The sequence below is a fragment of the Nocardioides plantarum genome (assembly GCF_006346395.1).
In the GTDB taxonomy this organism is placed as follows: Bacteria; Actinomycetota; Actinomycetes; order Propionibacteriales; family Nocardioidaceae; genus Nocardioides; species Nocardioides plantarum.
On sequence record NZ_VDMS01000001.1, the window covers coordinates 1,753,046 to 1,809,785 of the forward strand.

The 56,740-nt window shown below is 70.5% G+C and carries 53 protein-coding genes, 3 tRNA genes and 1 other RNA gene (2 of these 57 cut by a window edge); 28 read left to right on the plus strand and 29 right to left on the minus strand.

Annotation, left to right across the window (positions count from 1 at the left end):
• Window positions 1–602, plus strand: the 3' portion of a protein-coding gene (gene bagB, locus FJQ56_RS08225) for an ArsA family ATPase (RefSeq protein WP_140008810.1). Its footprint begins 571 nt before the window's first position; the window shows 602 of its 1,173 coding nt (coding positions 572–1,173); its start codon lies beyond the left edge, outside the window; its stop codon occupies window positions 600–602.
• Between the two features lie 13 nt (window positions 603–615).
• Here the strand turns inward: bagB and FJQ56_RS08230 are convergent, their stop codons facing one another.
• On the minus strand, window positions 616–909 hold the full coding sequence (locus FJQ56_RS08230) for a WhiB family transcriptional regulator (protein ID WP_211350791.1): 294 nt from the start codon (window positions 907–909) through the stop codon (window positions 616–618).
• 221 nt (window positions 910–1,130) lie between these two features.
• On the opposite strand from FJQ56_RS08230, the gene FJQ56_RS08235 reads away from it, so the two are divergent.
• Both FJQ56_RS08235 and FJQ56_RS08240 read left to right on the plus strand, forming a co-directional pair.
• Window positions 1,131–3,470 carry a transglycosylase domain-containing protein gene (locus FJQ56_RS08235; protein WP_211350792.1) on the plus strand — a complete coding sequence of 780 codons (2,340 nt, stop codon included), beginning with the start codon at window positions 1,131–1,133 and terminating at the stop codon, window positions 3,468–3,470.
• 83 nt (window positions 3,471–3,553) lie between these two features.
• Window positions 3,554–3,937 (plus strand): hypothetical protein, encoded by a 384-nt coding sequence (locus FJQ56_RS08240; protein ID WP_140008812.1) that lies wholly within the window; start codon window positions 3,554–3,556, stop codon window positions 3,935–3,937.
• A 36-nt stretch (window positions 3,938–3,973) separates the two neighbouring features.
• Here FJQ56_RS08240 and FJQ56_RS08245 read toward each other — a convergent pair whose 3' ends face one another.
• Window positions 3,974–4,432 (minus strand): GatB/YqeY domain-containing protein, encoded by a 459-nt coding sequence (locus FJQ56_RS08245; protein WP_140008814.1) that lies wholly within the window; start codon window positions 4,430–4,432, stop codon window positions 3,974–3,976.
• 26 nt (window positions 4,433–4,458) lie between these two features.
• Between FJQ56_RS08245 and FJQ56_RS08250 the strand changes: the two genes are divergently transcribed.
• From FJQ56_RS08250 to FJQ56_RS08260, 3 genes are all read left to right on the plus strand, one after another.
• Window positions 4,459–5,391, plus strand: a complete 933-nt coding sequence (locus FJQ56_RS08250) for a metallophosphoesterase (RefSeq protein WP_140008816.1) — start codon at window positions 4,459–4,461, stop codon at window positions 5,389–5,391.
• A gap of 73 nt (window positions 5,392–5,464) precedes the next feature.
• A tRNA-Pro gene (locus FJQ56_RS08255) sits at window positions 5,465–5,538 on the plus strand.
• An 86-nt stretch (window positions 5,539–5,624) separates the two neighbouring features.
• A complete protein-coding gene (locus tag FJQ56_RS08260; protein WP_140008818.1) occupies window positions 5,625–6,371 on the plus strand; it encodes a hypothetical protein in 747 nt (248 codons plus the stop codon).
• Between the two features lie 247 nt (window positions 6,372–6,618).
• Here the strand turns inward: FJQ56_RS08260 and FJQ56_RS08265 are convergent, their stop codons facing one another.
• The 7 genes from FJQ56_RS08265 to ffs all read right to left on the minus strand — a co-directional run bounded on the left by FJQ56_RS08265 (window position 6,619) and on the right by ffs (window position 12,984).
• Window positions 6,619–7,659 (minus strand): aspartate-semialdehyde dehydrogenase, encoded by a 1,041-nt coding sequence (locus FJQ56_RS08265; RefSeq protein ID WP_140008820.1) that lies wholly within the window; start codon window positions 7,657–7,659, stop codon window positions 6,619–6,621.
• A 1-nt stretch (window position 7,660) separates the two neighbouring features.
• Window positions 7,661–8,947 carry an aspartate kinase gene (locus FJQ56_RS08270; RefSeq protein WP_140008822.1) on the minus strand — a complete coding sequence of 429 codons (1,287 nt, stop codon included), beginning with the start codon at window positions 8,945–8,947 and terminating at the stop codon, window positions 7,661–7,663.
• A gap of 61 nt (window positions 8,948–9,008) precedes the next feature.
• Complete coding sequence (locus FJQ56_RS08275; protein WP_140008824.1) at window positions 9,009–9,617, minus strand: DUF5063 domain-containing protein; 609 nt, start codon at window positions 9,615–9,617, stop codon at window positions 9,009–9,011.
• Window positions 9,614–10,210 carry a recombination mediator RecR gene (gene recR / locus FJQ56_RS08280; RefSeq protein WP_140008826.1) on the minus strand — a complete coding sequence of 199 codons (597 nt, stop codon included), beginning with the start codon at window positions 10,208–10,210 and terminating at the stop codon, window positions 9,614–9,616. Before recR ends, FJQ56_RS08275 begins: the two co-directional genes overlap by 4 nt.
• Before the next feature lie 58 nt (window positions 10,211–10,268).
• On the minus strand, window positions 10,269–10,646 hold the full coding sequence (locus FJQ56_RS08285; protein WP_140008828.1) for a YbaB/EbfC family nucleoid-associated protein: 378 nt from the start codon (window positions 10,644–10,646) through the stop codon (window positions 10,269–10,271).
• 22 nt (window positions 10,647–10,668) lie between these two features.
• On the minus strand, window positions 10,669–12,792 hold the full coding sequence (locus FJQ56_RS08290) for a DNA polymerase III subunit gamma and tau (protein ID WP_140008830.1): 2,124 nt from the start codon (window positions 12,790–12,792) through the stop codon (window positions 10,669–10,671).
• A 101-nt stretch (window positions 12,793–12,893) separates the two neighbouring features.
• An RNA gene (gene ffs, locus FJQ56_RS08295) (signal recognition particle sRNA small type) lies at window positions 12,894–12,984 on the minus strand.
• Window positions 12,985–13,040: 56 nt separating this feature from the next.
• Between ffs and FJQ56_RS08300 the strand changes: the two genes are divergently transcribed.
• A tRNA-Ser gene (locus FJQ56_RS08300) sits at window positions 13,041–13,130 on the plus strand.
• Window positions 13,131–13,213: 83 nt separating this feature from the next.
• Here FJQ56_RS08300 and FJQ56_RS08305 read toward each other — a convergent pair.
• The 6 genes from FJQ56_RS08305 to FJQ56_RS22110 form a co-directional block, all read right to left on the minus strand.
• Window positions 13,214–14,542 carry a S8 family serine peptidase gene (locus tag FJQ56_RS08305; protein ID WP_140008832.1) on the minus strand — a complete coding sequence of 443 codons (1,329 nt, stop codon included), beginning with the start codon at window positions 14,540–14,542 and terminating at the stop codon, window positions 13,214–13,216.
• Window positions 14,539–15,996, minus strand: a complete 1,458-nt coding sequence (locus tag FJQ56_RS08310) for a type VII secretion protein EccB (RefSeq protein WP_140008834.1) — start codon at window positions 15,994–15,996, stop codon at window positions 14,539–14,541. Before FJQ56_RS08310 ends, FJQ56_RS08305 begins: the two co-directional genes overlap by 4 nt.
• A 3-nt stretch (window positions 15,997–15,999) precedes the next feature.
• A complete protein-coding gene (gene eccD, locus FJQ56_RS08315) occupies window positions 16,000–17,349 on the minus strand; it encodes a type VII secretion integral membrane protein EccD (protein WP_140008836.1) in 1,350 nt (449 codons plus the stop codon).
• A gap of 138 nt (window positions 17,350–17,487) precedes the next feature.
• Window positions 17,488–17,784: a WXG100 family type VII secretion target gene (locus FJQ56_RS08320; RefSeq protein ID WP_140008838.1), complete on the minus strand. Its 297-nt coding sequence runs from the start codon at window positions 17,782–17,784 to the stop codon at window positions 17,488–17,490.
• A gap of 32 nt (window positions 17,785–17,816) precedes the next feature.
• On the minus strand, window positions 17,817–18,137 hold the full coding sequence (locus FJQ56_RS08325) for a WXG100 family type VII secretion target (RefSeq protein ID WP_140008840.1): 321 nt from the start codon (window positions 18,135–18,137) through the stop codon (window positions 17,817–17,819).
• Window positions 18,138–18,265: 128 nt separating this feature from the next.
• Window positions 18,266–19,630: a hypothetical protein gene (locus FJQ56_RS22110; protein ID WP_170215316.1), complete on the minus strand. Its 1,365-nt coding sequence runs from the start codon at window positions 19,628–19,630 to the stop codon at window positions 18,266–18,268.
• Between the two features lie 151 nt (window positions 19,631–19,781).
• Between FJQ56_RS22110 and eccCa the strand changes: the two genes are divergently transcribed.
• Entirely contained in the window at window positions 19,782–23,822 is a 4,041-nt protein-coding gene (gene eccCa, locus FJQ56_RS08335; protein ID WP_140008842.1) for a type VII secretion protein EccCa, read from the plus strand.
• 52 nt (window positions 23,823–23,874) lie between these two features.
• Here eccCa and FJQ56_RS08340 read toward each other — a convergent pair whose 3' ends face one another.
• Window positions 23,875–24,339, minus strand: coding sequence for a nuclear transport factor 2 family protein (locus FJQ56_RS08340; protein ID WP_246084041.1), 465 nt, complete (start codon window positions 24,337–24,339; stop codon window positions 23,875–23,877).
• Window positions 24,340–24,430: 91 nt separating this feature from the next.
• On the opposite strand from FJQ56_RS08340, the gene FJQ56_RS22115 reads away from it, so the two are divergent.
• The 3 genes from FJQ56_RS22115 to FJQ56_RS08350 all read left to right on the plus strand — a co-directional run bounded on the left by FJQ56_RS22115 (window position 24,431) and on the right by FJQ56_RS08350 (window position 25,613).
• On the plus strand, window positions 24,431–24,607 hold the full coding sequence (locus FJQ56_RS22115) for a hypothetical protein (RefSeq protein ID WP_170215317.1): 177 nt from the start codon (window positions 24,431–24,433) through the stop codon (window positions 24,605–24,607).
• A gap of 182 nt (window positions 24,608–24,789) precedes the next feature.
• Window positions 24,790–25,098, plus strand: coding sequence for a type II toxin-antitoxin system VapB family antitoxin (locus FJQ56_RS08345; protein WP_140008846.1), 309 nt, complete (start codon window positions 24,790–24,792; stop codon window positions 25,096–25,098).
• Window positions 25,095–25,613 (plus strand): LytR C-terminal domain-containing protein, encoded by a 519-nt coding sequence (locus FJQ56_RS08350; protein ID WP_170215318.1) that lies wholly within the window; start codon window positions 25,095–25,097, stop codon window positions 25,611–25,613. Before FJQ56_RS08345 ends, FJQ56_RS08350 begins: the two co-directional genes overlap by 4 nt.
• A gap of 274 nt (window positions 25,614–25,887) precedes the next feature.
• On the opposite strand, the gene FJQ56_RS08355 is transcribed toward FJQ56_RS08350, so the two are convergent.
• Both FJQ56_RS08355 and FJQ56_RS08360 read right to left on the minus strand, forming a co-directional pair.
• Window positions 25,888–27,381 (minus strand): potassium/proton antiporter, encoded by a 1,494-nt coding sequence (locus FJQ56_RS08355; protein ID WP_140008850.1) that lies wholly within the window; start codon window positions 27,379–27,381, stop codon window positions 25,888–25,890.
• Window positions 27,382–27,413: 32 nt separating this feature from the next.
• Window positions 27,414–27,908 carry an NUDIX hydrolase gene (locus FJQ56_RS08360; RefSeq protein ID WP_140008852.1) on the minus strand — a complete coding sequence of 165 codons (495 nt, stop codon included), beginning with the start codon at window positions 27,906–27,908 and terminating at the stop codon, window positions 27,414–27,416.
• A gap of 50 nt (window positions 27,909–27,958) precedes the next feature.
• On the opposite strand from FJQ56_RS08360, the gene FJQ56_RS08365 reads away from it, so the two are divergent.
• From FJQ56_RS08365 to FJQ56_RS08385, 5 genes are all read left to right on the plus strand, one after another.
• Window positions 27,959–29,434 carry an FAD-binding protein gene (locus tag FJQ56_RS08365; RefSeq protein WP_140008854.1) on the plus strand — a complete coding sequence of 492 codons (1,476 nt, stop codon included), beginning with the start codon at window positions 27,959–27,961 and terminating at the stop codon, window positions 29,432–29,434.
• 156 nt (window positions 29,435–29,590) lie between these two features.
• Window positions 29,591–30,763: a pyridoxal phosphate-dependent aminotransferase gene (locus tag FJQ56_RS08370; protein WP_246084042.1), complete on the plus strand. Its 1,173-nt coding sequence runs from the start codon at window positions 29,591–29,593 to the stop codon at window positions 30,761–30,763.
• 81 nt (window positions 30,764–30,844) lie between these two features.
• Window positions 30,845–31,291: a hypothetical protein gene (locus tag FJQ56_RS08375; protein WP_140008856.1), complete on the plus strand. Its 447-nt coding sequence runs from the start codon at window positions 30,845–30,847 to the stop codon at window positions 31,289–31,291.
• 10 nt (window positions 31,292–31,301) lie between these two features.
• On the plus strand, window positions 31,302–32,237 hold the full coding sequence (locus FJQ56_RS22120; RefSeq protein ID WP_170215319.1) for a hypothetical protein: 936 nt from the start codon (window positions 31,302–31,304) through the stop codon (window positions 32,235–32,237).
• Window positions 32,234–33,631 (plus strand): hypothetical protein, encoded by a 1,398-nt coding sequence (locus FJQ56_RS08385; protein WP_140008858.1) that lies wholly within the window; start codon window positions 32,234–32,236, stop codon window positions 33,629–33,631. The genes FJQ56_RS22120 and FJQ56_RS08385 overlap by 4 nt, the downstream gene beginning before the upstream one ends.
• A 101-nt stretch (window positions 33,632–33,732) precedes the next feature.
• Here FJQ56_RS08385 and FJQ56_RS08390 read toward each other — a convergent pair whose 3' ends face one another.
• Window positions 33,733–35,145, minus strand: a complete 1,413-nt coding sequence (locus FJQ56_RS08390; protein WP_140008860.1) for a vWA domain-containing protein — start codon at window positions 35,143–35,145, stop codon at window positions 33,733–33,735.
• Window positions 35,142–36,020, minus strand: coding sequence for an AAA family ATPase (locus FJQ56_RS08395; protein ID WP_140008862.1), 879 nt, complete (start codon window positions 36,018–36,020; stop codon window positions 35,142–35,144). The genes FJQ56_RS08390 and FJQ56_RS08395 overlap by 4 nt, the downstream gene beginning before the upstream one ends.
• Window positions 36,021–36,232: 212 nt before the next feature.
• On the opposite strand from FJQ56_RS08395, the gene FJQ56_RS08400 reads away from it, so the two are divergent.
• The 6 genes from FJQ56_RS08400 (at window position 36,233) to FJQ56_RS08425 (ending at window position 40,895) form a co-directional block, all read left to right on the plus strand.
• Complete coding sequence (locus tag FJQ56_RS08400) at window positions 36,233–36,925, plus strand: ElyC/SanA/YdcF family protein (RefSeq protein WP_140008864.1); 693 nt, start codon at window positions 36,233–36,235, stop codon at window positions 36,923–36,925.
• Window positions 36,926–37,152: 227 nt separating this feature from the next.
• Window positions 37,153–37,545, plus strand: a complete 393-nt coding sequence (locus tag FJQ56_RS08405; RefSeq protein ID WP_140008866.1) for a hypothetical protein — start codon at window positions 37,153–37,155, stop codon at window positions 37,543–37,545.
• 40 nt (window positions 37,546–37,585) lie between these two features.
• Window positions 37,586–38,356, plus strand: coding sequence for an ABC transporter ATP-binding protein (locus FJQ56_RS08410; RefSeq protein WP_140008868.1), 771 nt, complete (start codon window positions 37,586–37,588; stop codon window positions 38,354–38,356).
• A 59-nt stretch (window positions 38,357–38,415) separates the two neighbouring features.
• Window positions 38,416–39,618: a hypothetical protein gene (locus tag FJQ56_RS08415; protein WP_140008870.1), complete on the plus strand. Its 1,203-nt coding sequence runs from the start codon at window positions 38,416–38,418 to the stop codon at window positions 39,616–39,618.
• Window position 39,619: 1 nt separating this feature from the next.
• Window positions 39,620–40,234: a hypothetical protein gene (locus tag FJQ56_RS08420; protein WP_140008872.1), complete on the plus strand. Its 615-nt coding sequence runs from the start codon at window positions 39,620–39,622 to the stop codon at window positions 40,232–40,234.
• A 271-nt stretch (window positions 40,235–40,505) separates the two neighbouring features.
• Window positions 40,506–40,895, plus strand: a complete 390-nt coding sequence (locus tag FJQ56_RS08425) for a hypothetical protein (RefSeq protein WP_140008874.1) — start codon at window positions 40,506–40,508, stop codon at window positions 40,893–40,895.
• A 79-nt stretch (window positions 40,896–40,974) separates the two neighbouring features.
• Here the strand turns inward: FJQ56_RS08425 and FJQ56_RS08430 are convergent, their stop codons facing one another.
• The 6 genes from FJQ56_RS08430 to FJQ56_RS08455 all read right to left on the minus strand — a co-directional run bounded on the left by FJQ56_RS08430 (window position 40,975) and on the right by FJQ56_RS08455 (window position 48,063).
• A complete protein-coding gene (locus tag FJQ56_RS08430) occupies window positions 40,975–41,760 on the minus strand; it encodes a DUF1883 domain-containing protein (protein ID WP_140008876.1) in 786 nt (261 codons plus the stop codon).
• A gap of 101 nt (window positions 41,761–41,861) precedes the next feature.
• Window positions 41,862–42,935, minus strand: coding sequence for an ImmA/IrrE family metallo-endopeptidase (locus tag FJQ56_RS08435; RefSeq protein ID WP_140008878.1), 1,074 nt, complete (start codon window positions 42,933–42,935; stop codon window positions 41,862–41,864).
• A complete protein-coding gene (locus tag FJQ56_RS08440; RefSeq protein ID WP_140008880.1) occupies window positions 42,922–43,818 on the minus strand; it encodes a hypothetical protein in 897 nt (298 codons plus the stop codon). Before FJQ56_RS08440 ends, FJQ56_RS08435 begins: the two co-directional genes overlap by 14 nt.
• A gap of 52 nt (window positions 43,819–43,870) precedes the next feature.
• The gene (locus FJQ56_RS08445) at window positions 43,871–44,167 is read right to left on the minus strand and encodes a hypothetical protein (RefSeq protein WP_140008882.1); all 297 of its coding nucleotides are present in this window, start codon (window positions 44,165–44,167) and stop codon (window positions 43,871–43,873) included.
• A gap of 92 nt (window positions 44,168–44,259) precedes the next feature.
• Window positions 44,260–47,589 (minus strand): type ISP restriction/modification enzyme, encoded by a 3,330-nt coding sequence (locus tag FJQ56_RS08450; RefSeq protein ID WP_140008884.1) that lies wholly within the window; start codon window positions 47,587–47,589, stop codon window positions 44,260–44,262.
• A 276-nt stretch (window positions 47,590–47,865) separates the two neighbouring features.
• Entirely contained in the window at window positions 47,866–48,063 is a 198-nt protein-coding gene (locus FJQ56_RS08455) for a hypothetical protein (RefSeq protein WP_140008886.1), read from the minus strand.
• 527 nt (window positions 48,064–48,590) lie between these two features.
• Between FJQ56_RS08455 and FJQ56_RS08460 the strand changes: the two genes are divergently transcribed.
• Window positions 48,591–49,868, plus strand: coding sequence for a hypothetical protein (locus FJQ56_RS08460; RefSeq protein ID WP_140008888.1), 1,278 nt, complete (start codon window positions 48,591–48,593; stop codon window positions 49,866–49,868).
• 194 nt (window positions 49,869–50,062) lie between these two features.
• On the plus strand, window positions 50,063–51,868 hold the full coding sequence (locus FJQ56_RS08465; protein ID WP_140008891.1) for a hypothetical protein: 1,806 nt from the start codon (window positions 50,063–50,065) through the stop codon (window positions 51,866–51,868).
• A gap of 241 nt (window positions 51,869–52,109) precedes the next feature.
• On the opposite strand, the gene FJQ56_RS08470 is transcribed toward FJQ56_RS08465, so the two are convergent.
• The 3 genes from FJQ56_RS08470 to FJQ56_RS08480 all read right to left on the minus strand — a co-directional run bounded on the left by FJQ56_RS08470 (window position 52,110) and on the right by FJQ56_RS08480 (window position 53,247).
• A tRNA-Ser gene (locus FJQ56_RS08470) sits at window positions 52,110–52,197 on the minus strand.
• 83 nt (window positions 52,198–52,280) lie between these two features.
• Window positions 52,281–52,712, minus strand: a complete 432-nt coding sequence (gene tadA / locus FJQ56_RS08475) for a tRNA adenosine(34) deaminase TadA (protein WP_140009773.1) — start codon at window positions 52,710–52,712, stop codon at window positions 52,281–52,283.
• A 49-nt stretch (window positions 52,713–52,761) separates the two neighbouring features.
• A complete protein-coding gene (locus FJQ56_RS08480) occupies window positions 52,762–53,247 on the minus strand; it encodes a tRNA adenosine deaminase-associated protein (RefSeq protein ID WP_140008893.1) in 486 nt (161 codons plus the stop codon).
• Window positions 53,248–53,338: 91 nt separating this feature from the next.
• Between FJQ56_RS08480 and upp the strand changes: the two genes are divergently transcribed.
• The 4 genes from upp to FJQ56_RS08500 all read left to right on the plus strand — a co-directional run.
• Window positions 53,339–53,980: a uracil phosphoribosyltransferase gene (gene upp, locus FJQ56_RS08485; RefSeq protein ID WP_140008895.1), complete on the plus strand. Its 642-nt coding sequence runs from the start codon at window positions 53,339–53,341 to the stop codon at window positions 53,978–53,980.
• A gap of 48 nt (window positions 53,981–54,028) precedes the next feature.
• Window positions 54,029–55,273, plus strand: coding sequence for a sensor histidine kinase (locus FJQ56_RS08490; protein WP_140008897.1), 1,245 nt, complete (start codon window positions 54,029–54,031; stop codon window positions 55,271–55,273).
• Window positions 55,273–55,923, plus strand: coding sequence for a response regulator (locus FJQ56_RS08495; protein WP_211350896.1), 651 nt, complete (start codon window positions 55,273–55,275; stop codon window positions 55,921–55,923). The genes FJQ56_RS08490 and FJQ56_RS08495 overlap by 1 nt, the downstream gene beginning before the upstream one ends.
• 87 nt (window positions 55,924–56,010) lie before the next feature.
• Window positions 56,011–56,740, plus strand: partial view of an ABC transporter ATP-binding protein gene (locus FJQ56_RS08500; protein WP_140008901.1) — the 5' portion only. Its footprint extends 149 nt past the window's final position; the window shows 730 of its 879 coding nt (coding positions 1–730); the start codon lies at window positions 56,011–56,013; its stop codon lies beyond the right edge, outside the window.

Genomic DNA, 56,740 nt, shown 5'->3' on the forward strand with positions numbered 1-56,740 from the left:
TCCTCGACGGGCGCTTCATCCGGCTGATGCTCGCCCCGGCGCGCGGGCCGGCCAAGCTGATCGGTGCCGGCTTCGGCCTGATCACCACCGCGATGACCAAGATCCTCGGCGCCCAGGTGCTCAAGGACCTGCAGACCTTCGTGGCCGCGATCGACACCGTCTTCGGGGGCTTCCGGGCGCGGGCCACCAAGACCTACGCCCTCCTGCAGGCCGACGGCACCGCATTCGTCGTGATCGCGGCGCCCGAGCCCGATGCGCTGCGCGAGGCGGCGTACTTCGTGGAGAGGCTCAGCGCCGACCACATGCCGCTCGCCGGCCTCGTGGTCAACCGCGCCGGCAAGGCCCCGAGCGGCACGCTCGGCGCCGACGAGGCGATGGCCGCGGCCGGCCGGCTACGCCGCGACGACCCGTCGTCGCCGACGGCCGGGCTGTTGCGGCTGCACGCCGACCAGGTCCGGCTGGTCGAGCGGGAGCAGCGACTGCGACACCGCTTCGCCGCGGCCCACCCTCAGGTGGCCACGGCCGTCGTACCGGCGCTCGCCTCGGACGTGCACGACCTCGACGGCCTGCGTCGGGTCGGCACGCTGCTCTCGGGCGGCTGAGCCGCCCGACGAATCAGACGCCGGCCGGCTCGCGGACGACGGTCGCGTCCTTGCGGGCGGTCTCGAGGAGCTGGCGCCACGAGGCGGTGGGCCGACGACGCAGCAGCGCCCGGCGCTCACGCTCGGTCATGCCGCCCCAGACGCCCCACTCGATCTGGTTGTCGAGCGCCTCGGCGAGGCACTCGGTGCGCACGGGGCAGCCCGTGCACATGGTCTTGGCCTTGTTCTGCTCCGCACCTCGCACGAACAGCTTGTCCGGCTGCTCGGCCCTGCAGGCAGCACGCGGCGCCCAGTCTTCAACCCACATGATGATGTCCCCACATCTGATAAGAGAGGCCCGGCATCCCCATGACGCCACGCCCTGTCCCGCTCTTGGGCTAAAGGTAAAGACCCGGGGCGCTCGTCAACAGACCCCAGAGGGCCCCACTTGTCTAGTCCGAAATGACTAGTCCGGTATGACTACACCCGCCCTGGGGTGCGCCGGTCGAGAATCGCGGGCCCACAGACCCCTCCCGTACATTGGACGTCGTGTCCAGGCCCAGGTCCGAGCGCCCCCGCCCCTCGACCATCCTCTCCCACGTCGGAGTGATGGTCGTCGTCTCCGTCGTCCTCGGTGTCGTCGTCTCCGGTCTCGCCATCCCGTTCGCCGGGCTGGTGGGCTTCGCGACGCGCACCACCGCCGACGCGACCGACGACCTGCCGCTCGAGCTCGAGACCGAGACGCTGCCGCAGCGCACCACGATCTTCGCGGGCGACGGCAGCGTGCTGGCCACGATCTACGACCAGAACCGCCTCACCATCCCGCTCGACCAGATCTCCCGGACGATGGTCAAGGCCCTGGTCTCGATCGAGGACTACCGCTTCTACCAGCACGGCGCGCTCGACATCAAGGGCACCGCACGCGCCCTGGTGAGCAACCTCGGGGCCGGCGGCGTCAACCAGGGCGGGTCCTCGCTCACCCAGCAGCTGGTCAAGCAGACCCTCCTCAACGCCGCCACCGCCAAGAACGACAAGGCCGAGATCAAGGCCGCCACCGAGATCAGTGCCGCCCGCAAGGTCAAGGAGCTGCGCTACGCGATCGCCCTGGAGAAGAAGCACTCCAAGGACTGGATCCTCGAGCGCTACCTCAACACGGTCTACTTCGGGGCCGGCGCCTACGGCGTGCAGGCGGCCGCGAAGCGCTACTTCAACGTCGACGCGCGCAAGCTCAACCTCAACCAGTCCGCCCTGCTGGCCGGACTCGTGCAGAACCCCTCGGCGTTCGACCCGACCCGCAAGGGCCAGGGCGCCCGGGCCAAGGAGCGACGCGACGTCGTCCTGGACCGGATGGCCCAGCTCCACGTGATCACCCAGGGCCGGGCCAACAAGACCAAGGCCGGGCCGCTGAGGCTCGACCAGCAGCGACCCAACAACGGCTGCGTGAGCAGCCGCTCGCCGTTCTTCTGCAACTACGCCCTCGAGTACCTCCTGGCCGACAAGTCACTGGGCCGCAACAAGGCCGAGCGCGACAGCTTTATCCGGTCCGGTGGGCTGAAGATCTACACGACGCTCGACTTCGACGACCAGAAGGCCGCCGACGCCTCGGTCCGCAGCCACGTCCTCGCGACCGACCAGGCCATCGGCGCGCTCGCGATGGTCGAGCCCGGCACCGGCGAGGTCAAGGCGATCGCCCAGTCGCGCCCGATGGGCCGCAACAAGGGCAAGGGCGAGACCTACCTCAACTACGTCGTGCCCTCGCAGTACGGCGACTCCAACGGCTTCCAGGCCGGGTCGACGTTCAAGTCCTTCGTGCTCGCCCAGGCCATCGAGAACGGCACGCCGCTCGACAAGACGTTCCCGTCTCCCAACGGCCCGGTCGAGATGGAGAAGGAGGACTACGAGGACTGCGGCGGCAAGCCCTACGGCTACGGCACCTTCCCGATCGGCAACTCCGTGCAGTCCAGCGGCACCGAGAACCTCTACACCGGCACCCGCAAGTCGATCAACACGTTCTACCTCAACCTCGAGAAGACCACCGGCCTCTGCGACCCCTACAAGCTGGCCCAGTCGATGGGCGTGCGGCTGACCTGCCCCGGCGAGAACAGCTGCCCCGGGCCTCCGAAGGTCTCGGCCGAACGCGTGCCGTTCTTCACCCTGGGTGTGGCCGACGTGAGCCCGCTCGAGATGGCCGAGGCCTACGCGACCTTCGCTGCCCGGGGCAAGCACTGCGCCTCGCGTCCGATCACCGCGATCAAGGACCTCAACGGCAACACCCTCAAGACCTACTCACCGCGCTGCAGCCAGGTGATGTCGCAGTCGACCGCCGACGCGGTCAACGACGTCCTCCGCGGCGTGATCGAGGGCGGGTTCGCCTCGGCGCAGGCACTCTCGGTCCCTGCGGCCGGCAAGACCGGCACCACCGGTGGGTCCGGTAAGTCGCCGTCGGTCTGGTTCGTCGGCTACACCCCGCAGCTCGCCACGGCGTCCATGATCGCCGGTGCCAACCAGTTCGGCACCCCGATCGGCCTCGACGGCCTCAGCATCAACGGCGTCAACGTCACCGCGTCGGGCTCCGGCCTGGCTGCCCCGATGTGGGGCGATGCGATGAAGGCGCTCGACGCCGAGGGCAAGTTCGACGACGTCGACTTCGTGGATGCCGACGTCCCCGGCTTCGGCAACGAGACCGTCGCCGCACCCAAGCCCCCGCCCAACAACGGCGGTGGCGGCACGCCCGATGCCAGCCCCGGCGGCACCGCCGGTGGAGGCACCCCCGGCGGCGGTGGCGGCGGTGGCAACGGTGGTGGCGGCAACGGTGGTGGTGGCGGCAACGGTGGTGGCGGCGGCCCCGGTGGGGGCGGCGGTCCCGGTGGCGGCGGCGGTCCCCGGTAACCCGCCCGGCGTCCGGATGCGCCGGTCGGAGCCGTGACTCGGCGTCTCGTGACCTCGTGTCGCGTCATGGCGGGGCGCTAACGATGGCACCGCACACCGACACCTCCACGCGCGAGACACTCGACCGTCTGCCGCTCCGCAGCACGTCCGCGAGCGTCGTCGTCACCGTCGCTGCCAACGTCGCCGGAGGCCTGCCCGCCCTGCCCCTGCTCATGTACGTCGTGCCGTGGACTCAGGGGCTCCTGGGCCTGGCGCCAGCTCCCGACTACGGCGATCCCGAGTTCGCCAGCGCAGCGAAAGTCTGCGCGGTGCTGCTGGGCTTCGTCCTGATCTGTTTCGTCGCCTTCAACGCCAGCCTCCAGCGCTTGCTCACCGGCCGACGCTGGTCGTGGTGGCTGGTCGCCCTGGCCTCGGCCGCCGCACCGACGCTCGCGTACCTCGCGTACTTCCAGCTCACCCGCCCCTGAGGCTGCTCACCAGTGGTGACCGAGCCGGCGCCGGACTCAGCCGAGCTGGCGGCGTACCTCGGCCGCGACAGCACCACCGTCGGCCCGGCCCTTGACCTGCGGCTGGACGACGCCCATCACCTTGCCCATGGCGCGCATGCCCTCGCCGGCGGCGCCGGTCTGCGCGACGGCTGCGGTGACGACCGCGGCGATCTCCTCGGCGCTCAGCTGCTCGGGCAGGTAGTGCGCGATCACCTCGGCCTCGGCCCGCTCCTTGTCGGCGCTCTCGGCGCGACCGCCCTCGTCGAACGCGGTGGCCGCCTCGCGCCGGCGCTTGGCCTCACTGGTCAGCACGTCGAGCACCTCGTCGTCGCTCAGCTCGCGCGCCTCCTTGCCGGCGACCTCGGCGTTGGTGATCGAGGTCAGCACCATCCGCAGCGTCGAGCTGCGCAGCGAGTCACGCGCCTTCATCGCGGTCGTGAGGTCGGTGCGGAGCTGCTCCTTGAGGGTGGCCATGCCGGCCATTGTGGCAGCCTGGGGTCGTGTCTCCGACCGGGTTCTTGCTCCGTTCCGCCGCGACCGGCGCCGTCGCCGGAGCCGCGCTGACGGCGTACGCCGCAGCGGAGGCCCGCCGCTACACGCTGCGCCGCTTCGACGTCCCGGTGCTGCCGCCGGGCGCACGGCCGGTCACGGTGCTGCACGTCAGCGACCTGCACATGACACCCGGGCAGCACCGCAAGCAGGAGTGGCTGCGCGGTCTCGCCGCGCTGCGGCCCGACCTCGTCATCGACACCGGCGACAACCTGTCGCACCGTGACGCCGTCCCGGTGGTGTGCGACGCGCTCGGGCCGCTGCTCGACGTGCCGGGCGTCTTCGTGCACGGCTCCAACGACTACTTCGAGCCGACGGTGCGCAACCCGCTGCGCTACCTGCTCCCCGACGACGGCAAGCGTCACACCGCCACGCCCCAGCTGCCCTGGCGTGAGCTCTCGCGCCGGTTCACCACGGCCGGGTGGCGTGACCTGACCAACCGCCGCGACACCGTCACGGTCGGCGACCTGACGATCGCCTTCGCCGGCGTCGACGACCCCCACCTGTCCTACGACCGGCTCGCCGCCGTCGCCGGTCCGGCCGACCCGACCGCCGACGTACGCCTCGGCGTCACGCACGCCCCCTACCTCCGCGTCCTGGACCAGTACGCCGCCGACGGCTACGACGCGATCGTCGCGGGCCACACCCACGGCGGCCAGGTGTGCCTGCCGGGCGGCCGGGCGCTCACCACCAACTGCGACCTCGAGCCCGCACGTGCGCGCGGGCTGCACCGCCACCCCGCCACCTCGGCCCCGGGCGACCCGGGCTCGGCGTGGCTCCACGTCTCGGCGGGGCTGGGCACCAACCCCTACGTCCGGCTGCGCCTGGCCTGCCGACCGGAGGCCACGCTGATGACACTGGTGCCTCGGGCCCCGCGACGCTGATCCCGATTGCGGGACGCCCGACGCGCTCGGGTATGCTCCCATGCTGGTGAGCCGACTCCGGTCGGCACACGTTCGGGCTGTGGCGCAGCTTGGTAGCGCGCGTCGTTCGGGACGACGAGGCCGCAGGTTCAAATCCTGTCAGCCCGACTCTTCACCACCAGATGACCCCGGCCGGTTCTCCGGCCGGGGTCGTTTCGTCTGATCGTTCTCGGCTCCGTGAGATGCTGCTCGGCATGCCCGACGACGAGCGCCCCAGCCTCGAGGCTCCGCAGCTGTTCGGCCGCCGCCGCACCAAGCGCCAGGCCCGCGCCGACGTCCCGGCGGCTGATGCCGAGCACGGGTTCGAGGACTCCGGCTCCGATGCCACCGAGGTCGTGCCGGTCGTCCCCGCCGACGAGCCCGACGCGACCGCGGTGCTCCCGGCTCAGCCGGCGGCGCCCCGTCGGCCCCGGCGCGAGCGACGTACGCCGGGCGGTGACGTCGACGTGGTCGACGCACCCGGGACCGTCACCACCGACGACACCGACGACACCGCCCCCGAGGCCCCGAGCAAGCCCGTGCGCGCCCCCCGGACTCCCCCGACTCCCCGCGACCGCAGCACGCCCCTGTTGCCGGGCCGCCCGGCCGCCGTCCTCTCGGGCCTGGGCGCCGGTCTGGCGCTGCTGGGCTTCACCTGGCTCGGCTTCCAGGGCTGCGAGGCCGCCCGCGGCACCTCGTCGTGCGGCACCGGGCCCGGCATGGTGGCGCTCGTCGTGGTCTTCGTGCTGGCCGTGGCGGTCGGCGCGGTGGTGCTGTCGCAGTTCGACGTGCCCGACCCGGGCGCGACCAGCTTCCTCGGCACCGGTCTGACCGGTGTCGTCTACCTGCTGCTCGTCGAGCAGCTCGACAACTGGACGGTGCTGGTCGTGGTGCCGGTCGTCACGGCGCTGACGTTCCTGCTGTCGTGGTGGGTCACCACGACCTACGTCGACACCGACTGACCCCGACCCGCGACCCTTCAGCAGTCGCAGTCGGCCTGCGCCGGGTGCCGGTCAGGCCCGCCCTCCGATGCCGGCGGCAGCGATCCCAGGCGGTGCGGGACGCGGCACCGCGCCGGTCCGGGCTGCGACCATTCAGCAGTCGCAGTCGGCCTGCGCCGGGTGCCGGTCAGGCCCGCCCTCCGATGCCGGCGGCAGCGATCCCAGGCGGTGCGGGACGCGGCACCGCGCGGGTCCGGGCTGCGACTATTCAGCGCAGCAGAAGCTCGGCGATCTGCACGGTGTTGAGCGCGGCACCCTTGCGCAGGTTGTCGCCGGACACGAACAGCGCCAGCCCGCGCTGGTCGTCGACGCCCTCGTCCTGACGGATGCGCCCGACGTACGACGGGTCCTGGCCGGCGGCCTGCAGTGGCGTGGGCACGTCGCTGAGCTCGACCCCGGGGGCGCCCGCCAGCAGCTCGTGGGCCCGCGCGGCGCTCAGCGACCGCGCGAACTCGGCGTTGACGGCCAGCGAGTGGCCGGTGAAGACCGGGACCCGCACGCAGATGCCGGAGACCCGCAGGTCGGGGATGCCGAGGATCTTGCGCGACTCGTGGCGCAGCTTCTGCTCCTCGTCGGTCTCGTTGAGGCCGTCGTCGACGATCGAGCCGGCCATGGGCAGCACGTTGAAGGCGATCGGCCGGACGTACTTCTGCGGCTCCGGGAACGTCACCGCCGCCCCGTCGTAGGCGAGCTCGCGGGCCTTCTCGCCGGCGGCCTCGACCTGGGACGCGAGCTCCTCGACGCCGGCGACGCCGGAGCCCGAGACCGCCTGGTAGGTCGAGACGACGAGCCGGACCAGGCCGGCCTCGTCGTGCAACGGCTTGAGGACCGGCATCGCCGCCATGGTGGTGCAGTTGGGGTTGGCGATGATCCGCCGGCCGCCGGCCCGGGTCGCGAGGTCGATGTCGCCGGGGTTGACCTCGGAGACGACCAGCGGGATCTCGGGGTCGCGGCGGAACGCGGAGGAGTTGTCGACGACGACCACCCCGGCTGCGGCGTACGCCGGCGCGAGGGCTCGTGAGGTGGTCGCGCCGGCCGAGAACAGCGCGATGTCGAGCCCGGTCGGGTCGGCGGTGGCGGCGTCCTCGACGACCACCTCGCGACCGGCGAAGGGCAGCACGGTGCCGGCCGAGCGGGCCGAGGCGAAGAACCGCACCTCGTCGGCGGGGAACCCGCGCTGCTCGAGGATCTGGCGCATGGCGACGCCCACCTGTCCGGTGGCGCCGACGATGCCGATGCTGGTGCCCATGTCAGCGACCCGACCCGCCGTAGACGACGGCCTCGACCTCGGTGGCGTCGAGGTCGAACGCCGTGTGCGCCGCGGCCACGGCGGCGTCGACGTCGGCCTCGTCGACGATCACGGAGATCCGGATCTCCGAGGTCGAGATCATGCCGAGGTTGACCCCGGCGTCGGCGATCGCGGCGAAGAACTTCGCGGTCACGCCCGGGTGCGAGCGCATGCCCGCCCCGATCAGCGACACCTTGCCGACCGTCTCGTCGTACAGCAGCGTCTGGAAGCCGATGGTCGCCTGCAGCCCCGCCAGCGCGGTCATCGCGACCTGGCCGTCGGTGCGCGGCAGCGTGAACGAGATGTCGGTCAGGTTGGTCGCGGCCGCCGAGACGTTCTGGACGATCATGTCGAGGTTGATCTGCGCCTCGGCCAGGGCGGTGAAGATGCGCGCCGCCTCGCCGACCTTGTCGGGTACGCCGACGACGGTGATCTTGGCCTCGCTGCGGTCGTGGGCGACGCCGGCGATGATCGCTGCTTCCATGCTCTTGCCCTTCAGGACGGGGATGTCGTCGATCGAGCCACGCACGATGGTGCCGTGGAGCTGGCTGAACGAGGATCGGACGTGGATCGGGATGTCGTAACGGCGGGCGTACTCGACGCACCGCAGGTGGAGGATCTTGGCACCGCAGGCGGCGAGCTCGAGCATCTCCTCGTAGGTCACGGTGTCGAGCTTGCGCGCCGCCGGGACGATGCGGGGATCGGCGGTGAAGACCCCGTCGACGTCGGTGTAGATCTCGCACACGTCGGCCTTGAGGGCTGCCGCGAGCGCCACGGCGGTGGTGTCGGTGCCGCCGCGACCCAGGGTGGTGATCTCCTTGGTGTCCTGCGAGACGCCCTGGAAGCCAGCGACGATGACGATGTGGCCGTCGGCGATGGCTTCCTGGATGCGGCCGGGCGTGACGTCGATGATCTTGGCCTTGCCGTGCACCGAGTCGGTGATGACCCCGGCCTGCGAGCCGGTGAACGAGCGGGCGCTGAAACCGAGGTCGGAGATGGCCATCGCGACCAGCGCCATCGAGATCCGCTCACCGGCGGTGAGCAGCATGTCGAGCTCACGCGCGGGCGGCAGCGGACTCACCGCCTGCGCCTTGTCGAGGAGCTCGTCGGTCGTGTCTCCCATCGCCGAGACGGCGACGACGACGTCGTGGCCGTCCTTCTTGGCCTGGACGATCCGTCGGGCCACCCGCTTGATCGCGGTGGGGTCCGCGACGGACGATCCGCCGTACTTCTGCACGACAATGCCCACCGGGCTCACTCCTGGGTCGGGGAAGGGTTCCGGTGCTCGATTCTACGGTCGAGAGCCGGGGTCAGGCCTTGCTGTCCAAGACGGCCTCGGCGGCCTCGATCTGGTCGAGCTCGGCGTCGTTGTCGACGTCGAGGCGGTCGTGGGCGATGACCGACAGCAGCGCCTTGAGCACCGCCCCGCCGAGGCCGCCCCAGTTGGAGACGTAGGAGAACTGCCACCACCACAGCGCCTCCTCGACGTTGCCCGAGCGGAAGTGCCGCAGGCCGTTCTCGAGGTCGGTCGCGATCGCGGCGAGGTCGTCGGACAGCTGGCTGGCCACGACCTCGGGCGCGTAGGGGTCGAAGAGGAAGCCGTAGGTGTCGACGCTGTCGAGCATGTCGGCCAGGCGCAGCCGCAGGTCGTCGACGTCGGCCTCGGGGCCGACGTCGGGCTGGTACTCGGCGCGGGGGGTGAAGTCCTGCTGCACGCCGAGCCGCGCGCCGGCCAGCAGCACCTGGCTGACCTCGAGCAGCAGCAGCGAGATGGCCCGGCTCGGGTCGCCCTCGCGGGCGATCGCGCGCAGCGCGAGGAGGAACGACGACACGGAGTCGGCGATCTGCTGGGCGAAGTCCTCGGTGTCGCCGTCGACGGCCGCGGTGGGCGCCTCGGGCTCGATCTGGGAGTGGCTCATGGGGCGTTCTGCCTTCCTACGAATGCTCGTCCGAGGGTCACCTCGTCGGCGTACTCGAGGTCACCGCCTACAGGGAGTCCACTGGCCAGCCGGGTCACACGCAACCCCAGGGGTCGCAGCTGGCGGGTGAGATAGGTCGCGGTGGCCTCGCCCTCGAGGTTGGGGTCGGTGGCCAGGATGATCTCGGTGATCTGGTCGTCCGACAGCCGCGCGACCAGCTCACGGATGCGGAGCTGGTCGGGCCCGATGCCGTCGATGGGCGAGATCGCCCCGCCGAGCACGTGGTAGCGGCCCCGGAACTCGCGGGTGCGCTCGATCGCGACGACGTCCTTGTACTCCTCGACGACGCACAGGGTCGTCGGGTCGCGGCGGGGGTCGGCGCAGATGCGGCACTGCTCGGCCTCGGAGACGTTGAAGCAGGTCGCGCAGAACCGCACCTTGGCCTTGACCTCGATGAGCACGTCGGCGAGGCGGCGTACGTCGGTCGGGTCGGCCTGGAGCAGGTGGAAGGCGATGCGCTGCGCGCTCTTGGGACCTACGCCGGGCAACCGCCCGAGCTCGTCGATGAGGTCCTGCACCACGCCTTCGTACACGCGCTCACCCTAGGGCGTACCCGCGGCGGCGACGTCACCCCCGCGCGGCACGCGTGCCCTAGAAGCCGAGCGGGCCGGGCTTGCCGGGCTCGCCGCCGCCGAGCCCGGGCAGGCCACCGCCGGCCAGCGGGCCGAGCGCCTGGGCGGCGGCCTCGTCGGCACGGCTCTTGGCGTCGCGGTAGGCGGCGACGATGACGTCGCCCAGGTCGGCCAGCGCGTCGGGGTCGGCGGCGTCGACGGACCCCGGGGCGATGTCGATGCCGAGGAGCTCACCGGTACCGGAGACCTTGACGGTCACCCCGGCCACGGAGCCCTCGACGACGGTGTCGGCGAGCTGCTCCTGGGCCTGCATGAGCTGGGACTGCATGGCCTCGGCCTGCTGGAGGAGCGCGTTCATGTCGAAGCCTCCGGTGCCGCCGAACGGGTTGTCGGTCATGGGGTGGGCCTTCCGGTCGTGGTCACTGGTGGGGGATCTCCTCGATCATCCGGGCGCCGAGCTCGCGCGCCAGCAGGTCGTCGGTGCCGAGCTGGTCGGAGTCGGCGTCGAGGTCGTCTGGGTGGGCGTCGGCGTCGGCCTGCGCCAGGGAGGGGCCGGTGGGCTCGACGGGCCCGCCGGCGGGTCGGGTCTGGCGGATGGCCTCACGGGCGGCCGCCTGCCCCGCCCCGGAGCGGGGCTCGACCTCGGGCTCGTCGGTCGCCCACGGCGGCGGCTCGTCGGGCGGCGGGGGCGCCTCGGGGGTGGTCTGGCTGACCGGGGCCGCCTGGGAGGCCCCCTGCGGGGGCGGCGTGGTCGAGGCGGGGGGCGGCTCGGCCTCGCGCTCGCCGAGCGTCGCGGGGGCGGCCGGCGGCGGGTGGGCTCCGGCGTCGGCGCCCGGGTCGACGATGGTCTCGATCTTGTAGGCCGCGCCGATCACGTCGATGACGGCCTGTCGCACGATCTCGGACGACCCTCCAGAGTCGAAGGAGTCGCGGGCTCCCCCGTTGGCGAACCCGAGCGTCAGGGTCTGGCCGTCGACGGCCACCACCTGGGAGTTCTGGGAGAGGTGGATCCAGGTGATCCGGCGGCGCTGCTTGGTCGCCTCGATGATGTCGGGCCACAGCCGGCGTACGTCGACCAGGGTCAGGCCACCGGCCGGGGCCGGGGCTCCGGACTCGGCGGCCGGCGCGGGAGCGGGGGCGGGGCTGGGCTCCGCAGTGACGTCCGCTGCGGGGGCTGCGACCGGCGCGGACGGCTCGGACGGCTCGGCTGGCGGGGCCGGTGGGGTCGACCCGATGCGCTCGGGTCGAGCCGGCTCCGGCACGGCTGCCGGAGGAGCGGCGCGGACCGTCTCGGGCTCGGGGGCCGGGACCACGGGGGCGGGGGCTGCGACCGGCGCCGGGGCGGGGGCGGCCACGACCTGCTCGGCCGGCAGGGTGATCGACGCCCGACGCTCGAGGCGGTCGAGACGGGCCTGGACGCCGTGGGTGGTGTGGTCGGCGCCGGGCAGCAGGACCCGGGCACAGATCAGCTCGAGGAGCAGCCGTGGGGCGGTGGCACCCCGCATCTCGGTCAGCCCGACGGCGACCAGGTCGGCGGCACGGCTCAGGTCGGCCCGGCCGAAGCGGGACGCCTGGGACACCAGCCGCTCGCCCTGGTCGACGGCGACGTCGATCAGTCCGGTCGCGGGCGCGTCGGGCACCGCGGCGATGATCACCAGGTCGCGCAGCCGCCGCAGCAGGTCCTCGGTGAACCGGCGCGGGTCCTGGCCGGTCTCGATGACCTTGTCGACGACACCGAAGACCGACGCCCCGTCGCCGGCGGCGAAGGCGTCGACGACCTCGTCGAGCAGGGTGTCGGGGGTGTAGCCGAGCAGCCCGCTGGCCAGCTCGTAGGTGACCCCGTCGGTGCCGGCCCCGCCGAGCAGCTGGTCGAGCACCGAGAGGGTGTCGCGGGCCGAGCCCGCACCCGCCCGGACCACCAGCGGCAGGGCCGCCGGCTCGATCGACACGCCCTCGCGCTCGCAGAGCTCGGTGAGGTAGGCCGACAGCGACCGCGGCGGGATCAGCCGGAACGGGTAGTGGTGGGTGCGCGAGCGGATGGTCGGGATGACCTTGTCGGGCTCGGTGGTCGCGAAGATGAAGCGCAGGTGGGGCGGCGGCTCCTCGACGAGCTTGAGCAGCGCGTTGAAGCCCTGCGAGGAGACCATGTGGGCCTCGTCGATGATGTAGACCTTGTAGCGGTCGCGCACGGGGGCGAAGAACGCCTTCTCACGCAGGTCGCGCGCGTCGTCGACGCCGCCGTGGGACGCGGCGTCGATCTCGATGACGTCGATCGACCCGGAACCGCCGCGGGCCAGCTCGCGGCAGCTGTCGCACTCGCCGCACGGGTCGGCCACCGGGGCCAGCGCGCAGTTGAGCGCTCGGGCGAGGATGCGGGCCGAGGTGGTCTTGCCGCAGCCGCGCGGACCGGAGAACAGGTAGGCGTGGTTGACCCGGTTGTTGGCCAGCGCCGCCCGCAACGGCTCGGTGACGTGCTCCTGGCCGATGACCTCGGCGAAGGTCTCCGGCCGGTAGCGGCGATAGAGGGCGAGCGGGCTGTCCACGTGCCGACCCTAACCACCACCACGGACAGCCGCCCAGGGCGCCGGCACCCGGGCGACCCGACCAGCGACCCGACCGGGCGACGTACGGGGCCCGGAGACGAAGAGGCCCCCCGCGCACCCGACAGAGCTCACTTACCCTTGCTGCCTTCCGGCCCTGGGGGAGTTGGGCGAGATGCCGCCACACGGGGGGTTGGCAAGGAGCATAGGCGATTGGTGGCCGCGGCCAGGCGACGGGTAGTGTCCTCCGCGGAGGATTCGCCTAGTGGCCTATGGCGCTCGCTTGGAAAGCGGGTTGGGTGTGAAAGCCCTCAGGGGTTCGAATCCCCTATCCTCCGCCAGCTCAGCACCATGACGCCGGTTCCGGGCCCTCGGGCCCGGAGCCGGCGTTCGGTCTCTGGGCCCGATCGCCGTGTCGGTGGCCCTACCGTCGCCCGGGCGCCGTACGACGCCGCGAGAGCACAGGGCGCAGCAGCAGCGCCACGACGAGCGCCCCGCCACCGAACAGGCCCCACCAGACGGCGTTGCGCCGGGTGCTGCGCAGCACGTCGGGCTCGGCCTGCGGCAGCGCCGCGGGCGCCACCTCGGGAGGCCGCTGCGCCGGAGGGCCGACCCGGCCCGTGATGCTGGGCCGTAGCGGCCGGGTCAACGCCTCGACGGGCTGCACGATGCCGCGTCCGCGGTACTTGTCGACCGCGCCACCGGCCGACGCCGACTCGCCGGTCGCGGTGACCTCGAGCCGGGCGATGAGCTGCTCGGGCCTGTCCTTCGGGAAGGCCGCGCGCAGCAGCGCCAGGATGCCGGAGACCTCGGCCGCTGCCACGGACGTCGACGCGGCGTAGAACGAGCACGTCGACCGGTTGATCGCGTAGGAGACCGCACCGTAGGTCGGCACGACGACGTCGATGGTCGAGCTGAGCAGGCCGCTCGGCGTGGCCTGGCCCTCCGGGTCGGTGGTGCCCACCGACACGACCCGGTCGTTGGACGTCGTGTAGCCCGCGGGGTACTTGGTGACGTCCTCGCCGTACTCGTAGTCGGTGTCGTCGTCGGCGGCGCTGTCGTCGTCGGACTGCGGCTGGGTCTCGGAGACGCGGTTGCCGGAGGAGGCCACGACGATGGCGCCCTTGTCGGTCACCGCCTTGATCGCGGCCCTGAGCCGGGGCGTGCTCTTGTCGACGGTGAGCGCGATGGTGACGATGCTGATCTGACCCTCGCTGCGGCCCACCCGGGGAAGCATGGCGCGCAGGGCGTCGACCAGCCGGGCCTCCGTCGGCGTGACGCCGTCCTCGCTGTTGACGGTGTCGTAGAAGCGGGCGTCGTAGACGGTCGCGCCCGGCGCGATGCCGACCAGGCCGACGCCCCTCTGGGGCTGACCGGCGATCACGCCGGCCATCGCGGTGCCGTGGTAGTACTTCAGGCCCTTGCCGCCCAGGCCGACGTCAACCGTGATCCCCGTGTCGTCGACACCGGAGTCGACGACGGCGACGTGCACCCCGGCTCCGGCGCGCCGGGCGCCCGTGACCCGCTCGACGATGTTCTGGGCCTGGGAGATCTGCAGGGCCTGCAGCGGGGCGCTGCGCGCGGTGGCCGGGTCCTTCTCGGTCGTGACGTCGTTGACGCCCGTGCAGTCGTTGCCGTCGGGAGCAGCCAGGGCCGGGCCGGTCGCCCCCACCACCAGCACGCTGGTCAGCGACACGGCCGCGAGGGCGCCGAGCGCGCCGCGAGTGCGCCACCGGCGGGTGCCCCGACTCACGAGCAGCTGCCGTCGGACGAGGATGTCGGCGGGCAGCGGGCGGCGTCGATCGTCAGGGGAACACCGGGCTGGAAGAGGTCGAGCCAGTCCTGGGGTACGACGACCCGGTCGACCCCGCCGTAGCCGAGCTTGCCGGTCTCCTCGCCCGGGCCGACGGGGTAGGCGTAGCCGCGGGCGTCGACCAGCACCGGGCTGGTGGGACCCGTGCCCGACCAGGAGCCCGACTGCACGAACGCCCCGCCGCCCGAGTCGACGGACCGGTCGACGTCGTCGAAGCCGACGCCGACCGCGGAGGCCTCGGTGTCGGGCTCGGTCGTCGCCAGGACCACGCCGGGCTTCGCGTCGGTGACGTCGAGCTGTGCGCAGAGCTGACCGGTCGGACGGTCGTCGCTGACCTCTTGGGGCCAGCTGGCGTCAGGCAACGTCGCGGCGTTGGCGATGCTCGCACCCGACGGGACCTGCGATGCCCTGAAGCGGGCCAGCCTGTCCTTCCGGGGAAACTGCAGGCTCTCGTAAAGGGCCTTCGAGAAGTCGTCGAGCTCGAGGACCCCCTTGGGGGTCATCAGGGAGACGTTGCCGTTCACGGTCAGCAGGTCCCCGACCTCCGCCTTGGCGCCGTTCGAGATCTTGTCGCGGAACCGCCACCGGGTCGCGAGGTCGTCGGCGTCCAGACCGAATGTCTTGAGCGTGAGGTCCCCGCCCGAAGGGAAGAGGGTGATCCATCGGTCGGGCACGGGGACGGCCTGGTCGATGGTGAGGTCCGAGACGTTGCTCACGACACGTCCCTGAGCCGGGCCCTTCGGGATGCGGTAGGCGTAGGCCCGCTCCGAGTCACCTCGGGCACCGATCAGGGACTGGGCGACGAGGTAGAGGTCGCCGGACCCGGTCCGGACCACGACCGCCAGGTCGGGGGTCTGCCGCGTCCGCGGCGATGCGGAGACGTCGACCTTGATGCCGACCCGAGGAACGTTGGGCACCCCGGTGCAGGCGGTCCAGCCGGTCTGCACGAGATCGGCCTGCTGGGGCGGGGTCGCCGGCGCGTCGAGGATGCCGATCGGAGGACCGATCTTCCTGCTGTTGAGATCCTTGCGCGGCACCTTCTCCGACGTGACGTCGGCGCCGAGCACGAGCATCGCCGAGGTGATGTTGGCCAGCGGACGCAGCTCGGTCTCGTCGCTGCCCTCGGACTTGAGGACGAGGTAGTCGGCGCCGGTCTCCTTCTCGCTGACCAGGACGCCGTCCTGGTCGAGGTCGACGGTGGAGGGGGACTTGATGATGCCGAGCACGGCACCGCCCGCGACCAGGAGCACCGCGAGGGCGAGACCCCCGACGATGGCGCGGCCCGGCCGGGTGGGCTCGACCTCGCGCCCGCCGGGTGCACCGGACACGAAGGCCGTCACCAGCCGTCGGCGGCTGAAGGAGTAGGCCTCGACGAGGTCCTTCTTGGTCGCCATGTCTCAGCCCAGCAGCTTGTCGCTGAGGCTGGTGGCGATCACCAGCAGGGGGACGAGCGCGACCAGGGCCACGGTCTCGAGGACGTCGCCGAAGCGGCCGCGGCGTACGGACGGGCTGGACGGCAGCAGGGTCAGGACCAGCAGCACTGCCCCCGCGCCGGCCAGCACCACCGCCGCGGTCGGCCGCCACGAGGGGTAGCCGACGAGCATGGACACCCCGACCGCAACCAGGCCGACGATGCCGGAGCCGAGCCCGACGAGCACCTCGGAGCCGGTGCGGTACTGGCGGGTCCGGAGCATCACGACCAGGCACGCGACGACGACCATCAAGGTGCCGTAGAGGCCCAGGCTGACCGCGAACGGGGCGGTCACGACCAGGAGGATGCCGACGGTCGCCGAGATCGCGATCAGGATCTCATGGGCGACGCGGGCGTCGGCGGCGACGCGGGCCGGATCGATGTCGGCAGGGTCGGTGGTGATGTCGGCTGCGGAGTAGAGCTGGTCGACGGTGGTGCTGGTGACGCCGAGCGCCAGCCAGGGGAACACGCTGCCGACCAGGACCACGAAGGCGAGCACGCAGCTGAGCAAGATCTCGGGCCGGGCCGAGGTCTCCTCGACCAGGAGGCCGCAGACCCCGAGCACCGTGCCGACCACGACCGCGGGGATCACCAGGGTGCGGCCCGCCCCCAGACCGATCAGGCAGACGATCCCGACGACGGCGAGGGCCGCTCCGGCAGCCGCCAGCCGATAGCCGAAGTCGGCCTCGTCCTCGGCGTACATGATGGCCGCGATGACCGCGTAGCCGCCGCCGATCCAAGCCACGGTGACCGCGGCCTCGGGCTCGAGCTGGGCCCGGGACAGCACGATCGCACCCGCGACCAGGGCGAAGGACACCACCCCCGCGGCGTACGTCGCCAGGTCGGTGTCCTGCACGAGGAGGGCCACGGCGCCGAGGGCCATCAGCAGGGCGGCCGCCGTCAACGCCGTACGACGCCCCGACTCGGGCGCCCACGGCTTGAGCTCGTTCTCGACCACGTCGGTCATCGCCTCGACGACGTCGTCGTAGACGGGCGGGACCGGTTCGTCGATGCCGGCGGTGACGGTGATGACGGAGCCGTCGTCGACGCCCTGGAGCGTGAGACCCGAGTCGCTGGCCAGCCGTCGGCCCTCGGAGGTGACGAGCCGGTAGCCGCCGTAGACGGTGGCCGAGTCGAGCAAGCCCACGCTGCGGGCCAGCTCGGGCACGAGCTCGGCGACCGGGACCGCCCCGGGCAGCACGAGATCGACGCGGCGCGTCCCGGACGCGACCGTGACCCGCACCAACCCTGAGGTGCCGACCGGCGTACTGCTCATCGTTGCTCCCTGTGGTGCTCGTCGTCCCCGTGCGCGACGTCATCCTGACACCGCCGAACATCCTGACACCGCAGAAGGGGCCGACACCTCACGGGTGTCGACCCCTTCGTGCGTGGCCCCCGAGGGCCGGTGGCGTGGTCAGCCGCCGAACTGGGCGGCGCCGCGTGCGTCGGCCGCCTTGTACTCGGAGTTGGAGTTGGTCACCGAGACGTGGGTCTCCTTGAGCAGGTCCTTCATCTCCTGGATGGCGGTGTCCCACTTGCCCTTGGCGATGACGTAGGACTGCTGGGCGTTACCGGCCCAGTCGTTGCGCAGCGGCTGCAGCTCGGACTCGAGACGGTTGAGGCGGTCGTCGATGTCCTTGACCGTCGTCTCCATCTCGAAGGCGGCCTGCTCGAGAGCGGCGTGGTTGACGCGGATTCCGTCGAGGGTCATGTCGTTTTCTCCTTGGGTCCGTGTGGTCGAGGTCAGCCGAGGCGGCCGGAGAGGCGGCCGAAGCTCGCACCCTGGTCGTCGTCGGTGGAGGTGTTGGTCTGCTCGGTGGTCGTCAGCGACTGCGCGAACTCGTCGAGCGCGTTCACGATCGTGGTCTGCTTCTCGGTCCAGGTCTGGTGGAGCACGAAGAACGCCGAGGCACCCTGGCCGCCCCACTTGCTCTGCACGGCCGAGATCTGGTCGGTGAGCTTGGAGCTGATCTGGTTGAAGTCAGCTCGGGCGTCGGAGACCAGTCCGGCCGCCCGGGTCAGAGTGCCTTCGCCTTGGCCGTACTCGTTAGCGCCGTTCGACATGTCGCCTTCTCCTTCGAATGGGCGGCATGTCGCCGCTCACGTTGGGTGTCTTGGGGTTCGATCCGGTTCGCCGCCCACATCAGGAGCGGCACGACGAGGCTGATACCCGCGGCAAAAACCCATAAACCTCAGCCTGTCAATTCCCACAGGAGCCGGAACAGCCCGGCCGCGACGACGACGGCGCCGATGGCCAACGCGCCGGTCAGGCTCTCGGCGACCTCGGCACGCCGGGCCCACCATGCCGAGCGCCAGCCCCGACCCAGGGCGACGGCGACCAGCACGAGCAGGGCGCCCGACCCGATCGAGACCCAGGCGACGACCGTGGTCCAGCCTGTGCCATGGGCCGTGAGCAGGACGACGAGCAGCACCGCCCAGCAGGCCAGGCCCGCCGTCCGCAGCAGCGCCCGCGCCGCGGCGTGCCGATAGCTCCGCGCCGCGAGCAGCAGGGCCGCACCGGCCAGCCCCACCTCGATGCGGGCACCGAGGACGTCGATCCAGACCGACGTCTCGCGGATCAGCATGATCGCCGACACCGTGACGACGACGAGGATCGCGACGCACGACGCGGTGACGGTGCGTGCCCCGCGCTCGGCGACCGACGCCACGACGGTCCTCGGCACGATGATCCGGCCCCGCCGGCCGGTCGGCCGGTCGCGGGCCGACCAGGCGGTGACCGCCAACCGCTCGAGGTCGAGGAGGTACTGGTCGGGCACGTCGACGGCCAGCATCGGCACGAACCGTGCTGCGAGCATCGCGACCACCAGCGAGACCGCCCACACCACCTGGGCGCTCACGTCGGCGAGGGCCGCGAGCGTCGTGACGACGAAGACCGCCACGCCGACGATCATCCACACCCGCAGCCCCTCCTCGCCCGGCTGGTCGAGGGCTCGCGCGACGGCCGCCGTGACGGCCGCGATGAGGCAGGCGACGCCCAGGATGGTGGGGAAGCGCTCGGGGGCGGGGTCCCAGGCCACGACGTACGCCGCCGCGCCGGCGTAGGCGGGGACCGCCAGCACCCGGTGCCGCGCGAGTGGCCCGACGGGCAGCACCCCGACGACGGCGGTCGCGACGAGCACGACGATCGTCGCCTCGCGCAGGTCGGAGCCGTCGGGCAGCCGCGAGGCCAGCCACCCGGCGAGCACCGCGACCACGACGGCCGCCAGGCACCAGAGCGTCGAGAGGGCCCCGGGCTCGAGCACGTGGCGCCGACGGCGTACGTCGCGGCGCGAGCGCCGAGGCGGCGGGGCGAGGTCGGTGGTGGCGACCAGGACCGTGCCGGTCACGACGCCGGCCTCGGCCAGCGAGACGGCGGCCGACAGCGGGCGACCCAGGCGGGTGTAGAGCGCCGGCACCGTGGGGAGGTTGGCCTGCCGTGAGTACTCCCGGGCGACGTCGACACTCGAGGCAGCGGCCGGCACCTGGAGGTCGAGGACACCGACCGGACCGTGGACGCTCACGGACAGCACGTCGTCGGCGCGCGAGGTGCTGGACACCGAGCCTCCCGGGTCTGCAGGACTTCGGGGCGCGGTGGCCCCTGGACGGGCACAGTAGTACCCGCTGGACGGGCTCTCTATCATCGGTGAGCCGCGACCGCCGGGAGCGCGGGACCACGACAGTGACGACGGGGCAGCCCTTGTGAGCAGCATGTCGACCAGCACCGCCAGCCAGGGTCTGCCCACGATCCGGGGCGGCCGGGTCGAGCAGCCCGAGATGCCGAGCGGTCAGCTCGTGCTGCAACCCCCGCCGCAGATCCAGCAGAGCGAGGGCGCCGCAGGCGTCGCGATGAACGCGATCCCGATGCTCGGCAGCCTGGGCTCGATCGTGCTGGTGGCGACGATCAGCCGAGGCGCCGGGGCCGGCGCCGGCGGCAAGAGCTTCCTCGCGGCGGGCATGTTCCTGTTCGCCACGGTCGGGTTCATCATCGTCCAGATCGACCGGCAGCGTAAGCAGCGCGCCCAGCAGGTCACCGGGTCGCGGACCGAGTACCTCCGCTACCTCTCGAGCGTGCGCAAGCTGGCCCGCGAGGCCGCGACCCAGCAGCGCCGGGCGCTGACCTGGCACCACCCCGACCCCTCGGCCCTGCCCGCCCTCGCCGAGGAGCGGACCCGGGTCTGGGAGCACCACCCGACCGACGGGCACTACCTCCAGGTCCGCTACGGACTGTGCTCCCAGCCGCTGGCCCTCGAGCTCGTGCCTCCCGAGAGCGCGCCGATCGACGACGTCGACCCGGCCGCCGCGTCCGCGCTGCACCGGCTCCTCGTGGTGCACCGCACCCAGCCCGACCTGCCCGCCTCGATCGACCTGCGGGCCTTCGACCGGATCGAGGTGTGCGGCGAGGAGGAGCAGGCGCGAGCCCTGGCCCGCGCCATCATCTGCTCCGCCACCGCCTTCCAGTCCCCCGACAACCTCGTGGTGGCGGTGCTGTCCTCCGAGCACCACCTGGCCCACTGGGACTGGGTCAAGTGGCTGCCGCACGCGCTGAGCCAGGAGCAGACCGACGCGGTCGGGCCGATGCGCATGGTGACCACGACGCTGGACGACCTCGCGGCGCTGCTGCCGCCCGACCTCAGCGACCGGCCCCGTTTCGGCGCCGACGAGCGGCCGGCGACCCCGCACATCCTGCTGGTGACCGACGGGGTCGAGCTGCCGCCGGGCAACCACGTCGTACCGCCCGACGGGCTGCACGGCGTCACGCTGCTCGACCTGCCGACCCGGTGGATGGAGCTCGAGGACGCCACCCGGCTGCGGCTGCAGCTGCACGGCGGACCGGACGCCGACGGGCTCGTCGCGGTCGAGGCCCTGCGGCTGCGCGAGGAGCCGATCCGGGCCAAGGCCGACCAGTGCGACGCGGCGACCGCGGAGGCCTTCGCGCGACGGCTGACCCCGCTGCACAGCGTCACGGTGGCCGGACCGGTCGACACCGGCACCCCCGGCGAGATCAGTGGTCCCAACGACTTCATGGACCTGTTGGGTCTGGGTGACGTCCACACCTTCGACCCCGACGCCGCCTGGCGCACCCGCCCGGCCCGCGACCGGCTGCGAGTCCCGATCGGGCTGGGCGAGAACGGCAGCCTGGTCCACCTCGACATCAAGGAGTCCGCCCAGCAGGGCATGGGCCCGCACGGCCTGTGCATCGGCGCGACCGGCTCCGGCAAGTCGGAGTTCCTGCGCACCCTGGTGCTGGGGCTCGCGATGACCCACTCCCCCGAGCAGCTCAACATGGTCCTCGTCGACTTCAAGGGTGGGGCGACCTTCGCCGGCATGTCGGAGATGCCGCACGTCTCGGCCGTGATCACCAACCTCGCCAACGAGCTCACCCTGGTCGACCGCATGCAGGACGCCCTGTCCGGCGAAATGGTGCGCCGCCAGGAGCTGCTGCGCGAGGCCGGCAACTTCGCCTCGGTGCGCGACTACGAGAAGGCCCGGGCCGCCGGCGAGGACCTCGCCCCGATGCCGTCGCTCTTCATCGTCGTCGACGAGTTCTCCGAGATGCTGTCGGCCAAGCCCGAGTTCATCGACCTGTTCGTCGCGATCGGCCGCCTCGGCCGGTCGCTCGGCCTGCACCTGCTGCTGGCCTCGCAGCGTCTCGAGGAGGGCCGCCTGCGCGGCCTGGAGTCCCACCTGTCCTACCGGATCGGCCTGCGGACGTTCAGCTCCCAGGAGTCGCGGGCGGTGCTCGGCGTGCCCGACGCCTACGAGCTCCCGGCCGTGCCCGGCCTGGGCTACCTCAAGCCCGACCCCACGACGCTGACGCGCTTCAAGGCCGCCTACGTCTCCGGCCCGCCGGTCAGCGGTCGCCGGGCGGTCCCCCGCGACGAGGGAGGACACGTCCGCGGCATCCTGCCGTTCACGATCTCCGAGGTGCTCTCGCTCGAGCCCGAGCCCGAGCCCGTCGTCGACGTCGTCGTCGCACCGACCGACACCCAGGAGTCGCTGCTCGACGTGGCCGTCGACCACATGGAGGGCCGCGGCACCGCCGCCCACCAGGTGTGGCTGCCCCCGCTCGACGAGCCCGACACCCTCGACCAGCTGATGGGCGACCTCGTCGAGGACCCGGCGCTCGGTCTCGTCTCGCCCCGCTGGCGCGAGCTGGGCGGACTCGTCGTACCGCTCGGCACCGTGGACCGGCCGCGCGAGCAGCGCCGCGACACGCTGACCTTCAACCTCAGCGGCGCGTCGGGCCACGTCGCGGTCGTCGGCGGCCCCCGCAGCGGCAAGAGCACGCTGCTGCGCACCCTCGTCGCCAGCATGTCGCTGACCACGACCCCGCTGGAGTCGCAGTTCTTCATCCTCGACTTCGGTGGGGGCACCTTCTCGCCCCTCGCCTCGCTGCCCCACGTGGCCGGCGTGGGCACCCGCAGCGAGCCCGACGTCGTACGCCGGATCGCGGCCGAGGTGCAGGGCGTCGTCGACCGCCGCGAGGCCTACTTCCGGGCCAACGGCATCGACTCGATCGAGACCTACCGCACCCGGCGGGCCCAGGGTCGCGCCGACGACGGCTACGGCGACGTCTTCCTGGTCGTCGACGGCTGGAGCACGCTGCGCTCCGACTTCGACGACCTCGAGATGTCGCTGCAGGTGCTGGCCTCGCGCGGCCTCACGTTCGGGCTGCACATCCTGGCCGGCGCCGCTCGCTGGAACGACTTCCGCGCCGCGATGCGCGACCAGCTCGGCACCCGCGTCGAGCTCAAGCTCGGCGACGCCATGGACTCCGAGATCGACCGCAAGATCTCCCAGCTCGTGCCGACCAACCGCCCCGGCCGCGGCCTGGTGCCCGGCAAGCTGCATTTCCTGGGGGCCCTGCCGCGCATCGACGGCCAGCCGACCGCCGCGACCCTCGGCGACGGCGTCGACGACCTCATCGCCCGGATCAGCGCGGCCTGGACCGGCCCCTCGGGGCCCAAGCTGCGCCTGCTGCCCGAGCAGATCGCCATCGAGCGGGTGCTCGAGATGGCCGGCGTCAGCGACGACCCCGACGACCCCGCCACCCGCCGCCTCTACCTCGGCGTCAACGAGAAGGAGCTCGCTCCCGTCTCGCTCGACCCCGAGACCCAGCCGCACCTGCTGCTGCTCGGCGACGGCGGCTCGGGCAAGAGCGCCTTCCTGCGCACCCACGTCCACGAGGTGATGCGCACCCGCTCGGCCAAGGAGGCGCAGATCGTCGTCGTCGACTACCGCCGTTCCCTGCTGGGCGAGGTCCCCGAGGAGTACCTCCTCAACTACCTGACCTCCGCCACCCAGGCCCAGCCGGCTCTCAAGGACCTCGCCGCCTACCTCGAGAGCCGCATCCCCGGCCCCGACGTCACGCCCGAGCAGCTGCGCAACCGGTCGTGGTGGACCGGCGCCGAGGTCTTCGTCGTCGTCGACGACTACGACCTCGTCGCCACCCAGCAGACCTCCCCCGTCGCCCTGCTGCAGCCCCTGCTCGCCCAGGCGCGCGACGTCGGCCTGCACGTCATGGTGGCCCGCCGCTCCGGCGGCGCGTCCCGCGCGCTCTACGAGCCGATCATCCAGTCGATCCGCGACCTGGCCATGCCCCAGCTGATGCTCTCGGGCTCCCCCGACGAGGGCCCCCTGCTCGGCAACCTCCGCCCCCAGCCGATGCCGCCGGGCCGCGGCCGCCTCATCACGCGCGAGCGTGGGGTCGAGGTCGTCCAGTCGGCGTGGCGGGAGGCGTCGCTCTAGGGGTCCCTTCGGGGGCGCCTGGGTGCGCCCGGTGCGTGGCCCGGAAAACGATTCAGTGGAGGTGCTCGCCTGCGCCGGTGACCTTGAGGTGGGGGAGGTCGTCGAGGTTGTAGTGGAGCTCGTGGGTGCGCTGGTAGCCGGTGTGGCTGACCCGCCAGCCCTCCGGCGTACGGACGTAGCGGTCCTCGTAGAACGAGGCGCCCTCGAGCAGGAACTTGAAGGCCTCCACGACGACGCGGTCCTGGAGGTACCAGTGGCCGACGGCGGTGTCGCCGTCGACGGTGATCTCGGGGTGGTGGACCTGGTGGAGGGTGAGGATGCCCCCGCCGAGGTTCTGGCGCATGTAGGCCACCAGGGCGGTGCGGTCCTCGAAGACCAGGCCGTTGTAGTCGCCGGTGGCCTCGGGGACGAAGCAGGCGGCGAAGGCGTCCCAGTCCTTGGTGTCGAGCGAGCGCAGGTAGCGGTACTTGAGCTGGCTGATGTCGTGCACGTCGATCAGGTCGTCGAGGGTGGTCACGAGAGCAACGTAAGCCAGATCACGTGCAGATGAGACGTGCTTGTAACCCGCGGTCAATCTTCGCGAGAAGTCGGCACCGCACGCTGTGGTCATGACCGAGAACGAGAAGAAGGAGGCAGCGACGCTCGATCAGCGCCGCGCCGCCCGCGTTGCCCTCAAGACCCGCCACTCCCAGAGCGTGGTCCGACTCATGGACGAGCGGGCCGACCTCCGCGGTGTCCACCCCCTGGCCGACTTCGTCGACGAGTCCGTGCGCTGGACCGCCTGAGGTCCCCGACCCCGGACGCACCGCGCCTCTCCCCCATTCCTCTCCTCCCTCACGCTTCCCCCTTCCCCCCGGTACGGGGCCACGACGTCACCGACGTCGTGGCCTCGTGGCGTTCCATGGGGTGTGGATCGCTCCCAGGGGACGCAGAAGCCGCGCAGACCGGCGACGTTTACACTCCCGAGGTGATCTTCAAGCGCGTGGGCGAGGGGCGTCCCTACCCGGCCCACGGACTGAGCTCGTCCGCGTGGGCGGCGCTCCCGCCGCGCCAGGTGCGCCTCAGCGACCTCGTGACCACCAAGGACACCCTGCAGCTGGCCGCCCTCCTCGACGAGGACTCCACGTTCTACGGCGACCTGTTCGCCCACGTCGTGCTGTGGCGCGGCGAGCTTTACCTCGAGGACGGCCTGCACCGCGCGCTGCGTGCGGCCCTGCAGCAGCGCCACGTCCTGCACGCGCGCGTGCACCAGCTGACCGAGGCGGCGGCGACGTGAGCGAGCGGGGCGCGGGCTACCTGCGCACCGCGGCGACGCTCGGCGTCCTCGCCCTGTTGCTCCTGCTCGGCGTCACCCGTGGCCTCGAGGCGGTGTCCAAGCCGTTCCCCAAGGGCAACGAGCCGCCGATCTGCGTGGAGACCGACCTGGGCAAGGGCGACATCCTGCGCGTCGGCGGCATCACCGTCAGCGTCATCAACGCCGGCGAGAAGTCCGGCCAGGCACGCAAGACGCTCGACAAGCTCGAGGAGCTGGGCTTCGCCGGCGGCGAGGTCTCCAACCTGCCCGACCCGAAGGTCCGCACGGCCGAGATCCGGGTCGCCGGCGGCAAGACCCCCGCGGCCCGTCTCCTGCGCACCTACGTCGGCGGCCAGGTCAAGATCGTCGACGAGCAGGCCAGCTCGGCGGGCGTGACGCTGGTCGTGGGCGACCGGTTCTCCGGCATCCGCAAGGGCCGTCAGGGCATCCGGATCACCGAACCCGCCACGGTCTGCGGTCCGACCGGCACCGGCTGACCTTTCGCGAGCCGAGCCGTCGGCCGGACCCTGCGGCTCGGCGGCCGCCACCCAGACCAGCGGCAGCCATGCCAGGCAGAGGCGGCCAGCGAGGCGCGGGCCGGCCAGAGCCAACCAGCCGACCGGCGCCCCTCGCCCCGCCCAGGCCGACCACAGAGCGCACGGAGCCGTCGGCCGGACCCTGCGGCTCAGCGGCCGCCACCCAGACCAGCGGCAGCCGTGCCAGGCAGAGGCGGCCAGCGAGGCGCGGGCCGGCCAGAGGCGACCATCGGGACTAGTCGGGGAGCCACTGGGCCAGGCGGCCCTTGGCGCTGACCTGCCGCAGCCGCTCCTCGGTCCGCTCGCGCGCCTTGCGCGGGGTGACGACCAGCAGGTCGTCGCCGTGCCGCAGGACCGTACGTCGCTCGGGGACGAGCGTCTCGCCGTCGCGGATCACCAACGACACCGACGCGCCCTTGGGCAGGCGCAGCTCGCCGACCTCGACGCCGTGCAGCCGCGACACCGGGCTGATCGTGATCTGCAGCAGGTCGGCCTGCACCCGCTCTAGAGGTGCGGCCTCGAGGTCGAGGTCGCGGGGCTCCGAGCGGCGGGTCACCCGCAGGAGCCGGGCCACCAGCGGCAGCGACGGTGCGGTGATCAGTGTGTAGACGACCACCATCACGAAGACGATGTCGAAGAGTCGCTCGGCGTCGTCGACCCCCTGGCTGAGCGGGATCATCGTCAGCACGATGGGGACGGCCCCGCGCAGGCCCGCCCACGACAGGAACGACAGCTCCCGCCAGGGCATGGGCTGCACGACGGTGCTGACCAGCACCGACAGCGGCCGGGCGATCAGGGTCAGCAGCAGTCCGGCGAGCAGCGCCGTACCGACGATCCCGAGGGTGATCCGGCCGGGCGACAGCAGCAGCCCGAGCATCACGAACAGGCCGATCTGGGCGAGCCAGGCGATGCCCTCGGCGAAGGACCTCGTGGTCTGGCGGTGCGGCAGGTCGGAGTTGCCGAGCACGAGGGCGGCGACGTAGATCGCCGCGAAGCCGCTGCCGTGCAGTCCGACGGTCGAGCCGTAGGCCAGGAAGGCCAGGCTGATCACGGCCAGCGGATAGAGGCCGGACGACGGCAGCGCGACCCGGCGCATGATCCACGCGCCACCGAAGCCGACCACCAGCCCGATCGCGACACCGAGGACGAGCTCGAAGACGATGATGCCGACCATGCCGAGGACCCCGCTCTCGGCGACCGCGCCGGTCGAGATCAGCGAGACCAGCACGACCGTCGGGGCGTCGTTGAGACCCGACTCGGCCTCCAGCGACCCGACCAGGCGCTGCGGGAGCGGGACGACCCGCAGCACGGAGAACACCGCGGCGGCGTCGGTCGGCGAGCAGACCGCGCCGAGCAGGACCGCGAGCTCCCACGGCAGGCCCAGCAGGTAGTGGGACCCGACGGCGACGACACCGACCGAGACGGCCACGCCGACGGTCGCCAGGGACAGGCCCAGCCGCATCGACGGCTTGGCCTCGCGCCAGCTGGTGGTCAGACCACCCTCGGTGAGGATGACCGCGAGCGCCGCGAACCCCAGGGCGTGCGCGGCCTCGGCGTTCTCGAAGTCGATGCCCACCCCGGACTCGCCGAGCACGACACCCATCAGCAGGTAGATCAGCAAGCTGGGCAGGCCGGCGCGGCTCGAGACGCGGACGGCGAGGATCGCCGCCAGGGTGACTGCCGACCCCACCAGCACGAACAGGTCGAGCTGATGGACATCGAAGGACACGGTCACCTCTCGCTGGGTGGCAGTGCCCCAGCCTATCGGTCCGACGGGGCCGTTCTCGACCGCGAACGGTGGGCCGAGATCGCGATCCGGACGATCTCGGTGGTCTCGCCCGGCTCGTCGTCGATCCGGTCGATCAGCACCCAGGCCGCGCGGTCGGTGGACCCGCCGACCTCGAGGGTGCCGAGCTCGCCGCCGGTGACCGTGGCGTCGTACAGCACGCGGACGGCCTTGAACGGCAACGGCCGGTCCGGGCGACCGTGGGGGTTGCTCCAGGTGTGCACGGTGATCGGGTCCCCGACGGCGATGTCGTAGCCCGTCTCCTCCTTGACCTCGCGCACGACGCCCTCGGCGGGCTGCTCCTCGAACTCGACGCCGCCGCCCGGCAGGCTCCAGCCGGGGGTGCCGACGCCCTCCCCGTTCCACCAGGAGAGCAGGATCCGGTCGCCGGAGCCGTCGTCGTGGCTCGGGTCGGTGTCGACGATCAGCGCGTAGGCCGCCAGCCGCATCTGGTACTCGGAGAAGTGCACCCGCGAACGGTAGGACACCGCAGACTAGAACCTGTTCTAGAATCGGGGACGTGAGCACCGGCACCGACGTCCCCGACACCATCCCCGCCTCGTCCGTCCCCGCCGACGCCCCGTCGTACGACGTCGTCGTCGTGGGCTTCGGGATCGCCGGCGGCTGCGCGGCCCTCGAGGCGGCGCGATCGGGCGCCCGGGTGCTGCTGCTCGAGAGGGCCGCCGTCCATGGCGGCACCTCGACCCTGTCGGGCGGTCACTTCTACCTCGGCGGCGGTACGGCGGTGCAGCAGGCCACCGGTCACGACGACTCCGTCGAGGCGATGTACGACTACCTCGTCGCGGTCTCCAAGGAGCCCGAGCACGACAAGATCCGCGCCTACTGCGAGGGCTCGGTCGAGCACTTCGACTGGCTCGAGGCCCTCGGCTTCGAGTTCGAGCGCTCCTACTACCCCGAGAAGGCCGTCATCCAGCCCGGCACCCAGGGCCTGATGTTCACCGGCAACGAGAAGGTCTGGCCCTACAAGACGCTCGCCCAGCCGGCCCCTCGCGGACACAAGGTGCCGGTCCCCGGCGACACCGAGGGCACCCGGCTGGTGATGGACCTGCTGCGCGCGCGGGTCGAGGAGGCCGGCGTCGAGGTGCGCTACGAGACCGGTGCCACCCACCTCGTCGTGGGCGACTCGGCGGCCGACACCGGTGACGTGGTCGGGCTGGCGTGGCGGAGCTTCGACGAGACCGGCTTCGTCCGCGCCCCCGCCGTCGTGATCGCCGCCGGCGGCTTCGTGATGAACCCCGACATGGTCGCCGCCCACACCCCGGCCCTGGCCGAGAAGCCGTTCACCCTCGGCTCGACGTACGACGACGGGCTCGGCATCCGCCTCGGCGCCTCGGTCGGCGCCGAGCTCAAGCACATGGACGAGCCGTTCATCACGGCGCCGTTCTACCCGCCCTCGACGCTGATGTTCGGGTTCATCGTCAACAAGCAGGGCGAGCGGTTCTGCGCCGAGGACGGCTACCACTCGCGCACCTCGCAGTTCGTGATGGAGCAGGAGGACCACGCGGCCTACCTCATCGTCGACAGCGAGCACGTCGAGTACCCCAAGTTCCCGCTGGTCCCGCTCATCGACGGCTACGAGTCCGTCGAGGAGCTCGAGACCGCCCTGACGCTCCCCGCGGGCTCGGTGCAGAAGTCGCTCGAGCGCTACAACGAGCTCGCCGAGGCCCGGGACGACGTCGACTTCCACAAGTCCCCCGACTGGCTCGCCCCCCAGTCCGTGGGCCCCTGGGCGGTCTTCGACCTCACCCTCGGCAAGGCCGTCTACGCCGGCTTCACGCTCGGCGGGATCCGGGTCTCCGTCGACGGCGAGGCGCTGCGGCCGGACGGCACGGTCGTCCCCGGCCTGTACGCCGCCGGCGCATGCGCCTCCAACATCGCCCAGGACGGCAAGGGCTACTGCTCCGGCACCCAGCTGGGCGAGGGGTCGTTCTTCGGTCGGAGGGCTGGGCGGCACGCGGCGTCGCGGACGGTCTGACGCACCCGTCGGCCGAGGTGCGAGGAGCCCCGGCGACGAGCCTCGAGGCCACCGCAGCATGCTGCCCGGGCCGAGTCGGACGCGCCGGCCGCGGGGGTCTCGAGGCTCGGGCCTGGCGGCCCTCGCACCTCGACCGACGTCAGTAGTCTCGTCCGGGTGAACCGGCTCCAGGTCGCCCAGCGGGCCAACGTCCCGCCGTTCCACGTCATGGACCTGCTGGCCAAGGCCGCCGAGCGGGAGCGCTCGCACGGCGACCTGGTCAACCTGTTGGCCGGACAGCCCAGCACGGGAGCACCGCGGGCGGTCAACGACGAGGCGATCCGGCTGCTGCAGAGCGGCGACCCGCTGGGCTACACACCGGCGACCGGACTCCGTGAGCTGCGCGAGGCGATCGCCGGACACCACCGGCGTACGCACGGGGTGGAGGTCGATCCCGACGAGGTCGTGGTGACGACGGGGAGCAGCGGGGGGTTCCTGCTGGCGTTCCTGGCGGCGTTCGAGGCAGGCGACCGCGTCGCGATCGCGCGGCCGGGCTACCCCTGCTATCGCAATGTGCTCGCGGCGCTGGGGTGCGAGGTGATCGAGATCGCGACGGGGCCCGAGACGCGGTTCCAGCCGACCGTCGAGCAGGTCGCGGCGATCCCTGACCTGAAGGGCCTGGTCGTGGCCTCGCCCGCCAACCCGACCGGCACCATGCTGCTGCCCTCGGAGCTGGCCGCGCTGGCGACGTACTGCGAGGAGAGCGGGGTGCAGCTGATCAGCGACGAGATCTACCACGGCATCGAGTACGCCGACACCGAGCACCGGCTGGCCCGCTCGGCGTGGGAGACCAGCCGTGAGGCCGTCGTGTTCTGCTCGTTCTCGAAGTACTTCTCGATGACCGGTTGGCGGATCGGCTGGATGCTGGTGCCCGACCGGTTGCGGCGTGCGGTCGACGTGCTGACCGGCAACTTCACGATCTGCCCGCCGGTGCTGGCGCAGCGGGCCTGCCTGGCGGCGTTCAGCGAGGCGGCGTACGCCGAGCTCGACGGCCACGTGACGCGCTACGCCGGCAACCGGCGGCTGCTGCTCGACGGGCTCGCCCGGCTCGGCATCACCGGGCTGGCCCCGGCCGACGGCGCGTTCTACGCCTACGCCGACGTCGGCCACCTCACGACCGACTCGATGGCGTTCGCGCACGACCTGCTCGACCGCACCGGCGTCGCCCTGGCCACCGGCGTCGACTTCGACACCGTCGACGGCGGTCGCTACGTGCGGTTCTCGTTCGCCGGACCGGGCACCGATATCGCCACGGCCCTCGGACGACTGGCCCCGGTGCTGGCAGGCTGAGCACCGCCAGAGGGTCCGGTCAGGGGTTTCGAGTCGGCCCGACGGGGAACACAGCCCTCGATCTGCGGCGGAAGGACGAACATGTACGGCGACACCGAGGTCCTGCGGCGCCGCGTCGACCAGCTCCGCGAGCAGGCGATCGACATCCGGGGGCTCGCCGACCAGCTGGTCGGCCGTACCGAGTCGACCGGGTGGTCGGGCCGGGCCGCCGACTCGATGCGGGTGCGGGTCACCGAGCGGGCCACCCACCTGCGCCGCGCGGCCACCCAGCACGAGACGGCGGCCGACGCCCTCGAGAGGCACCTGCTCGCGACCGAGACCCAGCAGGAGGCGATCGCCGACATCGAGCGCCGGGCCACCGACCTGGTCGCCGAGGCGCGCACCCGCCTGGCCGACGTACGCCGCCGCCGGGAGTCGGAGCCCGGGCTGCCCGTCGAGCCCGACCCCGACGACGTGACGCTCGCGGCGTTCGAGCCGCCGGCCAGCGGCCATCGCGACTGGCTCGCCGTCGAGCTCCCCGGACTGTGAGGATCACCCCGTGACGACGATCGACCTGAGCACGCCGACACCCCCGCCGTCGTCGCTGCTCGACGCACTCCCCCGCCGGGTCGCGCTCACGCTGCCCGAGCTCCAGCTGGTCGCCGAGCTGTCCGGCGGGGCACCGCTGCCCTTCGACGTCGCCACGCCCGGTGAGGCACCCGCGCTCGAGAGCCGGCTCGGCGCCAGTCGCGGCACCACCGAGGACCAGGCCTACGTGGCCGCCATCGCCTCGCTCCACGACCCCGCCACCTCGCTGGCCCGGCGCGGCCTGCTCGTCGACGACACGCTCGACGACGGCCTGGCCGGCGCGGTCGGCCTGCTGGCCACCCCGACGTACGCCGTGGAGGTCGACGTCGTCGTCGAGGGCGTGCAGGTCAAGGCGTGGCACCGCGCCAGCGGTGACGCCGTCGCGACCCTCGCGACCAGCGACGGCATCGTCTTCGAGCTCGCGTGGTTCCCCACCTCGGCCTGGCCGGCCGAGCTGGCCCGGGTCGGTGTGCTCCCCGAGGACCTCGCGCGACGTGAGTCGATGGTCCCGGCGTTCGTCGACCTCCCCTACGAGCTGGCCGACGCCGCCGTCGAGGCCGCCGAGGGCGGACGCAGCGACCTGCTGGCCGTGCTCGCCGCGCAGCACGAGGGCGCCGTACGCGACGAGGACGGCCGCCCCGTGCCCGCCGCCGAGGTGCCGGGGCTCCTACAGGCGCTGGGCACCGAGGCCCAGGGCCGACTGCGGGTCCTGGTCGCCGACGTCTCCCGCCGCCAGACCACCGTGGTCGGGGTGCGGTCGTGGGTGCTGCTGGCCGACGGGTGGCGCACCCTGCGTCCCCACCACGAGGGCGCCGCCGCCGGCACCACCCGGGTCGAGCTGCGCGCCGTCGAGCCCGGCGACCTGGCCGCCGACCTGGCGCCGGTGCTGTCGGAGGTGGCGTCGTGATCGAGCGCACCGGGTCCGAGCCCGACGGGTCCGAGCCCACCGGGTCCGAGCCCGCCGACCCGACCCAGGCGTCGGTCGTCGCGGCCGCCGCGGCCGAGGCACGGCCCACGCCGCAGACCGCGTCGGAGGCCGCCGACCTGGCCGACAAGTACGACCGGATGATGCGCCTGGCCGCGCTGTTCGACGAGGCCGGCGAGCAGATGCGGCAGCGGGCGATGCTCGGCACCGACGTCCTGGCCGACCCGGCGTTCACCGAGTCCGAGCCGCTGTCACCGGCGACCTGGGCCCGGGCCGAGGACGACGTCCGCGCGGCCACCACCGGCAAGAACGGCCTGCTCACCCGCTCGATCGAGCTCGACGCCGACGCCCTCGTGCTCCGCGCGACGGTGCTGACCTACCGCTGGATCGACGAGCTGCAGTCGGCGGCGTACAAGACGCTCGGCTCGATCGCGGGTCGCGCGATCGGCTACCTCGCACCCGAGGTGGCCCTGGGCGGCGCGATCGTGTCGGCCGGCCTGATCGAGACCGACGCCCTCGACCGAGACGGGGTCGCTGCCTACCTCGACGAGCTCGCCGGCTCCAACCCCGAGCTGATGGAACACGTCACCAGTGGCGGCGGTGGGCTGCTCGACGGCCTGCGGATGCGCTCGCTGCTGACCGCCGGGGTGCTCTCCGGCGACCAGGGCCGGCTCGCCGGGCAGGCGGGGCTGCGGGCGATCGGCGTGGCGCCGTTCGGCACCCGCTACGACGCCGCGCTGCGCGACGTCGCGGGCGGCGTGGTCGAGGCGGCGGTCGCCCAGCCCGCCCCCGACGCGAGCGACGCCCCCACCCGCCCCCGCAACCTCACCGACCTGATGACCGCACTGGCCGACGCCCACTCCAGCGTCGTCGTACGCCGGGTGGCCGCGGGGCGCTACCTCGTCTACCTCCCCGGCCCCGACGGCGGCTCCCGCCGGCTGCGGCTGGTCGGCGGCGACCAGTCGACGTACGCCGCCCACGTCGTCCGCAGCATCGAGACGGCGGTCGCCGGTGACGACGACGCGCGCGTGCTGCTGGTCGGCTCGGGCCTGGGCGGGGTCACCGCCGCGGAGGTGGCCGCGGCTGCCCCGTCGCCACGCTTCACGATCGACCAGGTGGTGACCGCCGGGGCTCCCTCGGCCCACGTGCCGCGCATCCCCGAGACGACCCGCGTCCTCTCGCTCGAGGAGCGTTCCGACCCCATCGCCCTGCTGGGCTCGCTGATCGGCTCGGGTGCCGACAACCGCATCACGGTCGTCTACGACGCCGGGCGCGACGGCTTCATCGAGGGCGGCCGCGCCGCCGACGCCGCCACGCACCCCGCGCTGGTGCAGGAGATCGGGCGGCTGGTCGAGCTGGGGTACCTCGAGGGCTGAGGGGCCGCTGGCTTGTTACTGACCGTTGGGACTTCTGGCATGCGCTTTGAAGCGCAGGGAAGAAGTCCGAACGGTCAGTAACAACCCCGGGTCCGCCCGCCTCAGAGCGCCAGGTCGTGCACGAACTCGGCGAGCTGGGTGAGGTTGCGGCACTCGACCATGTCGACGAGGTCGCCGTACGTCGCGGTGGCGGAGTCGCCGGTGCCCCAGTGGCGTCGGTGCTCGGGATTGAGCCACCAGGTGTGGCGGGCGGTGCCGGCCAGGTCGGCGAGCACGTCCTCGTGGAGGTCGGCGTAGTTGGAGCGCGCGTCGCCGAGGATGAGCAGCGAGGTCTTGGGGCCCACCGCGTCGGGGTGCTCCTCGACGAACTTGGTCAGCGCGCGTCCGTAGTTGGTGCGTCCCCACAGGGCGGCGTGCGCCGTCGAGGCGGCCAGGTCGGCCATCACGTCGACCACGTCGGCGCCGGGGGTGAAGTGGTGGGTGACCTCGTGGACGTGGTCGATGAAGGTGAACGCGCGGACCTTCTGGAACTGGTCGCGCAGCGCGAAGACCAGCAGCAGCGTGAACTGGGCGAAGTTGGCGACCGAGCCGCTGACGTCGCAGAGCACGACCAGCTCGGTGCGGTGCGGACGCTTGGGCCGGTGGTGGGTGGTGAGCGGGACCCCACCGGTCGACATCGAGGCCCGGACCGTACGGCGGAAGTCGAGCGGGCCGCGGCGGCGTGCGTGCTGCTCCTTGGTCAGCCGGGTGGCCAGGCGACGGGCGAGCGGATAGATCTCGCGGCGCATCTCCTCGAGGTCGGCGCGTCGGGCCGCGGTGAAGTCGAGCCGGTCGATGCTCGGGCGCAGGGCGACGTTGGCGACGTGCGCGGCGCCCTTCTCCTCCGCGATCCGCCGGCGTGCATCGGCCTCGACCTGCTGGGTGAACGCGCCGATCCGGCGGCCCGCGCCCCGCTCGGCCTCCTCCCTGGTCAGGCCCTGGCCGAGGAGCGCGGCGACGATGCGGTCGACGAGCTCGGACGGCGCCACCCGCTGCATCGCGGTGTACGCCGACCACGACGACAGCCCGGGACCGCGGCCGGGCATGGCCCCGAAGCGGCCGACCATCTCGGCCGCGAGAGCCTGGAGGCGGCGGTCGTCGCCGGTCTCGAGCGCGGCGGCGAGCTCCTCGCGGAACGCCTCGAGGGCGGCGGCGTTGTCGCGCACGGGCGAGACGTCGGCTGGGTCCGTCTCGTCGGCCGGGTCGGCCGCTGCGTCCGGGCCCAGCGAGGACCCGCCGCCTCCCACGAGTCGGGGGAAGTAGAGGTCGAACAGTGCCTCGAACGTGGGGCGCTGGGCCTGTCGCTTGACGAGCGTGGCGGCGTACGCCTCCTTGACGTGGGAGCGCTCGACCCAGTCCAGGGCGGTCAGGGCGGCGACGGCGTCGAGGTCCTCGGCCAGCGAGACCGGCAGGCCGGCCCCGCGCAGCGCCTCCAGGAAGGCGATGTGTCGGTCGACCAACCCCGACCGGTTCATCGTCGGACCAGCTTGAGCTCCTTGACCGCACGGTCGTGGTCGGAGCGGTGCTTGAGGATGACGCCGAGGGTGTCGGCGATCGCCGTGTCGTCGAGGTCGCCGATCTCGAGGGCCACCAGGGTGCGCGCCCAGTCGACCGACTCGGCGATCGAGGGGGCCTTCTTGAGCTCCAGCTCGCGCAGCCGGGCGATGGTCGCGACGAGCTGACGGGTCACCTGATCGTCGAGGCCCGGCACCTGCGAGGCGACGATCTCGCGCTCGCGCTCGGCGTCGGGGTAGTCGAGGTGGAGGTAGAGGCACCGTCGCTTGACGGCTTCGGAGAGCTCCCGGCTGGCGTTGCTGGTCAGCACCACGAAGGGGCGGCGTACGGCGGAGACGGTGCCGAGCTCGGGGATCGTGACCTGGAAGTCGGAGAGCACCTCGAGGAGCAGGCCCTCGACCTCGATGTCGGTCTTGTCGACCTCGTCGATCAGCAGCACGGTCGGCTCCTCGCGACGGATCGCGGTGAGCAGCGGCCTGGTGAGCAGGAACTCCTCGGTGAAGATGTCGTCGTGGGTCTGGTCCCACGTCTCGTCGCCACCCGACTGGGTGTGCGAGGCCTGGATGCGCAGCAGCTGCTTCTTGTAGTTCCACTCGTAGAGCGCCCGGGCCTCGTCGAGGCCCTCGTAGCACTGCAGCCGCACCAGGTCGGCCCCCGTCGCGCGGGCCACGGCCTTGGCGAGCTCGGTCTTGCCGACGCCGGCCGGACCCTCGACCAGCAGCGGCTTCTCGAGCGCGCCGGCGAGGAAGGAGGTCGTGCTGGTCGCCGGATCGGCCAGGTAGCCGACGTCGTGGAGCCGGGTGGAGGCGTCGGCCGGGGAGGCGAACCAGGTCATGGCGCCATCCTCGCAGGCACCCCGGCGCGGCCCGGGCGGGTGTCGTGCGTCACAGGCCGTGACCTGTGCGGCGGCTCGTCGTTGAGCAGGTATCTCGGGTCGGCCGGTTCATGGGGGATCGGCCGCCCCGGACCTGGGTCACCCGGCAGCCACCCGGCGGTCGGTCGGTGGTTGGAGGACCGACCGGCCGCGCGGGTGGCTAGCCTCATGCTGTGGCGAGCCCGGCGTACGACGAGGACGACGTGGGGCTCCTCGACACCGTCGCGTCGTGGCTCGCGCTGGAGGACCCCGAGCCCGACCACGTCGACCTGATGCTGCTCTTCGGCGGTTCCCTGCCCGCCGCGTGGGACCGGGCCGCAGCCTCGGTCACGGCCGGACGCGTCGGCACCCTGATGCTCGTCGGCGGGCAGGGCCACACCACCGACGTCCTCCGGCGGCTGGTCGGCGGCCCCGCGGACGCGCTGGAGGCCGACCTGATCGCGCGCCACCTGCAGCGTGAGCACGGCATCACCGACGTCGTCCTCGAGCGCGAGTCGACCAACTGCGGCAACAACGTCACCCTCGCCCGTGACCTCAGCACCACGCTCGGGCTGCACCCCCGCACCGTCGCCCTGGTGCAGGACCCCACCATGCAGCGTCGGATGGACGCGGTCTTCCGCCTGGTCTGGCCACAGGCGCGCCCGGTCAACCGCCCCGGTCCCGACGGCCGCGACACGTGGCCAGCGCGGCGCTGGACCGAGCTCGTCGTCGGCGAGGTCCCCCGGCTGCGCGACGACGAGACCGGCTACGGCCCCCGCGGCCGTGGCTTCCTCGCGCACGTCGACGTACCGGTCGAGGTCGAGACGGCGTACGCCGAGCTTCTGCGTCGGCACCCGGGGTGGGGGCGGGACGCACACAGCCCCTGACCGCGTGGGTCGTCGTCGGAACCGTCGAGCGCACCACACGTTTCCTGGCGCGTATCGACTGCTTGCCTTTGCTTGCCGGCGATGGCGAGTCACACAGTCAAGTTCCTTGACCGGGTGACAATGGTCGGGTGAGGATTGCGCCACGCGACCGGGTGGTCCAGCCGGGAACCGACGACGCGTCGACCGCAACCTTCCAGTCAGCACGTCCACCCGAGGGGTGTCCTTTCGTGAAGCTGAACGCGACGTTCGTTCTCACTCTTCTTGCTCCTGCCGCAGTGGCGGTGCCTGCGGTGATCGCTCTCCAAGCGCCCGCTGATGCCGCCGGTTGCGGGATCTTTGCGAACAAGCCCTACGCCAACGCTGCCTACACCGTGGTTCGTGGCAGCGGTGGCCGAAGCGGCTGCACCAACAACAAGCAGATCAAGATCGACCTTCGTTGGGACCGGCCCTTCTCGCCCGACCCCTCGATCGGCTACAAGTCGGGCACGTACAAGAACGTCACACTGACCGCAGAAGGTGACTGCCTTGCCGGGACCCACGACTACTACGTCGAGGTGAGCGGCGACGCAGGACACACCTCAGGTTCACGGGCCAACATCTCGGCGAACGACGACTGCTAGCAGTGACGCTTCTCCGCGCCCCACGTCAGCGCCCCCTGTCGTGAAGGCGCAAGAGCGACCCGGAGGACCCGCTCTGCGTCGTATCGAGGTCGAGAACGTCTCAGCACGCTACGGGCAGGTCCGCGCTCTGGATTCCGTCACGTTCTCTGTCACTCCCGGCGTCTGCGCCCTCCTAGGTCCCAATGGTGCTGGAAAGACGACGCTCATGAGCTCCATCGTGGGGATCAAGACCCACGACGGTCGGATCGAGGTTGTCGAGGGTGGCCAGCGCGCTCAGATCCGCCCGACCGATGTCGGGTACCTGCCTCAACGGTTCGACCTGGCCTCAGCCATGTGTTGCCACGAGACGGTCCAGTACGCCGCATGGTGCCAGGGCCGCAGTCCCCGGCAGGCACGTCAAGCGTCGGTGGACGCGCTGGAGCGGGTGGGGCTCACCGACAAGGCACACGCGAAGGTCAAGACCTTGTCGGGCGGTCAACGACAACGGCTCGGGATCGCGTGCGCCATCGCTCATCGGCCTCCGATACTCCTGCTCGACGAGCCCACCGTGGGCCTTGATCCCACTCAGCGATATCGACTTCGCGAATACCTCACCGGAATTGCGGAGAACACGTGCGTCGTGGTGTCGACCCACTTGCTCGAAGACGTTCACGTGATGGCCGATCAGGTCGTGATCATCGATGGCGGCAAGATCATCTTCAACGACACCAAGGACGCGATGGTCGCGCACGGTGCGCAACACCAGCACGCAGGTGAGTCGACCCTGGAGGCGGCGTACCGCTCGCTCACGGACGGGAAGCCTCGACCGTGATCTCGGCGTTCCCGCCCAATCGAGTCCGGATCGGACTCATCATGACCGTCGGGTCAGCCATGACCGCGCTCGTCCACTCCCACGGGCTCCTTCACTGGGCCTACGTCGACTCCGTCGCCATCGCAGCGGAGTACCGGCAGTCGTTGACGACCACCGGGATTCTCGCGTGCGCAATTGCGGCATGGTCCGCGGTCGCCGTCGCGAACCCGTCGTACGCCCATGTGCCGCCAGGCTCCGTACGACGGGGTCTGCCACTGGCACGGGCCAACGTCGCATACCTGGCCTGCTGCTCGTGCCTGGGGTTCTCGGTGGGGCTCGCACCCGTGACGGTCGTTGCAGCCTCCCGAAGCGACTACGGCGGGCCAAGCATCGTGGTGATCCTCAGTGGTCTCGCCACGCTGATCGCCTACGTTGCGGCGGGTTACCTCATCGGATGCCTGGCACCCGGATACCTCGGCACGCCACTGGCCATCGGGTTGGCGTACTCGATGCTGTTCTTCTCCACAGGCCTGCTGAGTCCCATCTTCGACTTCGACGTCCTCGCCGGTCTGGCAGTGCCGGTCCGGGTCTCGGTGATTCGCATCATCTTCTTCGGCGGGACAACCATCGCTCTCGTCATCGCAGCCGGGTTGTGGTTGAAGATGCGATCGGGACAGAACCGGGCTCCCGCCGCCTTGTCCGTCACCGCGACCCTTGCGCCGTTCGTCGTGGTCCTCTACCTGTCCAATGGGTACTCAGGTCCGCGAGTGACAGCAGACGGAGCCCCTGCGGTCTGCGCTGAAGCCAGCGATGGGTCAGCAGTCTGCGTACACCCGGCGCGTGTGGATCTCCTGGACCGGCTGACAGCGTCGGTATCGGATCTCAAGCGAGTCGCCGGTCCCACCATCTGGCCGAGGTCGACCGTCGTGGACGCAACAGTCAGGTCGGCTGCACCACCAGGGTCCGGAACCGCTGACCTGCTGCAGATCCAGGGCCGGGATGGTGGGTGGGTTGCCGCAGCGCAGTTCGACCTGGCCGCTCAGATCACTGGAGCTCAGGTATGCGGCATCACGGGGCCGATGGACCAGCAGGCGATGGACGTCAGCAGCGCTGCCGCCGCATGGCTCCTGTCTGAAGTAGGTCAGAACACGGACGAGTTCTTGAACACGACCGGAGCCCGCGAGGAGTTCGAGATCCTCACATCGAAGAGCGAACCCGATGCTCGTGCGCTGGTCGCACGACAGATCGGGGCGATCAGCCACTGTGCGGGTCGACCCTTCTGACGTGAGCCTCGTCCTAGCAAGCATCAGAACCCGCTCGCCGCTCAAGATGGGCACATGGGTGACGTTGGTGGCGTTCTTGAGCATCGCAAGCGGCGAACGCGCTTACCTGTTTCGTGCCTCGGAGGGCCTCGAACCGCGTCCTGTGTCCGTCATCGAACTCGTGGTGACCTTGGGGGCCTGCTGCATCCCCGCCGTCGGACACCCACAGATGTGGTCCTGGGAACGTGTGCACTCACGGCCAGGCGTGCGGATGGTCGCCGCGTCGTGGGTACCCGGATGCATCGTGCTCGTCGGGCTGCTCCCTACGTTCCTCCGGGCTGCTCGCCCCGGATTGGATGCCTCAGTCCCGACTACCGCACTCTGCAACGTGTTGATCTTTGGATCAGTAGCAGCTGTCGTCACCGTGTTCGTCAGCAGGCGAGCAGGATCCTCCGCTGCCATCGCCGGCTACGTGGTCGGGGTGGCAGTTCAGGCTCTTGACGTTGCACTCCCGGTGCCGGTGCGAACGACCGACGAGGGAACCTGGGCGGTCGTCGTCGCCTGCGCCGCCGTGATGACTGCGGCTGCGTTGATGATGGTCACCCTCGGTCGGACGCCCGGATCAGACGATGCGTGACAGCAACGGTGACGAGGCCAAGGACCACCGACGCAGACACGCGGGTCCCTCACCAAGGCGCTCGACGCAGTTCTCGACCGCCGAACCACCTCGAGAACGTCGAAAACCCTGAGCATGCGCCCGCATGCCCAGGGTTCCAAACGGTCACAACTGGCGGGCCGGACACTAAAGTCTCTGACCTGCACCGACGGCTGTCCATGATGTGGGATCCCCGGTGGGGCCTCACGGATCCCCCGGTTGGTCTCACCCACTCCGCGTGCAAACTGAAGTCGTGGCCTTTGATCCCGACCGTGAGTGGTCACGTGACGACGTGCCTGCGGGTCCGTACCTGCACGGCAGTCGCAAAAGGTACGAGCCAGGAGATCTCCTCCTGACGGACGTCGTCAGCACGATGCCGGGCGAAGAGGACGACAGGACCATGTGCTTTGCGACGGTCGTACAGGACGAAGCGCTCGACTGGGCCTATCGCAGAGGTATCCGACACGGCGGCGACGCGCTGTATGTCTACGAGGTGGACATGGAGGATCCGCAGGTCGACGTGAACGCTCATCGTCCGGGCTCGCTCGGGCCGATCACCTCGGTGATGAGCCCTCGGGGTCGGGTAGTACGGGTGGTGGCTGAGGTCGCGGTCTCGGCTTACCCTCACGCGTTCCTGGGCTAGTTGCTCCTAGCCACCGGCAGGCGACGGATTGGACTGGCTTGCTGAACGGGCGGGGAACGGGGCTGGGTCCGGTGCCTGGTCAAGCATCTCCGTTGACGACGTCGGCGATCTGGTCCGCGATCTCGTCGATGCTGTACTGGCCGGTGCTCATTGCGACCTTGTCTGCCAATGAGGGGCTGTAGGACGACACCTGGTCGGCTGTCAGGTCGTGCCAGATCGGCAATAGTGATTGCTGTCCTGCGACTGTCCGCGTGACGAGGCCGTCGAGTTCGTGGTTCGTCCATCCTTTCTTGAAGAAGGGCTCGGATAGGACGACGATGCCGAAGCGGCTGGATCGGATGCCTTCGTCGATCTTGCGGCGGAGGCTGTGCCCAATCCGCATCTCGGCTTCATCGAGCCACACGCTCACTCCGCGCGCTTTGAGTGCCTCGCGAAGGGGTCGTGCAACTGCGGCTTTGTCTTCGCTGGCGTGACTGATGAACACATCCCAGGTCTGTCCACCGAGTACGTCACCGGCGGGTTCGGCGGGCTCGTCGCGCAGTGACACGTCGGACGCCGGGTTCCGGCGGGTCTCTCGCGCCTCGGGAAGGAACCCACGCGGCGGTGGCTGAACCGCGACGCTGGCTGAGATGCGACCGCCCAAGCCGCCAAGGTCGATGGCGACCACCCAGTGACCCGTAGACGGCACGGAGATGGAGTGCGGAGATCGGGTGACTTTGCCTCCGTGGTAGCGGTACCGCCGTCCAGCCTTGTAGTTGCTGTAGTCGCTACGGCTCATCAATTGCACGTTGGCTTGGTTCTTGAGTGTGACGACGACGGTGGACCCCTTCTTGAGGTTGCCGAGGTCCTTATAAAGATGTTGCATCGCACTTCGCCTCTCGCTGCAGGTACGTCGAGGCTAGAGAGCGCCACCGACACTGTCGCAACTTCACTAGCGAGCGGCCGAGTGCGGAGCGGTCCCGAGCCCTACCAGCATTCTTCGTGTTCGGTGCGACCGGCTCGTTGTTCGACGGCGCTGAGCGCCGTGAAGCAGCGCCCGCATGTGGTCGGCTGATCCGGTTCGCAGTCGCAGGCCGAGCAGTCTGGGCACTTCGACGCGTTGCAGGTGGGGCAACGGTCTAGGTCGGCCTTGATCTCGTACTCGATGCCGCAGGCCGGGGCGGGGCAGTCTCGTGTCTGTTTGGTCCACTGCTGGGTGCCGTAGCGGTGTTCCGGGGTGCCTACGACGAAGGCGTAGCCGCCGTCGTGGGCGATGTGGAGATCGAGTCGAACGTCGTTTCGGGCTGACCCGCTGGTGTAGGCGATCCCGTGCGAGGTAACTCGGGTGGCGTTGCCGTTGGCTGCGAGTGCGTCGGCGAACAGTTGCTCGATGTCGGGTTGGTGGCTGTCGCGTGGGGGCTGGAAGAGGTTGTCTCCGACCATCTGGCTGAATACGACGGTGCCGTCCTGGGCTGCGAGGCTGACGAAGAAGTCGTCTCGGTTGAACGTGCCGATGGCTGCGTGCCCTGCGGCGCTGGTGACGCGGACGATGGAGGCTTGGCGCGATGCCCGGACGGATTGATGCAGTTCGGCCATTTGGCGTGCGGTGGGCACGGCGCTGATGCCGTCGAGGGCTGCGTCGGGGATGAGCGCGGTGGAGGCGAAGGCGTTGGCGATGGCTTCGGTGACGCGAAGCCGGAGAGCGTCAGGTTCGATGCGCCATTCGATGTCGGCCCAGGCTGGGTCGTTCTGTTGGAGGTGGTGGGCGTACTCGTGGAGCAGGGTGAAGTGGTCGCGTCCGTAGGTGCTTGCGCGGACGATGTGGATCGTCGGCGGCGAGGGCCTGTAGTGGCCGTAGACGGCGCATCCGTCGGTGGTTTCGTCGGAGTGCTCGATGGTCAGTGTGGGGTGCTGTTCAAGAGTCCCGTAGGGGTCGGCAGCGAGGGCTTGGAGGTTGACTCCCTCGTGGTGCTCTGCGAAGTCGCGTAGGTGCTGGACGACTGCGTCGACGTGGCCGGGACGCAGCCAGTCGTGGTGGCTGCGTACCTCAGGCAGTGCCATCGCTGGCACGCAGGACACGTTCGATGGCTGCTCGCATGCGCGCGATGCGGTCGTTGGGCTGTGCAGCGCGAGCCGCCAGGGCGTACTCCTGCTGCGAGCGGCGACGTGCTGCTCGTTCGTCGATGCCCTTGGCTGCCATGACCTGGTCGAGGAGCGGTTTGAACTCGGGCTCGATCAGGGTCTGAGAGGCGTCATCTCGCGATGCCGATAGGAGTGCGCTGGGTTCGAGGTTCCACGCTGATGCGAGCCCTGCAATCTCAGCGTCGGTGGGGATCGCTTCTTGGCGGAGCAGAGCGCGGGCGCGCGGGACGTCGACGCCGAGGGTGTTCGTCATGAAGGGGATGCCTGCCCCTTGCTGCGCGATGACGTCGGCGGAGATGACGGCGTCTTGGGGCGCGTCGGTGGGCCACTCGTGGAAGCAAAGGCCCTGCATGTAAGCGAGGAGTCCTCGGAGGTGTTCGGGGTTGCCGTCGTCGTTGTAGTTGCCGTCCGCTACCGGCAGCGGCGACTCTTCACCGTCTTCGGCGTATCGGCGCAGGAGCCGCACGGTGGTCTCGGACAGGAGGCTGCCGAGGTTGCGGCGGAGTAGGTGCTTGCCGAGTCCGGTTTCGATGCCGGGCCAGATCGTGAGCGGCAGCCCGAGTGGAGTGACCTCGTGGACCACCGCTGGGGCGAAGGCTGGGTCGGTTGGCAGGGTCACCGGGCAAGCCAGGATGTAGTCGTCGATGACCTTGGTGATGACGACCATGGCTAGTGCGTCGCGGTTCCATGAGAGCAGCCAGAGGTCCCCGACTTTGAGGTCGGCGGCGTCGTCCTGGACCCACCGCTGCTGTGCTTCGGCAGGCAGCGTGGCGGGGGCCTCGGAGAGGCTGAGGGTGGTCATGTGTGGCAGTCCTTCGGGAAGCGAGTCGCTCATCGTAAGCGCCGGTTCGTTCTCATGAGTATTCGTCGTAGTAGGCCAACACCTTTATACGACTCTCCTCCGACAATTCGCCTTGGTAGGGGCACCGGGCCGGGTTCCCCAGGTGCTGGGTCTCGATGGTGTGCTTGAACCGCATCGAAAGCCAACCCGGCTTGTCGAAGGAGCAGTCCAGTTGCACCGGACTCGCTAGGTCTCCGGGTTTGTGGTCAGTCGTGGTGCGACCCAGAGTGATCCAGTAGTCCGGCGGTCCTGGCGGCGACTTGATGGCAACTACACGACGTTTGGCGTCGTGCGCGTCGCCGCCGATCATGATGTCTCGGTGGGCTTGGTAGACCGAACCTGGGCTGGGTGGGCCAGACGTTGCGGGGGCAGGACGGTCTTTGTTTCGGTTGCGTGCGGGGCTCATGCCTGTGGCAATTCGGGTGCCGTGTCGGCGAGCAAGGTGCCGCTCATGCTTTGGCGCGGGTTGTGCAGTGGATCGCTGTCGCTGATGGGCCACTGGACGTCGTCGTCTTCGAGTTCGTCGCGGGTTAGCAACGGGCCCGCTAGGACCTCGGCCAGGCACTGCGCCATGTCTTCTTCGACGACGACGATTTGGTTGAGGATGGCGAGCAGGTTGCTCAGTTCATGCGACCAGTCGTTGGGCCATTGGGTTGCGTTGATGTGGTCGAGAGGTGACCGGTACTTCTTCTTGGGCTTGGCGAGCCTGAAGTCGAGCCAGGAGTCGAGGATTCGCGCACCTCCGACCGTGTACTCGGCTGCCTCGGGCAGGAGGCCCGTCCAGGTGCCTGCGCCGAGGTGCAGGGTGCTCGTGGTGGGGTCGTAGCGCCATGCGTCGGGCATCGCGTTGCCGACGGAGGTGGCGTAGACGGGGTGTGGGCCGAGGGCGGGGTCGCGCACGTCGGTGTATCGGTCGGGGTGGGACCCGGCTTCGCCGTAGGTGTGTAGCCATTGGATGTGACGTCCGAGGATTCGTGCCTTGTTCCAAAGGGTGGGGTCTGTGGTGATCGGGATGCGGATGCCCGGTGTGCGGAGTTGCTCGTCGAATTGGGCCAGGTATCCGGTGTGTCCGGCGATTCCTGCGGCGTAGTCGAAGATGTCGCTTCCGGTTACGGGCGTTGAGAGATGCCGGGTGAGCGCGGAATGCAGGCCGGGAGCGGTGTTGGGGGTTCCGTCGGGGTGGAGCAGCGGAAGGGTTCGTCCGCCGCCGCTGCCTCGGAAGTGATGCACGTCGGGGATGAGGCTGGAGTAGACGAGTCCGGGTCCCTGCCTGGGGTGCTCTGAATGCAGTTCGACAGCGAATACTTGGCCTGGGATGCGACCTTCCCACAGCGTCGGTGACGGCTGGTTGATCAGTCGTGAGTCCGCTACGACCCACTGCCTGTCGAGGAACCGGTATCCGCACCTGACTGTGTGTGCTTCGGTGAGCATGGGGATCGAGTTGAACGGTGTTGTCGAGTTCTGTTCAGTGCCCGGTCCTCCCAGCGGTGCCTTGACCTTGGTCAAGGTTGCGTCGCGCTGTTCGACGAACTTGGCTGCCTTGGTCTCGGGGTTGGTTTCGTTGACGAGGTCCCGCAATCGCTCTTCGAGGACGGTCGGGTCAGGGGCGTAGATCCAGCCTCGTCCGGCCATGATGCCGTTGCGTCGCCATGGCAGTAGGTCGTCGGCGGCGGGGTAGGTGTCCCAGTCGTCGTTCGGTGCTGGGGTGAGTGGGGCGGTCCATCCGTCGCGGGTTGACACCCACCGGTTGTCGTCGAAGGTTAGTGAAGCCAGTTGGTCGAACTTGTTCTGGCGGGTGCCGTGGAGGTCGATGTACTTGATGTCGGCGGGGGTGTTGGGGTCGGTGCCTTCGCGACGAAGGAAGATTCCGATGACCACGGGGGTCTCGATGGCGAAGACTGCGTTGGCTGGTGGGGGTTGCTTGCCTTCGGGGGTGATGTTGATGATCCAGCCGTGCGAGCAGGTCCGGCGGAGGTACTCCCGCATTCCTCTGAATCCGGGACCGGCGAGGTATCCGGCTGCGGTGATGAAGTTGACGATTCCGTTGCCGCCGTCGGTGACGTCGGGGGTGTTGGTCGACTCGAACACTTTCCAGGTCGCCCAGCGCCAGAAATAGGCATAGAGGTTCGATAGGTGTCGCTCGTGTCCGCCGTTTCCGTCGAGTTTGAACGCGTCGAGGGGGTGGTCGCCGGTGACGGGGTCCGTGCCGTTTTCGACCCAGCCCCCGGCACCACCGGCGTGGTCCTTATAGGGCGGGTTTCCGATGCAGACTTGGATGTTGCGTTCGCGCTTCATGCGGTTGGCCTGTTGCCTCTGGCGGGCGATGAGTTGTGCGGTGAAGGGGAGGTCGTCGTCGGAGGCAACGAACGGGTCTTCGAGGGTGTCTGCGACGTAGAGGTTCAGGCCGTCGCGCGGATGGCTCGCGCCCGCTTCGTTGATGGCTGCGCTGACACGGAGTTCTGCGACGGAGTAGGGCCCCGACTGCAGTTCGATGCCGTAGAGCCGTTGGACGGCACTGCTGACGGCTTCGGATGCGGCTCCTGGCCCGTACTGGGTGCTTGCTGATGAGGCGACGTGGCGCAGGATGGACAGCGGGTACGTGCCGGTGCCCATGGCCGGGTCAATGATGGAGACGTTCGGGTTGCGGAGCCCTTCGGCTTTGCCGAGGTAGTCCTTCAACGCGATGTCGGTGAGTCGGACCATGGAGTCGACGACTTCTACGGGGGTGTAGTAGGACCCTGACTTCTTTCGTTTCTCGGGGTCATAGCGAGCCAGGAAGTCTTCGTAGAGGTGGAGGTAGAGCGATTCGCCTCGACGTTCGAGACGGGTCCAGTCCGTTGCGGATAGGACCCGGATGATGATCTCGATCGCCGACCAGGTCGGAGTTCCGGCGACGTGCTCGGTGAGCAGGTTGAGCGCGCGACCCATGACGGTGTGGTTGTTCTCTAGGGCGCGGGCGACGTCGAAGATGCTGCCGTTCTCGATCTCGATGCCCTCGCTGAGCGCGAGGAGCAGAGCAAACACGACGGTCTGCGAGAAGCCGTCAGCGAACTCGTCGTCCTTCGCCTGCGGGAAGAGCAGCCTGCGCCAGTCCTTTGCGATGCCGGTGAAGGGCATGGTGCTGGCGTCCGCTCCGCTACGGATCGCGCGACGTTCGGCTTTGACTGCGTCGGCGACTTCCTCGCGTAGCAAACGTGCGAGCGGAGCCAGGGTGTCGACGAGTTTGGCGACGGAAGTGATGGGGACTGGCTGCCACTGCAAGAAGATGTTGATGACGAGTTCGAGCCGACCCGGCGCTGTGAGCGTGCCTGTGTGGTTCGCGAGATCACCGGTGTGGACGATGACGGGCATGTCTACGAGTTCGCCGTATCGCCAGAGCCGGAACTCGGTCCCATTGGTGTGCAGCAGGTTCGGAAGTTCTTTGAGCCGTTGCCATTGGCGGGCGTTGTGTGTCGTTGCGCCGTAAGTGTTGGGATCCAGGCTGACGCCGGGGGCTTTGAGTTCGATGTGACCGATGAGTGCGCCGTTGACGACTACGCCGAAGTCGGGACGGACCGAGCCTTCAAGTTCTGCGACTTCGTTATGGGCGGTGACGGTGAGGTTGAGGGCTCGACCGGCTTCCTCGATGAGGTTGGTGATGGGAGTGACGAGGCTGGCTTCTGCCTGTCCCGTTCCGGATAGGCGCTGGCGGGCTTCTTGCCCGTAGGTGGCGACAAGGTCTGCGAAGGTCAAAGCCGGTCCTGTAGGGAAGATGTGTTGGGGTGCCCGGTCGACATCGGCAGTCGGACTTCATTCCCGTACCTGCCGAGGCATACGGCATACACGACGTCAACCTGCCTCCCACCCTAGGTAAAGGCATTGCTACGCACAGGCATTGCGGTGATTCGGGCGTGGCAACAGGGCCGAGTTGCCTATCGCCACGGGAAGGGGCCGCGTGCTCCGCCAGACCGACCGACGTAGGGCTGCGAGAGGGCATATCGGATCAGCCGGGCCGTCTTGCGTCCTCCCTCATGTCGGATCTCTGCGCACAGCCGTGTCGATGTCGATGCTGAGGCGCGCGGCGAGCCGGTGCATGTCGACCAGGAGTAGTTGTGCCTCGCCGCGCATCAGTCGTCGGAGTTGATCGACGGAGATGTCAAGGTCGAGCGCGATCTTCTCGGTCGAAGTTGTCCTGTCAGCCCTGATGGCGTCGCGGACGGCGAGCATGAACTCGTGTTGGGCTCGGGCTGCGTTTCGAAGAGCCGTGGCCGAGGTGCCTTGCGGGGCCTGCCAGTTGGGGCCGGGTTGTTCGGTTCTTCCGAACTCTGGCTGGTGTGCCCTGTGGAGCCATGAGCGGGGCTCGGGGAGGGTCCGCTTTGGCACGCGCCGAGGCTAGGAGCGGTCTGACGCTGTTTGCTGGTCCGTTCCGCCTGCCACGCAGCCGAGCCCCAAAACAAGCGGTTATCCGCTTGTTTTGACCCGTTCAAGCGGATAACCGCTTGTTTCTGTTGCTGTGGTTACAGGTTTCGGCGGGCTCCTCCGAATCGACGGCTCATGCCCTCGTCATGTCTCCGCACTGCGCCTGGCGTTCGACGTCTGTCGGCGTCGTGGTGTAGGACGGCGTCATGCGTTCCCGCAGCCGCGTGCACAGAGGCAGGGCCATCTCCGGCCCCTGCCCTGTCCGAGACCTGGCTGCGTCTGTGCCCTAACACGAGACGTTCCTGGGTTCCGGTTGTCACCCAGGAGCAGTACCCGTGTCAACGCCACGCATCGTCCGAAGCGACCCCTGCCCACCCGTCCAGGCCACAGCAGAAGACCTCGAACTCCTCGCTTCGCTGCCTGACGACCCCCGCGTCCTCGACTGGCCGTCGATGGCTTGGAACGAGCACCTCACGACGTGCGAGCAGCCGCGTCGCTGCCCGCACCACGACGACGTGGTCCTGCCTGCTTGGTGGTGGGCGCGGATGAGGTCGTTCGCACCGCTGGACGCCAATCCCGAGAAGGCCGTCGAGATCGCGATGTTGCGGATCAACAAGTTCAAGGGCGGTAAGCATGTCAGCGCCGAGGGTGCCGCGTTCGCTCGTGACGCGGCACGTGACGCTCTTCCTGCTGCCCAGCAGCCGGTGTCGTTGGAATGGGTCAAGCAGACGCTGGCTTGCGTAGCCGGGTTGGCGACGTGGGTTCACAACGAGGGCGAGCCGCTGACCCGCGAACACGTCCTCAACGCCAACACACGGCTGCGCTATCTCGAAGGCCCAGAAGGCGCAACGACGCTCAGCAAGTACAGCCGCCGCAACTACCGGCTGCGGTTCGACAAGTTGGCAGTCGCGCTGCTGGGTTCGCAACGCGAGGTCATCAAAGGCCGCAAGCCCATGGGTCAGCCGGACGTCCTGATGCCGCTGACACGAACCCAGGAAGCCGATCTGTGGGTGTGGTCGCAGGGGCTCCGCCCGATCACGACCCGTCAACGAGTTCAAGCGCTCATCGCCACTGGCCTCGGCACGGGCACCCGTCGCCGCGACTTCCACCGCATCCGCGCCTGGGACGTGACCCGTGACGCTGATGGCGTTCACCTGAGCCTCGCTGAGTCCACCAGCACCGGCAGCGCCATCGTCCCGGCTCGTGTCGTCACCTGCTCGGCCCAATGGGAAGACCGGCTGTGGGCGATCGTGGAATCAACGCCACCGTCGCATTACCTGGCTGCGCCATGGAAAGACACTGAACCGAACCGGGCCGACCAGGACGCCGTGCTCCGAGCCGTTCTCCTCAACGAAGCCGCACTCCCACCGGTCCACTTCAGCAGCGAGTCGCTGCGCAACACCTGGTTCCTGCGGCACCTTGAGGCAGGCACCCCGATCTCGTTGCTCAAGACCCAGGGCGGGCTGCTCACCGCTTCCGCGCTGGACAAGTTGCTGCCTTTCGCTGCACCGCTCGACGCGCAGGACGCAGCGGCCCGCATGCGCTGCACGACGACCGCGACGACCGCGACGACCGCGACGACCACGGTTCCTGGCGGGCAGGCCGAGGACTGATGCCTGAGCCACAGGACCTTGAGGGCGCAGAGGAGGTGAAGACAGCCCGCAACAGCCGACGTGTCGTCGCGACCGGCACCGTTGCCGACCAAGCCGCTCTACTGCCGTCCAGGACGCGCCATGCGACACCGAACGGTCCTTCCGCTCTCGACGGCTACGACCCACGCGAGCCCCTCTCGAAAGAGACGCGCCGCATGTACACCCGCTACTCAGACCGCGACGTCATGCGCGCCCGCGACGCCATCAAAGCCAGCGGCATCGACTCGTTCCTGACCGACCTCGTCGCCAACGCCAAAGTCGAACACGCTGCCGCCTTCAACAAGACCGGCCAGACCAAGGAGGGTACTCCCGCCCGAGTGACCATCGAGGCACTACTCGTCGCGATGTGGCTCGCAGCCAACAACGCCAAACCGATGCTGCTCACCGAGTTCAGCAACATCCTCTTCCACGGCCTCTCCCCCAACATGCGCCGCCTACTCGACGTCCTAGACGGTCAGACCCCGCGCTCCTCGATCCCTGGCAAGCACCGCCAGTGGAACAGGTCCGCTGCCAAGGTCGTCGGAGCACGGTTCAAGCAAATGACCGCCGTCATCGACCCCTCCGACGAGATCGTCACTCGCGCTAACCAGATGTGGGCCGACATGCAGTACCGGGGTCTCACCGACGACCAGGTGCGCCAGTTCCAGGCCCACCTCGACTGGGTCTGCGGCCAACTCCTCCACGTCGCCTACATGATGCTTCCGGCCTCGGTTCGCGCCCAGGACGACGGCTCTAGGTGCATCGACGCAACCCCGCTGAAAGTCCCTGCCACTGGGCGCACCCTCGACGACCCAGAGGCGTCTTCCATGCCTCACTGCTCCTACTACGTACGCGAGGGCGACCACTCTGACTACGACACCAGCCCCGACTTCACCACCCGCAACGGACGGTTCCGCCGCAACCAAGCCAAGCGGTTCTGGGCTCTGGACCTGCACCTGCTCGCCCTCGCCGGAGTCCATCCCGGCGACCGCCAGCGGATCCCAGGGCTCATCACCTCAATGACCGCCGACCGTGCTGCACTTGATCCCGCCGGGAACGCACGGCGACTCCTCGCCAGCGAGCAACAGCGCGGGTTCGCCCCCGGTTACCTCACGGGTGACGGTCTCTACGCCAAAGCCGAAGCCACAACGTTCCAGATCCCTGCCCGTGAGGCCGGATATAAAATCCTGCTGCCTATCACCAAGGGCACCTCCGGCGTCCAGGGCAGCCACGCCTCCGGGATGGTCCTCGTCGACGGCACCTACTACTGCCCCGCGATCAGCGACCACCTCCGCACGATTATCAAGGACTACCGCGACAAGCGCATCGACCACCCGACCTTCGTCAAGCGCATCCAGGCACGCAAGAAGTTCGAGATGGTCACCAAGCAGAAGGCCGACGAACGCGGCATCGGAGAGCGACTCGGGTGCCGTGCCGCGAACCACTCCCTGACCGTGAAGTGCGAACACAAGCCCGCCTCCCTTGAAGAGCGGCTGACCGAGAACGCGGACCGCACAACCGGCGACTTCCGACCCACGATGAGCCTGCCCATCGAGGCCATCACCAACGGGCAACCGCCATCGGTGTGCCAGAGCCAAGCCATCACAATGAAGCCGACCGACGGCGCAAAGTTCCGCCAAGCGATCCCCTTCGGGACCGACGAACACACCGACATCTACCACCGGCTGCGTCAATCCCAAGAAGGCATGCACGGGTTCGCCAAGGACGAGGCGCAGGAAGCGCTCGGCACCCCAGGCCGACGACGCGTACGCACCCTTGTCGCCCAACAACTGTTCGCAGCGTTCCTCATCGCCGCAGCCAACGTCCGCAAGATCCGGTCCTTCCTCGAACGCGCCGAGACCGACGAGCACGGCCTCTACGTCAAGCGCATCAAACGCAAGGGCAGGCACGCCCGCACCGGCGCACCGCCAGGCGCAGCCGCACCCGGCAACTCCCCACCAGAAGCCGCCGACGCCGCATGACCGGCGACCGGAACTTCACAGCAGCACCCACCGCCCGGCCCATCACGGTCCGGGCCACAGGCGCGCCCACAACCCGGCCCTGAGCGCCGTCGTCGCACTCGTCTGCGACCCGAAGCGGGGACGTCGCGGTCCAAAGAGGGCCGGAACGGCAAGAACGCCGGTCTCGAACCCCTCGCGGGGCCGAGAACCGGCGTTCTCGACACTTTCGTGTCTCGGACTTCACATTTAAGTGTTCAGCCCCTGGCGGTGGCGGTGGGATTTGAACCCACGGTGGGTTTCCCCACACAACATTTCGAGTGTTGCACCTTCGGCCGCTCGGACACGCCACCGCGGGAGAGATTACCGGAGCGGCGCGGGACCGCCGAAACCGGGCTCAGCAGCGACACAGCGAGCTGTCGGCGGCCGCGCGGAGTCACCGGTGGGAGCGGAAGAACTCCTCGAGCAGCGCGGCCGACTCGGCAGCCAGCACCCCGGCGACGACCTCGGGTCGGTGGTTGAGCCGACGGTCGCGTACGACGTCCCACAAGGACCCGACGGCGCCCGCCTTGTCGTCGTGGGCGCCGAAGACGACGCGCTCGACGCGGGCCAGCACCGAGGCCCCGGCGCACATCGTGCAGGGCTCGAGGGTGACGACCAGGGTGCAGCCCTCGAGCCGCCACTCACCGCGGGCCCGAGCCGCCTCCCGCAGGGCGACCACCTCGGCGTGCCCGGTCGGGTCGTGCTCGGCCTCGCGCACGTTGCGGCCGCGGCCGATCACCTCGCCGGAGGCCGACAGCACCACGGCACCGATGGGGACGTCACCGGTCGCCAGGGCGGCGCGGGCCTCGGCGAGGGCGGCGCGCATGGGGTCGTGCCACCGGTGGTCGGGGGGCACCCTGGGGTCGGGCACGGCGTCAGGCAGGGGTCAGCCCCACGGCGTCGTCGAAGAGCTTGCCGAACCCGACCCGGCGGGCGATGTCGGAGAGCAGCTCCTCGGGATAGAGGTCGGTGTCGTCGAGGAGGAGCCCCATCTCGATCTCGGGCAGGCCCAGGTCGCCGAGCAGGTCGAGGTCGCCAGCGGGCACCTGGTCGTCGCCGTCCTCGGGGAAGGGCAGGCCGAGGAAGTCGACGATCGAGGCGGCCAGCTCCCACTCGTCGGCCGCCGAGATGTCGGAGAGCAGCACCCGGGTGTGGGCGCCGGCGACGCGCAGGATCACGAAGAAGTCGTCGTCGAGCCCGACGAGGGCCACCGCCCCGGCGTCGCCGGAGAAGCGGCGCAGCGCGTGGGCCAGCACCTCGACGTCGGCCTCGAGGTCGTGGGCGAGCTCCTGGACCACCCAGCGACCGTCACGGCGGTAGGCGGCCACAGCGAAGTCGACGGCGTCGAGCTGCTCGGCCATGCCGTCAGAGTCGCACGCTCCCCCCGCGCGCGGTCAAGGTCTGTGGTCTCGACAGGCTCGACCACCGAGGCCTCCTACTAAGGTTCGGCCCATGCGCACCCACGTCGTCGACCACCCGCTCGTGGCCCACAAGCTCACCGTGCTGCGCGACCAGCACACCGACTCCCCCACGTTCCGCCGGCTGGCCGACGAGCTGGTCACGCTGCTCGCCTACGAGGCGACCCGCGAGGTGCGCGTCGAGCCCGACGACATCGTCACGCCGGTCGCGCCGATGACGGGCACCAAGCTGGCCAGCCCCAAGCCCCTCGTCGTCCCGATCCTGCGGGCCGGTCTCGGCATGCTCGACGGCATGATGCGTCTGCTCCCGACCGCCGAGGTGGGCTTCCTCGGGATGGTCCGCAACGAGGAGACGCTCGAGGCGGCGACGTACGCCGAGCGGCTGCCCGACGACCTCTCCGGGCGCCAGTGCTACGTCCTGGACCCGATGCTCGCCACCGGCGGCACCCTCGCCGCGGCGATCCGCTTCCTCACCGACCGCGGCGCCGACCACATCACCTGCGTCTGCCTGCTCGCGGCCCCCGAGGGCTGCGACAACCTCGAGCGCGCGCTCGAGGGCCTCGAGGTGCCGGTCACGGTCGTGACCGCGGCGATGGACGAGCGGCTCAACGAGAAGGGCTACATCGTGCCGGGGCTCGGCGACGCGGGCGACCGCCTCTACGGCGTCGCCGGCTGACCGATCGACGCCGACCTGATCGACGCCGACCGACCGACGTGACCTGACGTGCGCCTGCTGCCCGACCGCACCTGGAGCCGTCCCGGCCCGAGCGCCGAGCAGCTGCGGCACGACGTCGTGCTGGGCGGCGCCGCGGCGGTGCTGTTCGTCGTCTCCGCCGAGCTCTTCCACAGCGCCTACGGCTTCGACCGCGGAGCCGGCGGCGTGGAGGCCTACGTCCTGTTCGCGGTGTCCGGCCTGCTGCTCGCCGGTCGGCGTCGCCTGCCGCTGACCTCGATGCTCGTCCAGGCGGTCCTGTTCATCGTGATCGGTGAGCGCCTGGACCAGTACGGCGCCACCTTCACCATCCAGATGACCATGTTCACGGTGGTCTACGCCGCCTGGGCGTGGTCGGACCGGCCGCGGGCCCTGGTGGCGAGCACCGGGATCGTGCTGGTCGCCATGTTCGGGTGGCTGGTGACCGCTCTCCTCGACGACGGCGCCCTCCCCTCCGGACGGGTCGGGCTGATCGACGCCGACATCGCGGCGTTCGCCTACTCGTTGGCCATCAACGTCGTCTACTTCGGCGGGGCGATCGCGTGGGGCCAGGCGGCGTGGCGAAGCGCCCGTCGTCGGGCCGAGATCGACGCTCAGCAGGAGCGCGAGCGCAGCGCCCGCCGCCTCGACCAGGAGCGGGCGGTCCACGACGAGCGGGTCCGCATCGCCCGCGACCTGCACGACGTGGTCGCCCACCACATCAGCGGCATCGGCGTCCAGGCCGCCGGCGCCGGGCGGGTCCTCGACCGCGACCCGGCCTCGGCCCGTGCCGCCCTGACCACGATCGAGTCGTCCTCGCGACGCGCGGTCGCCCAGATGCACCAGCTGGTGGGGCTGCTGCGCGAGTCCGACGACGACCATGCCCGCACGCCGCAGCCGGGCCTGGCCGACGTCGCCGCCCTGGCCGGCGGCGAGGCACCGGTGGTGGAGCACCGCGTGGTCGGGGAGCCGTTCGCCGTCCCCGAGACCGTCGACCTGTCGCTGTTCCGGGTGGCCCAGGAGGCGGTGACCAACGTCCGCCGGCACGCCCGCGCCCGCCGTGCGTCCGTGGTGGTGCGCTACGTCGCCGAGCCCCGTGCGGTCGAGGTCGAGGTGCTCGACGACGGACACCCCGCCCCAGGACGCGACACCGGTGGCGGCTACGGCCTGCGGGGCATCGCCGAGCGCGCCGCCCTGCACGACGGCGTCGCCGAGGTCGGGCCCCGCCCGCAGGGCGGTTGGCGGGTCCGCGTCCGAGTGCCGGTGGGCGAGTCGTGATCCGGGTGCTGCTCGCCGACGACCAGGAGCTGATCCGCGTCGGGTTCCGGATGATCCTGTCGGTCGAGCCCGACCTCGAGGTCGTCGGCGAGGCCGGCGACGGCGCCGCGGCCGTGCGTGCGGTCGCCGACCTCCGGCCCGACGTCGTGCTGATGGACGTGCAGATGCCCGGCACGGACGGCATCGCGGCCACCGAGGCGATCGTGGCGGCGTACGACGACGTGGTGGTGCTGATCCTCACCACGTTCGACGACGACGACTACCTCTTCTCGTCGCTGCGCGCCGGCGCCGCCGGGTTCCTGCTCAAGAACTGCCCGCCCGACGACCTGATCGCCGCGATCCGGCAGGCGGCCCAGGGTCACGCCCTGCTGGCGCCCGAGGTCACCCGCCGGGTGATCGCCCGCTCGACGTCGGGTCCGACCGGCCGCCCCACGGCCACCCCCGACACCCGTCTCACGCACCTCACCGACCGCGAGCGGGACGTGCTGGTGGCGATGGCCCGCGGGCTGAGCAACGCCGAGATCGCCGACGAGCTCGTCGTCGGCGCCGCCACGGTCAAGTCGCACGTCTCGCACGTGCTCACCAAGCTCGGCGTGCGCGACCGCGTGCAGGCCGTGATCGCGGCGTACGAGTCGGGGTTGATGGACTGACCGCGTGCGGTCTCCCCCACGAGGCGGAGGGCCGGATCATCCTCGCGGCCGGTGCGCCCGAGCCGCCCGCTGCGTAGCGTCGCGGTCATGCTGGAAGCACACTCCCTGACCAGGGTCTTCGGGTCCACGACCGTCGTCGACGACGTGTCGTTCCGGGTGACACCGGGCCGCATCACCGGCTTCGTGGGCGCCAACGGGGCGGGCAAGACCACCACCATGCGGATGCTGATGGGGGTGCTCGCCCCCTCCTCCGGCGACGTGCTCTGGAACGGCAGCCCGATCACCGCCGGCGTACGCCGCACCTTCGGCTACATGCCCGAGGAGCGCGGCCTCTACCCGCGGATGAAGCTGCGCGAGCAGCTGGTCTTCTTCGCCCGGCTGCACGGGCTGTCGGCGGCGGACGCCGGCAGCCGCGCCGACGACCTCCTCGGGCACTTCGACCTCACCGACCGCGCCGACGACCTCCTCGACGAGCTGTCGCTCGGCAACCAGCAGCGGGTGCAGATCGCGGCCGCCCTGGTCCACCGCCCCTCGGCCCTGGTGCTCGACGAGCCGTTCAGCGGCCTCGACCCGTTGGCCGTGGAGTCGATGACCGACCTGCTGCGTGCCGAGGCCGGCGACCTGCCTCTGCTGTTCTCCAGCCACCAGCTCGACCTCGTCGAGCGCCTGTGCGACGACCTCGTCGTGCTGTCCGGCGGCCGGCTGGTCGCCTCGGGGACCGTCGAGGAGCTGCGCGGACAGGGCGCCGAGCGCTTCCGCGTGGTGCTCGACGGCCAGGACGCCGCCTGGCTGCGCGACGTACGCGGCCTCACTGTCG

Excerpts from the sequence above, each read along its gene's own strand:
- FJQ56_RS08240 (WP_140008812.1), top strand. The coding sequence starts at position 3,554 with ATGGCACCGCACACCGACACCTCCACGCGCGAGACACTCGACCGTCTG.
- FJQ56_RS08415 (WP_140008870.1), top strand. The coding sequence starts at position 38,416 with ATGACCGCGCTCGTCCACTCCCACGGGCTCCTTCACTGGGCCTACGTC.
- FJQ56_RS08375 (WP_140008856.1), top strand. The coding sequence starts at position 30,845 with ATGTACGGCGACACCGAGGTCCTGCGGCGCCGCGTCGACCAGCTCCGC.
- FJQ56_RS08395 (WP_140008862.1), bottom strand. The coding sequence starts at position 36,020 with ATGACCTGGTTCGCCTCCCCGGCCGACGCCTCCACCCGGCTCCACGAC.
- FJQ56_RS08435 (WP_140008878.1), bottom strand. The coding sequence starts at position 42,935 with ATGGCACTGCCTGAGGTACGCAGCCACCACGACTGGCTGCGTCCCGGC.
- FJQ56_RS08265 (WP_140008820.1), bottom strand. The coding sequence starts at position 7,659 with ATGGGCACCAGCATCGGCATCGTCGGCGCCACCGGACAGGTGGGCGTC.
- FJQ56_RS08390 (WP_140008860.1), bottom strand. The coding sequence starts at position 35,145 with ATGAACCGGTCGGGGTTGGTCGACCGACACATCGCCTTCCTGGAGGCG.
- FJQ56_RS08325 (WP_140008840.1), bottom strand. The coding sequence starts at position 18,137 with ATGTCGAACGGCGCTAACGAGTACGGCCAAGGCGAAGGCACTCTGACC.
- eccD (WP_140008836.1), bottom strand. The coding sequence starts at position 17,349 with ATGAGCAGTACGCCGGTCGGCACCTCAGGGTTGGTGCGGGTCACGGTC.
- FJQ56_RS08245 (WP_140008814.1), bottom strand. The coding sequence starts at position 4,432 with ATGGCCACCCTCAAGGAGCAGCTCCGCACCGACCTCACGACCGCGATG.
- eccCa (WP_140008842.1), top strand. The coding sequence starts at position 19,782 with ATGTCGACCAGCACCGCCAGCCAGGGTCTGCCCACGATCCGGGGCGGC.
- FJQ56_RS08260 (WP_140008818.1), top strand. The coding sequence starts at position 5,625 with ATGCCCGACGACGAGCGCCCCAGCCTCGAGGCTCCGCAGCTGTTCGGC.
- FJQ56_RS08480 (WP_140008893.1), bottom strand. The coding sequence starts at position 53,247 with ATGGCCGAGCAGCTCGACGCCGTCGACTTCGCTGTGGCCGCCTACCGC.
- FJQ56_RS08430 (WP_140008876.1), bottom strand. The coding sequence starts at position 41,760 with ATGCAACATCTTTATAAGGACCTCGGCAACCTCAAGAAGGGGTCCACC.
- FJQ56_RS08310 (WP_140008834.1), bottom strand. The coding sequence starts at position 15,996 with ATGGCGACCAAGAAGGACCTCGTCGAGGCCTACTCCTTCAGCCGCCGA.
- FJQ56_RS08440 (WP_140008880.1), bottom strand. The coding sequence starts at position 43,818 with ATGACCACCCTCAGCCTCTCCGAGGCCCCCGCCACGCTGCCTGCCGAA.
- FJQ56_RS08445 (WP_140008882.1), bottom strand. The coding sequence starts at position 44,167 with ATGATCGGCGGCGACGCGCACGACGCCAAACGTCGTGTAGTTGCCATC.
- FJQ56_RS08455 (WP_140008886.1), bottom strand. The coding sequence starts at position 48,063 with ATGCTCGCCGTCCGCGACGCCATCAGGGCTGACAGGACAACTTCGACC.
- tadA (WP_140009773.1), bottom strand. The coding sequence starts at position 52,712 with ATGCGCGCCGCCCTCGCCGAGGCCCGCGCCGCCCTGGCGACCGGTGAC.
- FJQ56_RS08320 (WP_140008838.1), bottom strand. The coding sequence starts at position 17,784 with ATGACCCTCGACGGAATCCGCGTCAACCACGCCGCTCTCGAGCAGGCC.
- FJQ56_RS08275 (WP_140008824.1), bottom strand. The coding sequence starts at position 9,617 with ATGAGCCACTCCCAGATCGAGCCCGAGGCGCCCACCGCGGCCGTCGAC.
- FJQ56_RS08285 (WP_140008828.1), bottom strand. The coding sequence starts at position 10,646 with ATGACCGACAACCCGTTCGGCGGCACCGGAGGCTTCGACATGAACGCG.
- FJQ56_RS22115 (WP_170215317.1), top strand. The coding sequence starts at position 24,431 with ATGACCGAGAACGAGAAGAAGGAGGCAGCGACGCTCGATCAGCGCCGC.
- FJQ56_RS08465 (WP_140008891.1), top strand. The coding sequence starts at position 50,063 with ATGTACACCCGCTACTCAGACCGCGACGTCATGCGCGCCCGCGACGCC.
- FJQ56_RS08230 (WP_211350791.1), bottom strand. The coding sequence starts at position 909 with ATGTGGGTTGAAGACTGGGCGCCGCGTGCTGCCTGCAGGGCCGAGCAG.
- upp (WP_140008895.1), top strand. The coding sequence starts at position 53,339 with ATGCGCACCCACGTCGTCGACCACCCGCTCGTGGCCCACAAGCTCACC.